This is a genomic window from Micromonospora sp. NPDC000668 (genome assembly GCF_042897975.1).
Taxonomy (GTDB): domain Bacteria; phylum Actinomycetota; class Actinomycetes; order Mycobacteriales; family Micromonosporaceae; genus Micromonospora.
In genome coordinates this window covers 1-57,671 of the sequence record NZ_JBIAYP010000006.1, presented here as the reverse complement: position 1 = coordinate 57,671, position 57,671 = coordinate 1, and the positions used below count along the sequence as shown (strand labels likewise).

At 72.1% G+C, this 57,671-nt stretch carries 45 protein-coding genes and 2 pseudogenes; 21 read left to right on the top strand and 26 right to left on the bottom strand.

Going from position 1 to position 57,671, the window contains the following annotated elements; translation table 11 throughout:
* Positions 1-138: 138 nt before the first annotated feature.
* Complete coding sequence (locus tag ACFY29_RS27670) at positions 139-837, top strand: SDR family oxidoreductase (RefSeq protein ID WP_386990920.1); 699 nt, start codon at positions 139-141, stop codon at positions 835-837.
* A gap of 72 nt (positions 838-909) precedes the next feature.
* Here the strand turns inward: ACFY29_RS27670 and ACFY29_RS27665 are convergent, their stop codons facing one another.
* Positions 910-2,667, bottom strand: coding sequence for a M28 family peptidase (locus ACFY29_RS27665; protein ID WP_386990919.1), 1,758 nt, complete (start codon positions 2,665-2,667; stop codon positions 910-912).
* A gap of 317 nt (positions 2,668-2,984) precedes the next feature.
* On the opposite strand from ACFY29_RS27665, the gene ACFY29_RS27660 reads away from it, so the two are divergent.
* Positions 2,985-5,876, top strand: coding sequence for an ATP-binding protein (locus ACFY29_RS27660; protein WP_386990917.1), 2,892 nt, complete (start codon positions 2,985-2,987; stop codon positions 5,874-5,876).
* 34 nt (positions 5,877-5,910) lie between these two features.
* Here the strand turns inward: ACFY29_RS27660 and ACFY29_RS27655 are convergent, their stop codons facing one another.
* A complete protein-coding gene (locus tag ACFY29_RS27655) occupies positions 5,911-6,660 on the bottom strand; it encodes a hypothetical protein (RefSeq protein ID WP_386990915.1) in 750 nt (249 codons plus the stop codon).
* Entirely contained in the window at positions 6,657-7,160 is a 504-nt protein-coding gene (locus ACFY29_RS27650) for a SigE family RNA polymerase sigma factor (protein ID WP_386990913.1), read from the bottom strand. The genes ACFY29_RS27655 and ACFY29_RS27650 overlap by 4 nt, the downstream gene beginning before the upstream one ends.
* Positions 7,161-7,298: 138 nt before the next feature.
* Between ACFY29_RS27650 and ACFY29_RS27645 the strand changes: the two genes are divergently transcribed.
* A complete protein-coding gene (locus tag ACFY29_RS27645; protein WP_386990911.1) occupies positions 7,299-8,141 on the top strand; it encodes a DUF3152 domain-containing protein in 843 nt (280 codons plus the stop codon).
* A gap of 13 nt (positions 8,142-8,154) precedes the next feature.
* Here ACFY29_RS27645 and ACFY29_RS27640 read toward each other — a convergent pair whose 3' ends face one another.
* The 4 genes and pseudogenes from ACFY29_RS27640 to ACFY29_RS27625 form a co-directional block, all read right to left on the bottom strand.
* Positions 8,155-8,796: a hypothetical protein gene (locus ACFY29_RS27640; protein ID WP_386990909.1), complete on the bottom strand. Its 642-nt coding sequence runs from the start codon at positions 8,794-8,796 to the stop codon at positions 8,155-8,157.
* Positions 8,797-8,921: 125 nt separating this feature from the next.
* Positions 8,922-9,611 (bottom strand): S1 family peptidase, encoded by a 690-nt coding sequence (locus ACFY29_RS27635; protein WP_386991544.1) that lies wholly within the window; start codon positions 9,609-9,611, stop codon positions 8,922-8,924.
* Positions 9,612-9,629: 18 nt separating this feature from the next.
* Positions 9,630-10,037, bottom strand: a pseudogene (locus ACFY29_RS27630) (snapalysin family zinc-dependent metalloprotease); the annotation flags it as partial.
* 239 nt (positions 10,038-10,276) lie between these two features.
* A complete protein-coding gene (locus ACFY29_RS27625) occupies positions 10,277-11,224 on the bottom strand; it encodes a DUF5937 family protein (protein ID WP_355613280.1) in 948 nt (315 codons plus the stop codon).
* 111 nt (positions 11,225-11,335) lie between these two features.
* On the opposite strand from ACFY29_RS27625, the gene ACFY29_RS27620 reads away from it, so the two are divergent.
* From ACFY29_RS27620 to ACFY29_RS27580, 9 genes are all read left to right on the top strand, one after another.
* Positions 11,336-12,598 (top strand): MFS transporter, encoded by a 1,263-nt coding sequence (locus ACFY29_RS27620; RefSeq protein ID WP_386990907.1) that lies wholly within the window; start codon positions 11,336-11,338, stop codon positions 12,596-12,598.
* A 153-nt stretch (positions 12,599-12,751) separates the two neighbouring features.
* Positions 12,752-13,330 (top strand): hypothetical protein, encoded by a 579-nt coding sequence (locus ACFY29_RS27615; RefSeq protein ID WP_328417340.1) that lies wholly within the window; start codon positions 12,752-12,754, stop codon positions 13,328-13,330.
* Between the two features lie 89 nt (positions 13,331-13,419).
* Entirely contained in the window at positions 13,420-14,100 is a 681-nt protein-coding gene (locus tag ACFY29_RS27610) for a response regulator transcription factor (RefSeq protein WP_328417342.1), read from the top strand.
* Positions 14,101-14,113: 13 nt separating this feature from the next.
* Positions 14,114-15,613, top strand: coding sequence for an ATP-binding protein (locus ACFY29_RS27605; RefSeq protein WP_386990905.1), 1,500 nt, complete (start codon positions 14,114-14,116; stop codon positions 15,611-15,613).
* Positions 15,610-16,521, top strand: a complete 912-nt coding sequence (locus tag ACFY29_RS27600; RefSeq protein WP_386990903.1) for a Gmad2 immunoglobulin-like domain-containing protein — start codon at positions 15,610-15,612, stop codon at positions 16,519-16,521. The genes ACFY29_RS27605 and ACFY29_RS27600 overlap by 4 nt, the downstream gene beginning before the upstream one ends.
* Positions 16,522-16,573: 52 nt before the next feature.
* A complete protein-coding gene (locus ACFY29_RS27595) occupies positions 16,574-17,518 on the top strand; it encodes an inositol-3-phosphate synthase (protein WP_386990901.1) in 945 nt (314 codons plus the stop codon).
* Positions 17,519-17,651: 133 nt separating this feature from the next.
* The gene (locus ACFY29_RS27590; protein WP_355613291.1) at positions 17,652-18,281 is read left to right on the top strand and encodes a TetR/AcrR family transcriptional regulator; all 630 of its coding nucleotides are present in this window, start codon (positions 17,652-17,654) and stop codon (positions 18,279-18,281) included.
* A gap of 35 nt (positions 18,282-18,316) precedes the next feature.
* Positions 18,317-19,810, top strand: a complete 1,494-nt coding sequence (locus tag ACFY29_RS27585) for an MFS transporter (protein WP_386990898.1) — start codon at positions 18,317-18,319, stop codon at positions 19,808-19,810.
* A gap of 105 nt (positions 19,811-19,915) precedes the next feature.
* A complete protein-coding gene (locus ACFY29_RS27580) occupies positions 19,916-20,707 on the top strand; it encodes a maleylpyruvate isomerase family mycothiol-dependent enzyme (RefSeq protein ID WP_328417354.1) in 792 nt (263 codons plus the stop codon).
* A 51-nt stretch (positions 20,708-20,758) separates the two neighbouring features.
* On the opposite strand, the gene ACFY29_RS27575 is transcribed toward ACFY29_RS27580, so the two are convergent.
* Together ACFY29_RS27575 and ACFY29_RS27570 are read right to left on the bottom strand one after the other, a co-directional pair.
* Positions 20,759-21,958 (bottom strand): RtcB family protein, encoded by a 1,200-nt coding sequence (locus tag ACFY29_RS27575; protein WP_386990896.1) that lies wholly within the window; start codon positions 21,956-21,958, stop codon positions 20,759-20,761.
* 381 nt (positions 21,959-22,339) lie between these two features.
* Positions 22,340-24,340: a GTP-binding protein gene (locus ACFY29_RS27570; RefSeq protein WP_386990894.1), complete on the bottom strand. Its 2,001-nt coding sequence runs from the start codon at positions 24,338-24,340 to the stop codon at positions 22,340-22,342.
* A 199-nt stretch (positions 24,341-24,539) separates the two neighbouring features.
* Between ACFY29_RS27570 and ACFY29_RS27565 the strand changes: the two genes are divergently transcribed.
* Positions 24,540-25,499, top strand: a complete 960-nt coding sequence (locus ACFY29_RS27565; protein WP_328417360.1) for a YafY family protein — start codon at positions 24,540-24,542, stop codon at positions 25,497-25,499.
* Here ACFY29_RS27565 and ACFY29_RS27560 read toward each other — a convergent pair.
* The 9 genes and pseudogenes from ACFY29_RS27560 to ACFY29_RS27520 form a co-directional block, all read right to left on the bottom strand.
* On the bottom strand, positions 25,487-25,948 hold the full coding sequence (locus tag ACFY29_RS27560; protein ID WP_386990891.1) for a hypothetical protein: 462 nt from the start codon (positions 25,946-25,948) through the stop codon (positions 25,487-25,489). The two genes, ACFY29_RS27565 and ACFY29_RS27560, sit on opposite strands and share 13 nt — an antisense overlap.
* Before the next feature lie 24 nt (positions 25,949-25,972).
* The gene (locus ACFY29_RS27555; protein ID WP_386990889.1) at positions 25,973-27,280 is read right to left on the bottom strand and encodes an RICIN domain-containing protein; all 1,308 of its coding nucleotides are present in this window, start codon (positions 27,278-27,280) and stop codon (positions 25,973-25,975) included.
* Between the two features lie 211 nt (positions 27,281-27,491).
* Entirely contained in the window at positions 27,492-27,998 is a 507-nt protein-coding gene (locus ACFY29_RS27550; RefSeq protein ID WP_386990887.1) for a DinB family protein, read from the bottom strand.
* A gap of 50 nt (positions 27,999-28,048) precedes the next feature.
* Positions 28,049-28,885, bottom strand: a complete 837-nt coding sequence (locus tag ACFY29_RS27545) for a M15 family metallopeptidase (protein ID WP_386990885.1) — start codon at positions 28,883-28,885, stop codon at positions 28,049-28,051.
* Positions 28,886-28,897: 12 nt separating this feature from the next.
* Positions 28,898-29,923, bottom strand: a pseudogene (locus ACFY29_RS27540) (acetylxylan esterase).
* Positions 29,924-29,930: 7 nt separating this feature from the next.
* The gene (locus tag ACFY29_RS27535) at positions 29,931-32,306 is read right to left on the bottom strand and encodes a glycoside hydrolase family 3 N-terminal domain-containing protein (protein WP_386990883.1); all 2,376 of its coding nucleotides are present in this window, start codon (positions 32,304-32,306) and stop codon (positions 29,931-29,933) included.
* Positions 32,307-32,403: 97 nt separating this feature from the next.
* On the bottom strand, positions 32,404-33,267 hold the full coding sequence (locus ACFY29_RS27530; protein ID WP_386990882.1) for a carbohydrate ABC transporter permease: 864 nt from the start codon (positions 33,265-33,267) through the stop codon (positions 32,404-32,406).
* Between the two features lie 2 nt (positions 33,268-33,269).
* Positions 33,270-34,268 carry a carbohydrate ABC transporter permease gene (locus tag ACFY29_RS27525; RefSeq protein ID WP_386990880.1) on the bottom strand — a complete coding sequence of 333 codons (999 nt, stop codon included), beginning with the start codon at positions 34,266-34,268 and terminating at the stop codon, positions 33,270-33,272.
* On the bottom strand, positions 34,265-35,572 hold the full coding sequence (locus ACFY29_RS27520; protein ID WP_386990878.1) for an ABC transporter substrate-binding protein: 1,308 nt from the start codon (positions 35,570-35,572) through the stop codon (positions 34,265-34,267). Before ACFY29_RS27520 ends, ACFY29_RS27525 begins: the two co-directional genes overlap by 4 nt.
* 137 nt (positions 35,573-35,709) lie before the next feature.
* Here ACFY29_RS27520 and ACFY29_RS27515 point away from each other — a divergent pair, with 137 nt between their 5' ends.
* On the top strand, positions 35,710-36,765 hold the full coding sequence (locus ACFY29_RS27515) for a LacI family DNA-binding transcriptional regulator (protein ID WP_328417376.1): 1,056 nt from the start codon (positions 35,710-35,712) through the stop codon (positions 36,763-36,765).
* A 222-nt stretch (positions 36,766-36,987) separates the two neighbouring features.
* Entirely contained in the window at positions 36,988-38,025 is a 1,038-nt protein-coding gene (locus ACFY29_RS27510; protein ID WP_386990876.1) for a LacI family DNA-binding transcriptional regulator, read from the top strand.
* A 301-nt stretch (positions 38,026-38,326) separates the two neighbouring features.
* On the opposite strand, the gene ACFY29_RS27505 is transcribed toward ACFY29_RS27510, so the two are convergent.
* The 4 genes from ACFY29_RS27505 to pgsB are packed head-to-tail and all read right to left on the bottom strand — an operon-like array spanning position 38,327 to position 42,378.
* On the bottom strand, positions 38,327-39,490 hold the full coding sequence (locus ACFY29_RS27505; RefSeq protein WP_386991542.1) for a CapA family protein: 1,164 nt from the start codon (positions 39,488-39,490) through the stop codon (positions 38,327-38,329).
* Positions 39,491-39,512: 22 nt separating this feature from the next.
* A complete protein-coding gene (locus ACFY29_RS27500; RefSeq protein ID WP_386990874.1) occupies positions 39,513-40,529 on the bottom strand; it encodes an NlpC/P60 family protein in 1,017 nt (338 codons plus the stop codon).
* A 35-nt stretch (positions 40,530-40,564) separates the two neighbouring features.
* Positions 40,565-41,029 (bottom strand): poly-gamma-glutamate biosynthesis protein PgsC/CapC, encoded by a 465-nt coding sequence (locus ACFY29_RS27495; RefSeq protein ID WP_386990872.1) that lies wholly within the window; start codon positions 41,027-41,029, stop codon positions 40,565-40,567.
* 20 nt (positions 41,030-41,049) lie between these two features.
* On the bottom strand, positions 41,050-42,378 hold the full coding sequence (gene pgsB, locus ACFY29_RS27490) for a poly-gamma-glutamate synthase PgsB (RefSeq protein WP_386990870.1): 1,329 nt from the start codon (positions 42,376-42,378) through the stop codon (positions 41,050-41,052).
* A gap of 695 nt (positions 42,379-43,073) precedes the next feature.
* Here pgsB and ACFY29_RS27485 point away from each other — a divergent pair.
* The 5 genes from ACFY29_RS27485 to ACFY29_RS27465 all read left to right on the top strand — a co-directional run bounded on the left by ACFY29_RS27485 (position 43,074) and on the right by ACFY29_RS27465 (position 50,883).
* The gene (locus ACFY29_RS27485; protein ID WP_386990868.1) at positions 43,074-47,000 is read left to right on the top strand and encodes a Pls/PosA family non-ribosomal peptide synthetase; all 3,927 of its coding nucleotides are present in this window, start codon (positions 43,074-43,076) and stop codon (positions 46,998-47,000) included.
* Between the two features lie 84 nt (positions 47,001-47,084).
* Positions 47,085-47,894, top strand: a complete 810-nt coding sequence (locus ACFY29_RS27480; protein ID WP_386990866.1) for a dimethylarginine dimethylaminohydrolase family protein — start codon at positions 47,085-47,087, stop codon at positions 47,892-47,894.
* On the top strand, positions 47,894-48,658 hold the full coding sequence (locus tag ACFY29_RS27475; protein WP_386990864.1) for a BPL-N domain-containing protein: 765 nt from the start codon (positions 47,894-47,896) through the stop codon (positions 48,656-48,658). Before ACFY29_RS27480 ends, ACFY29_RS27475 begins: the two co-directional genes overlap by 1 nt.
* Positions 48,655-50,049: a heparan-alpha-glucosaminide N-acetyltransferase domain-containing protein gene (locus ACFY29_RS27470; RefSeq protein ID WP_386990862.1), complete on the top strand. Its 1,395-nt coding sequence runs from the start codon at positions 48,655-48,657 to the stop codon at positions 50,047-50,049. The genes ACFY29_RS27475 and ACFY29_RS27470 overlap by 4 nt, the downstream gene beginning before the upstream one ends.
* 15 nt (positions 50,050-50,064) lie before the next feature.
* Positions 50,065-50,883, top strand: a complete 819-nt coding sequence (locus ACFY29_RS27465; RefSeq protein WP_386990860.1) for a BPL-N domain-containing protein — start codon at positions 50,065-50,067, stop codon at positions 50,881-50,883.
* A gap of 272 nt (positions 50,884-51,155) precedes the next feature.
* On the opposite strand, the gene ACFY29_RS27460 is transcribed toward ACFY29_RS27465, so the two are convergent.
* The 3 genes from ACFY29_RS27460 to ACFY29_RS27450 form a co-directional block, all read right to left on the bottom strand.
* Positions 51,156-51,965, bottom strand: coding sequence for a peptidylprolyl isomerase (locus ACFY29_RS27460; RefSeq protein WP_386990858.1), 810 nt, complete (start codon positions 51,963-51,965; stop codon positions 51,156-51,158).
* Positions 51,966-52,067: 102 nt separating this feature from the next.
* Entirely contained in the window at positions 52,068-53,372 is a 1,305-nt protein-coding gene (locus ACFY29_RS27455) for a D-alanyl-D-alanine carboxypeptidase family protein (protein ID WP_386990856.1), read from the bottom strand.
* A gap of 137 nt (positions 53,373-53,509) precedes the next feature.
* The gene (locus ACFY29_RS27450) at positions 53,510-54,238 is read right to left on the bottom strand and encodes a MerR family transcriptional regulator (RefSeq protein WP_386990855.1); all 729 of its coding nucleotides are present in this window, start codon (positions 54,236-54,238) and stop codon (positions 53,510-53,512) included.
* Between the two features lie 175 nt (positions 54,239-54,413).
* Here ACFY29_RS27450 and ACFY29_RS27445 point away from each other — a divergent pair, with 175 nt between their 5' ends.
* Positions 54,414-56,708, top strand: coding sequence for an ATP-binding cassette domain-containing protein (locus ACFY29_RS27445; protein ID WP_386990853.1), 2,295 nt, complete (start codon positions 54,414-54,416; stop codon positions 56,706-56,708).
* A gap of 91 nt (positions 56,709-56,799) precedes the next feature.
* Here ACFY29_RS27445 and ACFY29_RS27440 read toward each other — a convergent pair whose 3' ends face one another.
* Entirely contained in the window at positions 56,800-57,219 is a 420-nt protein-coding gene (locus ACFY29_RS27440; RefSeq protein ID WP_328417388.1) for a protein-tyrosine phosphatase family protein, read from the bottom strand.
* Positions 57,220-57,671: the final 452 nt, after the last annotated feature.

Sequence of the window (57,671 nt, the reverse complement as noted above, 5' to 3'; positions counted from 1 at the left end):
GGGCCGCGCCGGCCCGTGACATAGCTGACTTTGTCTAACCGAAGTCAGCTAGATACCGTCGGGTCGACCACAAGGCGGCCGAGCCTGACCACCCACCGTTCCGCCAGAACAGCGGTGCGCGACCCCTGGAGCAGTCCCATGAAGATCGCTGGAAGCACCGCCCTCGTCACCGGCGCCAACCGCGGCTTCGGCCGGCACCTGGCCGCCGAGCTCCTCTCCCGCGGCGCGACCGTCTACGCCGGCGCCCGCAACCCGGACAGCGTCGACCTGCCCGGCGTGACGCCGGTCCGGCTGGACATCACCGACCCCGCCTCGGTGGCCGCCGCCGCCGCGCTGGCCGGAGACGTGAACCTGCTGATCAACAACGCCGGCATCGAGACCGGAACCAACCTGCTGGAAGGCGACCTGGACCTCGTCCGGCTGGAGCTGGAGACCCACTACTTCGGCAACCTGTCGATGGTCCGGGCGTTCGCCCCGATCATCGCGGGCAACGGCGGCGGCACGATCCTCAACGTGCTCTCCGCACTGTCCTGGGTGAGCTTCCCGAGCGTCGGGGCGTACAGCGCCGCGAAGTCGGCCGAGTGGTCGATGACCAACGCGCTGCGCGTCCAGCTCGCCGAGCGGGGGGTTCGGGTCGCCGGCCTGCACGTCGGCTACATGGACACCGACATGGCCGCCGCGGTCACCGCCCCGAAGTCCGACCCGGCGCTGATCGCGCGGATCGGGGTGGACGGCATCGAGGCCGACGCGTACGAGATCGTGACCGACGAGACCAGCCGGCAGGTGCAGGCCGGGCTCGCCGGCGGGGTGGCCGCGCTCTACCCGCAGCTTCCCTGAGTACGACACCACGGCCGTGATCGGGCCGCCGCCGGCTTCCCGGCGGCGGCCCGTCTTCGGGTACGCGGAGCGTCAGCTCGCCTGCAACGTCACGTCGTCGATCACGAAGCTGGTCTGCAACGAGGAGTCCTCGGTGCCGGTGAACGTCAGCGTCACCGTCTGCCCGGCGTACGCGGCCACGTTGAACGTGCGCTGGACGTATCCGGTGGCGGCGTTGAGGTTCGAGTACGTCGCCAGCGTGGTCGAGCCCACCCGCACGGTGAGCCTGTCGTACGCCGTGGAGCCGGTGGTCTCGGCGGTGTCGATGTGCAGCCAGAACGACAGCGTGTAGCTGGCACAGCCGGCCGGGACGGTCACCGACTGGGACAGGGTTTCGGTACGGGTGCTGCCGTACCCGTTGAGCCACGCCTTGTACGACCCGGTCCGGGCCGGCTGGCTGCTGGAGTTGGTGATCACGCCGGAGGACGCGGTCCACGGCGTGGTGCCGCTCTCGAAGCCGCCGTTGCCGATCACCTGGCCGCCGGCGCAGCCACCGGTGCCGGTCACCGTCAGCGTGAGGCTGGCGCTGCGGGTGACCGAGCCGGTGCCGGTGACCGTGATGGTGAAGGTGCCGGTCGCCGCGCTGGCCGAGGCGGTCAGGGTCATCGTGGCCGAGGCGCCGGAGGTCACCGAGGACGGGCTGAAGGAGACGCTCACCCCGCTGGGCGCGCCGGAGGCCGAGAGGCTGACCGACTGTGCGGAGCCAGCGGTGGTGGCGGTGACCACCGTGGCGGTGGTGCTGGCGCCCCGGGCCACGGTGCGCGTGGTGGGGTTGACCGCGACGGAGAAGTCGTTGGTCGGGGTGCCCCCGCCCACGGCGAGCTGCCACAGCGCGTACGCGACGCCGTCCGCGGACCGGTTCAGCACGGTGGCGCTGACGTTGGCGGTGGTGTCGCAGGCCCGGTGGTAGCACGGGTCGTAGGCGGAGTTGGCGGTGCCGCCCCACTTGGCCGCCTGGGCGCTGGTCTTGCGGGCGCTGGCGCCCGCGGCGTAGCCCGAGGTGGGGATGCCGGCCTGCTGGAAGTAGTAGTCGTCGGAGCGGCCCTGACCCTCGACGTTCTCCTCCGGTTGCAGCCCCAGCGAGTCCCAGTACGCCTTCAGCGGCGCCGCCGTGGTGGAGGTGACCCGGTTGATGAAGTAGCCACCGTTGGTCGAGCCGACCATGTCGAAGTTGTAGTAGCCCTTGATGTAGCCCCGCTGGGTGGCGTTGAGCGAGTTGACGTAGAACCGGGAGCCGTTGAGCCCCTGCTCCTCGTCGGTCCACCAGGCGAACCGGACCTTCTTCGTCATGGTCGGGTTCTGCGCGGCCAGGACCAGCGCGTTCTCCAGCAGGCTGGCCGAGCCGGTGGCGTTGTCGTTGATGCCCGGGCCGGCCGAGACGCCGTCCAGGTGGGCGCCGAACATGACCACCTGGTCGGCCGGACCGCCGGGCCACTCCGCGATCAGGTTGTTCGAGGGGTACGTGCAGCTGGAGCAGTACTGCTCGCTGACGGTGTAGCCGGCTGCCTGGAGTTTGGTCTTCACGTAGGTGACCGAGGCGGTGTAGCCGGCCGAGCCGGCCCGCCGGTTGCCGCCGTTACTGCTGGCGATGGAGCCGAACTGGGTCAGGTGCGCCTGGACGTTGGTGATGGAGATGTCCGGCGCCGCCAGGACGGCGGTGGGCGCGGCGATCGGCCGGGCCGCTGCCGTACCGGCGATGGGTGACGCGGTCGCCGGCTGGGCGGCCAGCGTCACCGCCATCCCGGTGAACACGGCGAGCGCGATTCCCGCGCTCAGCGTTCTGCCTCTCATGGGGGCTCCTCGGGGGTTGGAGAGATAACGGAGACACTTACAGATATCAATGTCCTCGGCATCGGTCGTTCGTCCGGAACCCCCACCGGTTCGGCGGCATCCGCCGCACTGCCCAGCGGGCCGTCGGATGACACCGCGGGACCGGAACATCCCGTTTGACCGCCACCGCTCCGTACGCTGAGCGCACGCCGGCCCGGCGGCCGGTACGGCGGGGTGCCGGCGTCGGCACAGGTGAGGCGAGGTGCCAGGATGGGTGGATAACAGCAGCAGGGGTCGTCAGGCCCGGAACGGGGGCTGGCGATGGGACCTGGTCGAGCGTGACACGACCCACCACAGACCTGTTCGGCGGCGGCAGCGAAGCCGGCCGATTGATGGCGGAGCTGGACTGGTCCCGCACCCCACTCGGCCCGGTGACCGGCTGGCCGCAGAGCCTGCGGGCCGCGGTGCGGTTGGTGCTCTCCTCCCGCTACCCGATGCTGCTGCTCTGGGGTGACCGCTTCTCCCAGCTCTACAACGACGCGTACTCCGCGCTGATCGGCGACAAGCACCCGGCCGCCCTCGGCGACGACGTACGGGTGACCCTGGCCGAGGGCTGGGACGTGCTCGCTCCGCTGATCCAGCAGGCCATGGCGACCGGGGTGGCCAGCTGGGTCCCCGCCCTGCAGCTGCTGCTGGATCGCTCCGGCTACCGCGAGGAGGCGTACTTCAGCGTCTCGCACGCCCCGGCCCGCGACGACGAGGGCCGCACGGTCGGCGTGCTGACCGTCTGCAGCGAGGTCACCGAGCAGGTGGTCGGCGAACGGCGACTGCGACTGCTGCGCGACCTCTCCGTACGCGGCGACGGGCGCACCGTCGACGTGGACGCCACCTGCGCCCGGCTGATCGACGCGATCGACGGCCACCCGCTGGACGTGCCGTTCGCCGCGATCTACCTGCGCGACGGCGCGGTGCTGCGGCGGACCGCCTGCGCCGGCGGCGGCCCGGGCCACGCCGCCGTGGTAGGCGCCCTACCGGCCGCCGTCGAGCTGACCGACCCGGCCCCGACCACTCACGCCTGGGGGCTGCCGGCCGCCGCCGCGGGCCGCTCCACCGAGGTGACCGCCGTCGCCGACCGGCTGGCGCTGCCGGCCGGCCCGTGGGACGACCCGGTCCGCACCGCGCTGGCGCTCCCGCTGCCCTCGGCCGACGAGGCCCAGCCGCTCGGCGTCCTCCTGGTCGGCGTCAGCCCCAGCCGCCGGTTGGATGAGGCGTACCGCTCCTTCTACCAACTGCTGGCCCAGCAGGTCTCGGTGGCGCTGCGCAACGCGCGGGCGTACGAGGAGGAGCGGCGCCGCGCCGAGACGCTGGCCGAGCTGGACCGGGTGAAGACCGACTTCTTCACCAACGTCAGTCACGAGTTCCGGACCCCGCTGACCCTCATGCTCGGTCCGCTGGCCGACGCGCTCGCCGACGGCGCCGCGCCGCTGGCACCGGTGCAGCGGGAGCGGGTGGAGACCGCCTGGCGTAACGCCACCCGACTGTTGACCCTGGTCAACAGCCTGCTCACCTTCTCGGCCCTGGAGGCCGGGCGGGCCGGCAGCGACGCCCGGGTCATCGATCTCGCCGCCCTCACCGCCGAGCTGGCCGGCGTCTTCCGGGCCGCTGTCGAACGGGCCGGTCTGACCCTGGAGGTCGACTGCCCGCCGCTGCGCCAACCGGTCACGGTGGACCCGGTCAACTGGGAACGCATCGTCACCAACCTGATGTCCAACGCCCTGAAGTACACGTTCATCGGTCGCATCCGGGTGAGCCTGGAGGCCGACGACGAGGAGGTGCGGCTCAGCGTCACGGACACCGGCATCGGCATCGCCGAGCCGGAGCTGCCGAGGCTCTTCGAGCGCTTCCACCGGGTGCGGGGCACCCTCTCGCGCAGCCACGAGGGCACCGGCATCGGACTGGCCCTGGTGCACGAGCTGGCCCGACTGGAGGGTGGCGAGGTCCGGGTGACCAGCCGGGTGGGCTTCGGCAGCACCTTCACCGTTGCGCTGCCCTGGTCGGCGGCACGCCGCACGGCAGTTCCCGGACCAGCGCCCGACGGTCGGGGCGACGCGGCCCGAGCCGCCGTCCACGAGGCGATGACCTGGCTGGCCGACCCGGCGGGCAGCGATGCGGAGCCCGCTTTGGCGCCCGGGCCGGCCGGGGACGAGCTGACCGGTGCGCGGATCCTGGTCGCCGACGACAACAGCGACATGCGGGCGTACCTGAGCCGGCTGCTCACCGGCCAGGGCTGGCGGGTCCGGGCCGTCACCGACGGCCGGCAGGCCCTCGACGCGATCCACCGCGAGCCGCCGGACCTGGTCCTGACCGACGTGATGATGCCGGTACTGGACGGCTTCGACCTGGTCCGCCGGCTACGCGCGGACCCGGCGACCCAGGCGCTGCCGGTGCTGGTGCTCTCCGCGCGGGCCGGCGGGGAGGCCAGCGTGGCGGGCCTGAACCTGGGCGCCGACGACTACCTGGTGAAGCCCTTCGCCGCGGCCGAGCTGATCGCCCGGATCCGGGCCGCCATCCGCGGCGCCCGCGCTCGCACGGCAGCACCAACCGACGCGGGCCGGGCGGACGACGACGACACCCCGCCGGCAGTCGACACCACACCGACGCCGACGCGATCCACCGCCGTCGTGTCGGCTCCGGCGGCCGTCGGGCCGGCCGAACCCACGCCAACTCAGCTGGGCGTCGGGCTGGCGGGCGACCCGTCCGACACCCACGCCCGGAGCGCCGCCATGGAACCGCTCGGCGACGCCTCCCTGGGGATGGCTCCGGTCCACCGGGACGGGCCGGACGGCGATGCCGTGGACGTCAGATGGACGTACCCCTCCACGGCCACCTCGGCCGCGGCGATGCGCCGCGACGTCCGGCTGGCGCTGGCCGACCTGGACGTCGACCCGGACGTGCTGGAGGATCTGCTGGTCGCCGCCTCCGAGGCGGTGAACAACGCCGTCGAGCACGCGCAGCGGCCCAGTCGGCCGGAGGTGCGGGTCGGGGTCGAGGTGGGCGCCGGCCTGGTCCGGATCTCGGTGCGCGACTTCGGCACCTGGCGGGATCGCCGGCCGGCGATGGACCGGGGACGGGGCGCGCTGCTGATGAACGCCTACGGCGACGTGCGGCTGGTCTCCACCGGCGAGGGGACGACGGTCACCATCGAACGCAGGCTGAACGACCCGGCCTGAGCCGCCCGCCGCCCGCGCCCGCCGAGCAGCGGGGTCACAGCCGGCGGTTGTTGACGTCTCGGGCCGCGATGCCGTCCAGCCGCTCCCCGGGAGTCAGATCGGACGGGTCGAACCAGAAGATCACCACCTTCTGGTCTCTGCTCCATCTGGCCAGCCGGGCGGCGACCTGCCGGCCGTCCACGGTGCCGATGATCCGCTGGGCCGGGCCGACGAAGTAACCGAAGGTGGGCACCGGCTCGGTCGAGCCTCGCTCGCCGTAGCCGATCTGATGGAACCCGGGGCTGCGGTCGGCCCCCTCCACGTCGTTGACCAGCAGGTCCGTGGTCAGCCTGCCGTCCGGGGCACGGCGGCCGGCGGCCAGCCCAATGTCCACCCCGGGCTGGCCGGGCACCGACACCTGGACGACGTAGTACACCCGCTGGTCGGCGCCGTGCCGGATCCCGCTGTCAACGACCTGGCCGAGCGGCGACACCGCGCGGTCCGCCTCGGTCGGCGGCGTGGGCCAGGGCGGGGTCGGCGTCGGCGAGGAGCCGCGGGCCGACGGCGCGGGGACGGCGGCGACCGGCGGCGGACGCTCGACCGTCGGCGGATCGCCCGGTCGTTCGCCGACCACCAGCACGACGACGGCGGCCAACCCGACCGCCAGCGTCGCCGCCCCGGCCCCGGCGACCCGACGACGGATCCGCAACCGCCGCCCCTCGCGCATGACGGACGCCAGGTCGAGGGTCGCTCCGGGGCGCTCGGTCGCCCGCATGGCGTGACGGAGCCGCTCCAGCTCGCTCATCGGCACACCTCCTGACTGTCGGCCACCCGCGGCGCGGTGGCGCGCAGTTTCTCCAGCGCCCGCGAGCTGGTGCTCTTGACCGTGCCGACCGAGATGGCGAGTTCCCGGGCCACCTGCGCCTCGGGAAGGTCGAAGTAGTAGCGCAACACGACGATGGCCCGCTCACGAGGGCTGAGCGCGCCGAGGATGGCGGTCAACCAGCGCCGGGTGGCGACCTCGTCGGCCACGTCGTCCCGCCGCTGCTCCGGGATCTCCTCGGTCGGGTACTCCCGGATCGGGCGCCGCCACCCGTCCACCAGGTGGTTGACCAGGATGCGGCGGGCGTACCCGTAGGCGTCGTCGTCGCGGACCCGGGACCACGACGCGTAGGTGCGGACCAGGGCCGTCTGCGCGGCGTCCTCGGCCTGGTGGTGGTCGCCGGTCATCAGGAACGCGGCGTGCACCAGCCGCGCGGACGCCGCCCGCGCGAACTCGACGAACTCCGCGTCACCCCGCGCCACGCCGAACCCTCCCCCATGCCACACCGTTACGGACGGGCGAGGGCCACGAAAGGTTGAGTCTCCGAGAGATCAACTTTTCGGCCAGGTCACCCGTCTCCTCTCCCGCAGCGCCACAGACCGGCGCGCGAGGGGAGAGAAATGTCGACGAAGGCTACCCGCCGGAGGCACACGGCCTGCGCGGCGTCGCTGCTGGTGGCGCTGCTCACCGGCTGCGGCCTGCCGGCGTCCGGGCGGCCCGCGGTCGGCCCTGCCACGCCCGACCCGACCCACCGTGGGCAACCGCCCGCGGCGGGACCGGCCACGACCGGGCGACCGGCGGGAGCCGCCGGGAGCGCCGGTGTCGCGCCCGCGCCGGCCGACGCGATCAGTTATCCCGCTACCGGCGGCAACCGCTGGTCGGTGGCACCTGCGGAGACGACGCCGGGGGGCGGCGACAGCGGCCGGCTGTTGCGGTACCGGGTCGTCGTGGAGCGCGACATCCGTGGCCTACCGGTCACCGACGTCGCCGCGTCGGTCTCCGCGACGCTGAACGACCCACGCGGGTGGACTGCCGGCGGGGCCTGGCGCCTGCGCCGGGTGGGCGCCGGCGCCCCGGTCGACTTCACCATCTACCTGGCGACCCCCGGGACCCGCGACGCGTTGTGCCAGGACGTTCCGGACGGCTACACCTCCTGCCGCAACGGCGACCGGGTGGTGCTCAACGTGGCACGCTGGGTTAAGGCGGTGCCGGGTTACGGCGCCGGCCTGGCCAGCTACCGGCAGTACATGGTCAACCACGAGGTCGGGCACCGGCTCGGCCGGGGTCACGAGCGATGCCCCGAGCGGGGCCGACCGGCGCCGGTGATGCAGCAGCAGACGCTGGGGTTACACGGATGCGTGGCCAACGCCTGGCCGTACCCGCGCGGGGTTCACTACAGCGGGCCGATCGGGGCGTACCACGACGAGATCCCGCCGCGCGAGGGCGCCCGGCCGGCTCGCTGAGCCCTCACCACCCTCAGGGTCGGCGGCCGCGATCCTGATCGAGCCGCTCGTCCAGCCGGCCCAGTTCGTAGATGGCGTTGAGGTTGGTCGGCAGCCGGCTGATGTTGTCCGGCACCGGGCCGGGAGCCGGCGTGGGAGCCGGCGTCGGGGCCGGTGCCGAAGCGCCGGCGACGGCCGGGGTGCCAGCGGTGCGCCGGCGAAGCAGGAGCATCAACGCCAGCACCGCGAGGACACCCGCGACCAGGAAGTAGTACGCGGGCACCAGCGGCCAGCCGCCCCTGGTCGGGGAGGCGAGCGTCGGCGGGGCGGCGCCCTCACCGTTCGGCAGTGGCACCGCGGCCGCACGGTCGCCCCGACCGCCGGAGGTGCGGTCGGGCGCGGCGGACGCCCCGGGTGGCCGGGACCCGGCCGACGACCCGGTAGGCGTGGGGGCCGGGGCGGGCACCGCCGGGACCGACGGGTCGGCGGCCGGCGGCGGGCTCGGCGTGGGTCTGGGCGTCGGCGACGTACTCGGGGTGCTGCTGCCGCCGCCGAGCAGGTCGTCGACGATCTTCCCGACGCCACCGAGGAGTTCACTGACCGGGCCGGGGTTGGCCGAGGGCGACGGCGTGGGCGTCAGGGCGAGGGTCAGCATGAGCGCGACGACGGCAGGCATGGGTCCACCTCGGGATGGGTCGATGTGCCAGGCACGGTACCGCAGCGCGTGACGCGTGGGTGACCCGACGTCGCAGGGCGGAGGACGTGGTGTCGCGCGTCCTCCGCCCAAAGTGTCCGAACTGGTCAGACGAGCAGCCCCCCGACCTGAGTGTTGATCCAGGACCGGATGGACGGCAGGTCCACGTAGATGGACGGGCCGGTCGCGCAGGTGGAGTTGTTGTTGCCGGCGCGGCTGGTCGCGCCGATCAGATTCCACACCCCGTTGACCCGGCGCACCTGCGGACCACCGGAGTCGCCGTAACAGGCGCCGGAGGTGCCGTTGGTGTTGTTGGTGCAGATCTCGTACGGGCCGTTGATGCCGGAGCACCGACTGTCGGCCACGATGGACGTGTCCAGCTCGTTGGCCACCGCCGGGGCAGACCCACAGCCCGGGCGAGCGCAGGTCTGGCCCCAGCCGATGATCCGGGTGGCGGTGCCGACCGCGCCGGAGGTGGTGGGGATCGGAGCCGGCGCGTAGCTGACCGAGCTGGCCAGTTGCAGCAGCTTGACGTCGACGCTCGGGTGGTTGACCGCGCGGGTCACCCGGACCACGGTCCCGCCGCTGGTGCGGTTGACGCTGCCCACCCGGACCGAGGACGGCGTCGAGCAGTGCTTGGCGGTGACCGCCCAGTTGGCCTTGATCAGCGTTCCGGTGCAGCCGGAGACGTACACCATGAACGGGTAGTTCTCGGTGGCCGGCCGGCCGCCGACCACCGTCGGCCCGATGTCCGAGGCGCCACTCCAGGTGTACGTCGTGCTGGCCGGCGGGGCCAGGGTGCCGGCGAACAGCGAGTTCACCCGGGACGCCTCAGCCGCGCTGGGGTTCGCGTTGCGGCAGGAGACCGGGGCGCTGCTGCCGGACATCAGGTCGGAGCAGAGACCGGTGCGCCGGTCGGGCAGGCCCAGGATGTGGCCGAGCTCGTGGGCGGCGATCCGGTTGCGGTCGTAGCCCTGGTTGACGGCCGTGCGGCCCATCCAGATCCGTCCCGAGCCGAGGCCGGTCGGCTGCGCCCGGGGCCAGCCGTCGTCGACGTAGATGGTGATGCTGGCCGGGGTGCCGGGCTGGAGCCGGACGGTGCTGACCCGGCTGTTCCAGATCTGCGCCGCCTGGTCGAAGTTGGTGCGGAACTCGCCGGTCCGGCTCGCGTCGTAGTAGACCGTCCGTACGGCGGCAGCCGGTGCGCCGGTGGTGAGCTGCACCCCGGCTGCCGCCAGGGTCGCCACCAGCACGGCCAGCGCCGTACGCAGCAGTTGTCGTCGGAACATCACGCACTCCCCTGCGGTCGTCCGGCGACCACCGGCCGCCGGTCATCGATGCAGGTCGATGCTAAAGCGATGGCGGTCGATGTACGGCATAGCGGAACCGTCATACCGCTTCCGCGCGAGCGCCGTGACTGGGGCGGGCTGGTCGAGGAACACGACGGTCACGCCACTGCGGGTCAGGGGGCGTCCGCGCCGCTGGCGGCGATCAGCGTCTCGGCCGCGGTCGTACGGGCGTAGAGCACGAAGCGTCCCGCCCGGTGGGCACCCACCAGGCCGGCGTCGCGCAGCGCGCTGAGGTGCTGCGACACGGTGCCCTGCGTGAGCCCGCAGCGATCGGCCAGCTCCAGGGTCGAGGTCGGCACCGCCAACTCGTGCAGCAGCGTGGCGCGCGTTCGACCCAGCACCCGCGCCAGACCCCGCCCGCGCGGGACCGGATCCCGCTCCCAGAGGGTCGCCACCGCCCGAGCGGGATAGCGCAGCACCGGCTGCCCCGGCGAGCCGAAGTTGGACCAGACCCGGGGGCCGGTGAAGATCGACGGGACGAGCAGCAGGCCCCGCCCGTCGAGTCGCACCGAGCCGGCCAGGACGATGTGATCCACCCGCAGCGTGTCGGCCTCCAGTCGGACGTACGGGTCGAGGTGGTTGAGCAGGCCGTGCACCCCGTCGGTAGCCATTCGCTGCGCGCCGAGCAGTACCTCGCGTTCCAGCAGGGTGCGCATCCGGGGCCAGTAGGGCGCGATGGCCACGTCGGCGTACCTCCGGATCACCTCGGCCAGCCGGGTCAGCTCGACGACCGGATCGGTGTGGAGCGCGGCCAGCCGTGGCGAACGGGGGCCGGTCAGCGCGTCGAGACCTGCCCGCACCGCCTCGGGTGGGCTGGCGACGAGAGTGGCGAGTTCCACGTCGAGGGTGGGCTGCGAGGTGGTCGGGGGCGGGCAGACGAAGGGCGGAATGACCAGTGTCGGTATCTGCACCAGGTCGGCGAGGAGCCGCCAGTCCAGCCCGGCCAGGCGGGGTCGGACCCGCTCGGACCAGGGCAGGTGCTCCGGGAACAGGTGCGGCTGCTTGATGACCTGGACGCTGGCGATCACCTCCCACAGTGACGACACCGCGAACCGGGTCATCGCCAGATCCCGCGCTTCCAGCCCCACCAGCATCATTTGGTGCCCCCCCGACAGATTCGGCGAGGATCAAATCTATCGGTCCCGCTCGCTGCGGCCGGCACCGTGGGCGGCATGACCACCGCCCCGACCACAACCGCCCTCGACCACCGCGCCGACCCCTGGCCCCGCTCCTTCCGGCTGCTCTACGCCGCCGCCCTCGTCGACGGCATCGGCTTCCACGTCAGCCAGCTCGCCGTGCCGGTGCTCGCCGTGTCCCTGCTGGCGGCCACTCCCGGTCAGGTGGGGCTGCTCGGCGCGCTGAGCACGGCCGCCTTCCTGGTGATCGGCCTGCCGGCCGGGGTCTGGGTCGACCGGTTGCCCCACCGTGCGGTGCTGGTCACCGCGGACCTGACCCGGGCGGCGCTGGTCGCGTCCGTGCCCGTGGCGTGGTGGGCCGGTTGGCTGAGCATCACGCAGCTCTACCTGGTGGTGCTGCTGACCGGGGTCGGCACCGTCTTCGCCGACATCGCCGCGCAGAGCTACCTGCCGGAACTGGTCGGCCGGAGCCGCCTGGTGGCGGCGAACTCCCTGCTGATGAGCACCAACGCGACGATGCAGATCGCCGGGCGCGGCATCGGCGGGCTGGTCGTGCAGGCGCTCACGGCGCCAGTCGCGATCGTGCTGGACGCGGTGGCCTTCGCGGTCTCCGGGGCGATCCTCTCCCGGATCCGCACCGACGCACCCCGCCGGCTCCCGTCCCGGGCTGCGGGCGGCTTCGCCCGGCAGCTCAGCGTCGGGGTCCGGCACGTGGCCGGCAACCCGCTGCTCCGCCTGCTCGCCCTCTCGACCGCGAGCATCAACCTGACCATGCAGCTCACCACGATCATGCTGCCGGTGGTCTTCCTGCGCGAGCTGCGGCTGGGTGCCGCCGTCCTCGGCCTCTTCCTGGGCGCGGGTGGGGTCGGCGCCCTGCTCGGCGCGCTGAGCGCGCGCCCCCTCGCCGAGCGGATCGGTCACGGTCGCGCGCTCTGGCTGCCCGGTCTGCTGGTCGCCCCGCTCGGCGGGCTGGTCGCGCTGATCGACACCGGACCGATGCTCTGGCTGGCCGCGTTCGGCTGGCTGGCATTGGCCTGGCGGACCGGAGTCGGCAACGTCATCGGGGTGAGCCTGCGCCAGGGCAGCACTCCGGACGCGCTGCTCGGTCGGATGAACGCCACCTTCCGGTTCCTGCTCACCGGGGCGCTCACCGTCGGCGCGGTGGCCGCCGGCCTGCTCGGCCAGTACGTCGACGTCCGCACGGCACTGGTGGTCGGCGCGGTCGCCAACGGACTGACCTGGCTTCCGGTGTTCTGCTCGCCACTGCGCACCCTGCACCGACCGCCGGTGACCGACTGACCCGCACCGTCCACGGTGCCACCATCGACCGCTGTTACGTGGCTGTTACGCCGCAGCGAAGTGGCCGTGCCGGTACCGGAGCACGGTCGCATCGGAGGGTCACCGGCATCGCCGCCGCGACGTGGCCCCCGACCATCGGACGGAGGCACCACGATGAGGATCAGGAGCGCACTGACGGCGCTGGCGGTCGTGCTCGCCGGGCTGGTCGCCGGCGCGGGCAGCGGCGCCACGGCGAGCACCACCATGGCGGCGACCGGATCGCCGTACTGCGGGATCACCTGGGGCAGCGCGGACAAGACGGCCGGCGCGCTGAGCAGCTCCCCGCTGATCGAGGTACGGACCGGCCGGCACGACTGCTACGACCGGGTGGTGTTCGAGTTCGCCGGCCCGGTGAACGGCTACTCGGTCGGCTACGGCGAGACGTGGACCGAGGGCGAGGGGCTGGCACTGTCGCCGTACACGGCCGGAGGCGCCCTGCTGCGGGTCTCGCTGCGGGCACCGGCGTACGACGAGGCCCACCTGGGCACCGTGCCGTACCGGGTCGGTGAGCACGCCGCGAACCTGCTGCGTTACCCGACGCTGCGCGACGTCGTCTTCGGCGGCAGCTTCGAGGGCTACACCACCTTCGCCGTCGGCGTACGGGCCCGACTGCCGTTCCGCACGTTCGTGCTGGCCGGCCCCGGCGGGCACAGCCGGATCGTGCTCGACGTGGCGCACCAGTGGCAGGAGTGACCGGCACGGTGTCGGGGGTCCGGCCGGGCCCCCGACACCGACCGTTCCGCCAGGGCTGCGCACCGTCGCGGCGGGTCTACCCTCAGGTGGTGGAGGGCCGCGTGCTGGTGGTCGAGGACGATGCCTCCATCCGGGAGGTCACCGCCCTCGGTCTGCGCCGCGCCGGCTTCCGGGTCGACACCGCCGTCGACGGGCGGCAGGCCCTGGCGGCGTGGCGGGCCCACCCGGTCGACCTGATCGTCCTCGACGTCATGCTGCCCGGCCTGGACGGCCTGGAGGTCTGCCGGGAGATCCGGCGCACCAGCCAGGTGCCGATCCTGATGCTGACCGCACGCACCGACACGCTCGACGTGGTGGTCGGGTTGGAGTGCGGTGCGGACGACTACCTGCGCAAACCGTTCGACCTGCCCGAGCTGGTGGCCCGGGTCCGCTCGGTGCTGCGTCGGGCCAGCGCGCCGGTCGCCTCCAGCACCATCGAGGTCGGCAGCCTCCAGATCGACCCGGGCAGCTTCGTGGTGCGACGGGACGGCCGGGAGGTGACGCTGACCGCCACCGAGTTCCGCCTGTTGCTGGAGCTGGCCCGCCGGCCAGGCCAGGTCTTCACCCGGGAGCTGCTGCTGGACCTGGTCTGGAACCACAGCTTCCTGGGCGACTCGCGGCTGGTCGACGTGGCGGTGCAGCGGCTGCGCGCCAAGGTCGAGGACGATCCGGCGCACCCACGGCTGGTACGCACCGTGCGCGGTGCCGGCTACAAGCTGTCCACGGGCTGACGGGAGGTCGGCGATGTCCGGACGCGCGGTGCCCCCGGGCCGCCTGCGGCGCCGGCTGACGATCGCGTTCGTGCTGGTCGCCGGGGTTTCCGCCGGGCTGCTGGCCGGTGGGGCGGGTCTGCTGCTGCGGCAGTCCTGGTTGGACGCCTCGCTGCACCAGGCCGCCGCCGACGCCCGCTACCAACTCGTCCTCGCGGGGCAGTTCCTGCCGCTGACCGACCAGCGCAGCACCGAGCTGCTCACCAGCTTCGAAGGCAGCGGCCGGCATGTGGTGCTCGTCGACGGCCCGGCCCGACCCTCGCACTCGGCGTACGCCCCGACCCTGGGCACCCGGCTGCGAGCCACCGTCGCGGACGGACAGCTCGGCTACCAACGGTCCGCCCCGGCGGAGCGGCCCCGGCTGCTGGTGGTCGGGGGACGCATCCCCGGCTCGACCGCCGAGCTGTACGTGATCACGGTCGAGGACGACATCGCCGCCGACCTGGGTCAGCTGCGCAACGCGTTGCTGGCCGGCTGGGTGCTCGTGGTGCTGCTTGCCGCCGGGGTGGGGCACGCCCTGGCCCGTCGAACGCTGGAGCCGGTGAGCCGGGCCAGTCGGGCAGCCCGTGCACTCACCGAGGGTCTGCTCGCCACCCGCCTGCCGGTGCGCGGGCGGGACGAGTTCAGCGACTGGGCGGCGTCGTTCAACGAGATGGCCGAGGCACTGGAGTCGAAGATCGCCGCGCTGTCGGCGGCGCAGGCCCGGGAGCTGCGGTTCACCGCCGACGTCGCGCACGAGCTGCGTACCCCGGTGACCGCACTGGTGGCCGCGGCCTCGCTGCTGCGGGAGCACCTCGACCAACTGCCGGACGACGCCCGGCCGGCCGCGCGGCTGTTGGTCGGCGACGTGGTCCGGCTGCGCCGGCTGGTCGAGGACCTGATGGAGATCTCCCGGCTGGACGCCGGGCGGGAGCGGCCAAGCGTCGAGCCGGTCGACGCGCCGGCGCTGCTGCGCGCGATCATCGGGGCGCGCGGCTGGTCGGAGCGGGTGGTGGTCACGGCCGACCCGGTCGCGCTACACACCGACCCGCGCCGGCTGGAGCGGGTGCTGGCCAACCTGGTCGCCAACGCGGTCGAGCACGGCGACGGCGAGATCCGGGCCACCGTGGCCGGGGCGGGCCCACTGGTCATCTTCGAGGTCACCGACCAGGGGCCGGGCATCCCGGCCGAGCACCTGCCACGCCTGTTCGACCGGTTCCACAAGGTCGACCCGTCCCGCTCGGCTCCGGGCAGTGGGCTGGGGCTGGCCATCGCCCGGGAACACGCGGCCCTGCTCGACGGGGTGCTGAGTGTGCGCAGCGAACCGGGCGCCGGCACCCGGTTCCGGCTGGAGCTGCCGGCCCGCGGGCCCCACCTCGGCGACGCCGGGAGGCGGCCCGCCGTCGCGCAGGCCGACGAGCGGTCCAGAGGCCACGCCGACGAGCACGCCGAGGGCGGGCGCAGGGCGGGCACGGCTGCGGGCGGTGCGGGATGAGCCGGCGCCGTGCGGCCGCGGTGACCGCACCGGTGCTCATCGCCGCGCTGCTCCTCGGCGGGTGCGGCACCCCCCGCTCCGGTGATCTCGGCCCGGCGCCCACTGCGGCACCGTCGAGTGCGGCACCCACCGGGCCCCCGGGAGACCCGACGCCCACCTCGCCGGCGGAACCGCCACCGTCACCCACCAGCGGTCCATCCCGCCCGCCGCCACCGGCCAGCACGGGCACGCGCCAGCCGGCCACGGTGACCATCGAGCTGTGGTACGTCCGGTCCGGGCAGCTCGTCCCGACCCGGCGGACCCGACCGGCCACCGTCGCGACGTCCCGACTGGCGCTGACCGAGCTGGCCGCCGGGCCCACGCCGGCGGAGGCCGCCACCGGGCTGACCACCCTGCTCCCGGCCGGCGTCGAGGTCACCCGGATCACCGACGGCGTGGCGACGCTGCGGCCCGTCCCGTCCGCCGACGACCCGGCGGGGCGCCGGCGGCTGCGCGAGGCGCAGGTGGTGTGGACGCTCACTCAGTTCCCCACCGTGCGGCAGGTCCGCTTCGGCGACGGGCCCCAGGTGGACCGTTCCGACTACTCGGGCCTGCTGCCGCCGATCGTGGTCACCGGACCGAGCGTCGGCGAACGGGTCGGCGCCCCACTCACCATCACCGGCACCGCCGACGTGTTCGAGGCCACGGTCAGCGTCCGGGTCCTGGACGCCGCCGGCCGGGAGGTTGCCGCCGGCTTCGGCACTGCCAGCTGCGGCAGCGGCTGCCGGGGCGCGTACCGCGTGGTGGTCGGCTGGCGCACGGCCCGGGAGCAGCGCGGCACCATCGAGGTGTACGAGGTGTCCGCGCGCGACGGCTCACGGATCAACACGGTGGCCGTGCCGGTGGTCCTCGCGCCCGCCGGGACCTGAGCCCGCACCGCCGCGACCCTCGCCCACGAACCGGTGAAGTACCGTCGCGTTCATGATCGAACGGGTGAGGGTCGCGGTGGCGGGTGTTGGTAACAACACGTCAGCGTTGGTGCAGGGGATTTCCTTCTATCGACAGACCGGCAGTCTGGTTGGTATCCGCCGGCCGGTCATCGATGGCCTCGGCGTGGACGACATCGACTTCGTCGCCGCTTTCGCCATGTCCGAGGGCAAGGTTGGCAAAGATCTGACCGAGGCGATCTTCCTGCCACCGAACAACTTTCCCCGTCTCGCGGCCGACCTGCCGCCGTCGGGTGTCCCGGTGACCAGGGGCCTGGTCGACGCCAGCGAGGTCGATCGTGTGGCGGCGGCGTTGACCGGCGCTGAGGTGCTGCTGTACTCGGCACCCAGCGGCCGCCCGGATACGGCCAGGGCCTACGCCGAGGCCGCCTGCCGGGCAGGCGTCGCCTTCATCAACACCACATCTGACGCGATCGGCCGCGATCCACTCTGGATCGATCGTTTCGAGGCGGCGGGTCTGCCGTTGCTCGGTGACGATCTGGCCAGCCAGTTCGGCACGTCGGTGGTGCACAACGCGCTGCTGCGGTTGCTGGAGGAGCGGGGTCTCACCCTGGCCAGTTCCTATCAGGTCAACCTGGGCGGTACCGAGGACTTCCGCAACCTGGCCGAGAACTCCAACACCAAGAAGCAGTCCAAGCTCAACGCCCTGTCGGCGGCGAACAAGGTGGAGATGGCCCCATTCGGGTATCTTTCGCAGCTGAAGTCGGAGAAGGTGGCACACCTCAGCATTGAGGCGCAGGGGTGGGGTGAGACTGCGGTGAGCCTTGACGTGAAGCTGAAGGTGCACGACCCGAGTGGCGCTGCCGGCGTCAACATCGATCTGATTCGCATCGCGGCGAGCGCACTCCGCGATGGGCGTGGTGGTTATGCCGCCGAGGCGTCGCCTCTGCTCAAGTCCCCGCCGGGCACGGCGATCTGACCGGGACACCTGCCGGACACCGGGCGGAAACGTAATCGTTTCGTCAGCCCGGTGCGACGCAGCTCATAAAACGCTGCACGATCACCCAACCGCGAACTAGGGTCAGTACGACATCGTTTCGCGGGGGGTCGGAATGCTTGGCGGTCAGCAGGTGGGCGCGGGCGCCGGGGTGCCGGCTGCCCGGGGCGCCCGATGCTCCGACAGCGACCTGTTCGCCGTGGTCATCGAGGTGCTGCGCCAGGTCGGCTTCGACCGGTTGACCATCGACGCCGTCGCCGCCCGCGCCCACGTCAGCAAGGCCACCATCTACCGGCGCTGGGACGGCAAGACCGAACTGGTCGTCGCCGCCCTGCGCCACCGGCAGGTGGGCGTACACAACCCGCCCGACACCGGCTCACTGCGCGGCGACCTGATCGAGTTGCTGCGCGCCACGGCCGCTGTCTGCGCGGCCGACTGCGACCTGATGCAGGCGTTGGCCTTCGCCATGCGGACCAATCCCGAGCTGGAACGCCTGGTGCGCCACCAGGTGCTGCCGGCCGGGCGGGTGGCCAGCACGGCCATCCTGGTCCGTGCCGCCGCCCGGGGCGAAATCCCGCCCGAGGCCGGTGAACGGGAGCTGTTCCACGAGCTGGCGCCCGCGCTCTCCATGTCCCGCATCGTCGCGTCCGGCCTACCCGCCGATGACGCGTTCCTCACCCAGGTCGTCGACCAGGTGCTGATTCCGGTGCTCCGCTACCAGCCCGACCGCCCGTCTCAGGCCTGATCCACACCAGCAACACGCACACGGAAGGCTTCACCATGCCCGGAACTACCTCGACCGCCCCCGGTGCGCCCGGCACCGGGACGTCGACAGGCGCGCCGCACCCGAAGCGCTGGATCGCGCTGGCGGTCATCGCGATCTCGCAGCTGATGGTGGTCCTGGACGCCACCATCGTGAACATCGCGCTCCCGCAGGCCCAGGCCGACCTCGGCATCAGCGACGCGAACCGGCAGTGGGTGGTCACGGCCTACACGCTGGCGTTCGGCGGCCTGCTGCTGCTCGGCGGCCGGATCGCCGACTACTGGGGCCGCAAGCGGACCTTCCTGGTCGGCATGACCGGCTTCGCGCTGGCCTCCGCGCTGGGCGGTCTGGCCACCACCGGCGGGATGCTCTTCGCCGCCCGTGCGTTGCAGGGCGCCTTCGGCGCGCTGCTCGCCCCGGCCGCGCTGGCTCTGCTCACCGTCCTGTTCACCGAGGCCACGGAGCGCGCCAAGGCGTTCGCGGTGTACGGCGCGATCGCCGGCGGTGGGTCCGCGGTCGGCCTGCTGCTCGGCGGGGTGCTCACCGAGTACGCCGACTGGCGCTGGTGCCTGCTGGTCAACATCCCGGTCGCCGCGGTCGCCATCGCCTTCGCCCTCCCTCTGGTGCCGGAGAGCCGGGCGCACGGCAACACCCGCTACGACGTGCCCGGCGCGGTCGTCGTCACCGCCGGCCTGGTCTCCCTGGTGTACGGCTTCACCAAGGCCGCCGAGGACGGCTGGGACGCCGCCGCGACGCTCGGTTTCATCGCGGCCGGTGTGGCGCTGCTCGCCGCCTTCGTGGTGATCGAACTGCGCTCCAACCACCCGCTGCTGCCGATGCGGATCATCCTGGACCGCAACCGGGGCGGTGCGTACCTCGCCTCGACGCTGATCGGTGCCGGCCTGTTCGGCGCGTTCCTCTTCCTGACCTTCTACTTCCAGGTGGTGCTCCAGTACAAGCCGCTGGAGGCGGGGCTCGCCTCGCTGCCGGTCACCGCCGGCGTGCTGATCGCGGCGGGTGGGGCCAGCCAGTTGATGCCACGGGTGGGTGCCAAGCCGCTGATGGTCGGCGGTGCCGTGCTCGCCGCCGCGGCCATGCTGCTGCTGACCCAGATCGACGTGGACACCTCGTTCCTCACCCACCTGCTGCCCGCCCAGGTCATCCTCGGCATGGGCCTCGGGTTCACGTTCGTGCCGCTGTCCAGCCTCGCCCTGGTCGGGGTGCCGGAGCACGACGCCGGCGCGGCCAGCGCGACGCTCAACGCCACCCAGCAGATCGGCGGCTCGCTGGGCACCGCGCTGCTGAACACCATGTACACCAGCGCGGTCGCCGCGTACCTGGTCGGCCGGGCACCGAACCCGGTCAACCAGATCGAGGCGCTGGTACACGGCTACAGCGTGGCGTTCGCCTGGGGCGCGGCGCTGATCGTGCTCGCCGGACTGGCCACCCTGATCCTGGTCAAGGTGCGCAAGGAGGACGTCCCGACCGGTACCACCGTGCACATGGGCTGAGCCGACCGCCGCCGCCGGCCGGCCCGCTCCGACCCGGAGTGGGACCGGCCGGCGGCGGCGTCCGGTAGCGTCCCGACCATCACCGAAAATCCGTTGAGGAGACAAATGTCCACGGCTGCCGACCAGATCATCAACGCTCTGCGCGCGGGCCACGAGGAGCTCGCCACGCTCGTCCGGGACCTCAAGGAAGACGACCTGCTGCTGCCGTCGGGAGCCAGCGAGTGGCAGGTGTCCCAGGTGCTCAGCCACCTGGGCAGCGGCGCGGAGATCAACCTCGCGACGCTGACCGCGGCTCGCACCGGCGCACCCGGCCCGGACGGCGACTTCAACCGCGGCGTCTGGCAGCGCTGGGACGCGATGGCCCCGGCCGAACACGCCGCCGGGTTCCTCGCCGCCAACGAACGCCTCGTCGGGGCGTACGAGGCGCTGGACGCCGAGAGCCGTGCCTCGCTGCGGATCGACCTCGGCTTCCTGCCGGACCCGGTCGACGTCGCCACCGCGGGCCGGTTCCGGCTCAGCGAGTTCGCCCTGCACCAGTGGGACGTCGAGGTGGCGTTCAACCCGTTCGCGGCGGTGACGCCGGAGGCGGTGCCGCTGCTGCTCGACCAGGTCGGCGGCATGCTGGCGTGGACCAGCCGGCCACAGGAGCTGGCCGGCCGGGAGGCCACGCTGCTGGTACGACTGCAGGAGCCCGAGCAGACGTACGGGCTGCGGCTGGGCGAGCGGATCGAGCTGACCGACGCGCCGCGGCAGCCGGACGGCGAGCTGACCGCCCCGGCCGAGGCGTGGCTGCGGTTGGCCACCGGGCGGCTGGGTTCCCAGCACACCCCGGACGGGGTGCGGGTGGCCGGCCCGGTGAGCCTGGACGACCTGCGCCGGGTCTTCGCCGGCTTCTGAGGAGTTGCCGCGCGGGCCGGTCATCCCGGCCCGCGCGGCCCGTCGGCACGGTCAGCCCTTCACGCAGACCACCTGCTTGAGGTGCGCCACCACCTGCACCAGGTCCTCCTGCTGGGCCATCACCTCGGTGATGTCCTTGTACGCGCCGGGGATCTCGTCGACCACCCCGGCGTCCTTCCGGCACTCCACGCCAGCGGTCTGCGCGGCCAGATCCGTGGTGCTGAAGGTGCGCTTGGCCTGCGCCCGTGACATCCGCCGCCCGGCCCCGTGCGAGGCCGAGCAGTACGCGTCCGGGTTCCCCCGACCCCGCACGATGTACGACCCGGTGCCCATCGACCCGGGGATGATGCCCAGGTCGCCCCGGCCGGCCCGGATCGCGCCCTTGCGGGTGACCAGCACGTCCACGCCGTCGTAGCTCTCCTCCGAGACGTAGTTGTGGTGACATGAGATGGGCTCGTCGTAACCGACCTGCGGGAAGTGCTCGCGCACCACGCCGCAGAGCAGGGCCAGCATGACCGCCCGGTTACGCCGCGCGTACTCCTGCGCCCACCACAGGTCGCGCCGGTAGGCGTCCATCTCCGGCGTACCGGTGAGGAACACCGCAAGGTCCCGGTCGGGCAGGTCGACGTTGTGCGGCAGCCGTCGCGCCACCCCGATGTGCCGCTCGGCCAGCTCCTTGCCGATGTTGCGCGATCCGGAGTGCAGCATCAGCCACACCCGTCCCTCGTCGGCACCACCCTGCTCCAGGCAGACCTCGATGAAGTGGTTACCCCCGCCGAGGGTGCCGAGCTGCCGCTGGGCCCGGGTCTCAAGCTGCGCCACCCGCCGGTCCAGCCCGGCGAACCGGCCCCAGAAGTCGTCCCAGCCGGCCTGCTCCAGACCACGCACCCGGCGCGGGTCGACCGCCTTGTCCCGCTGGGCGAAGCCGACCGGGATGGTGGCCTCGATCGCGGAGCGCAGCCCGGCCAGGTCGTCCGGCAGGTCGGCGGCGGTCAGCGAGGTGCGGACCGCCGACATGCCGCAGCCGATGTCCACGCCGACGGCGGCCGGCGAGACGGCCTGCCGCATGGCGATGACCGAGCCGACCGTCGCGCCCTTGCCGAAGTGCACGTCCGGCATCACCGCGACGCCCTGCACCCAGGGCAGCGCGCCGATGTTGCGCAGCTGCCGGGCGGCCTGCGGCTCGATGGCGTACGGGTCGGTCCAGACCCGGACCGGTGCCCGGGTGCCGGCGAGGGGGGTGAATCCCATGGCGGTCTCCTTGTGTCGTGCCGGCACCAGCATCGCGCGGGGTGACCGGAAATGATTGCGCGCCAGACGGCCGGGCGCGGAAGCTCGTCGGATATGAAAAGGCCGCCCGACCCTCAGTGGGTGGGCGGCGGCGTCTGACGCGCTGGCGTCAGGGGTGACGCCGCCCCAACTGCCGGCCCTGACCGGGCTGGCCGAGACACCGGTACCGCACGCCCGAGGGCAACCCGGCACCGGCACCTGGCGTGCGCCAGGTGGCTTTGGTGCGGTTGCGCTGCGACACGGCGTACTCCCCGGGTTCTGATCGGTTGACCTTGCGCCGATGACGCTAGGCGGGCCGGGACCGGTCCGCAATGGATATTGCGGCAGGCCCGGCCGCGCCCGCTACCGGCCGCCGACGACCCGGCGGGCGACCGCCAGCAGGTACTCCTTGCGGTCCAGCGGGTTGTGATCCCAGCGGGGCCGGGTGGGAGCCGGGCCGCGCACCGGCCGGTACCGGTCGAACGCGGTCTCCAACACGCCCTCGCCCCGGGTCAGCGCCGGAAGCCGGCGCTCCAGCGCGTGTACCCGGCCCGCCGGGATCTCCCCCTCCACCAGGTACGACGTGCCCTGGCCGGTGGTGTTGGTCGGCACCGCGTCCAGCCGGGCCAGCGCGGGAAGCAGGGTGCCGAGGATGTCGCCCGGCGCCTCCAGCCGGAATCGGTGCACCGGCTCGTGGACCCGGGTGCCGGCCCGGGTGAGCGCGGCCATCAACACCAGCGGGGTGAGGTTGCGGAAGTCCCCCGCCGTGCTGGACATGCTCTTGTCGAAGGTGCCGTGGGAGTGGCTCTGCCGGGCCCAGTAGCCGGCGTGGGTCATCGTCACCTCGCAGTCGGGGACCTGCCAGCCGTGCGGCCCCTGACGCAGCGTCCGGTGCACGGTCTCCTCGACGGCGGCGAAGAAGGCCGGCGGCATCGATCCCAGCTCGACGCCGAGCCGGAAGCTCACCCCGGCCCCGGCCGGTGCGGGGGCCACCCGCAACCCGACGGTGGCCAGGAACGGGTTGGGCGCCACAGCGATCACCTCGACCGCCGCGCCGACGCCGCACACCCGCTCCACGTGCACCGTGCTGCTCTCCCGGAAGGTCACCGCCACTCCGAAGTCGTCGGCCAGGGTGGCCTGGATGACCTCCTTCTGCACCTCGCCGTAGAGCGAGAGGGTCATCTCGTGCTGCCGGTCGTCCTGCCGCAGGTTGATCAGTGGATCCTGCTCGGCGAGCTGGCTCAGCGCGGCGTGCGCCGCGACCCGGTCGGCGGGCCGGGCCGGGACCACGACGGTCTCCAGAGTCGGCGGCGCGAAGTGCCGGTCCCCGTCGGCGCGCTCGTGGGGTGCGCCGACCGGGTCGCCGATCCGCGCTTCGGTCAGGCCCCACAGCCGGGCGATGTGGCCCGCGCCGACCGACGCCGCCGCGACGTCGGCGCCGTCGGCGACGACGCGTACGGCGGTGACCAAGGCCGCACCGGCCGCACCGACGCGGATCCGATCACGCACCCGGATCGTGCCGGCGAAGAGCCGGACCAGGGCGATCTTCTCCCCCGCCGGGCCGCGCTCGATGGCGAAGACGGTGCCGGAGACCGGGGCGTCGGCGTCGCCCCGAACCGTGGGCAACAGCTCGGTGATGCCGGCGATCAGCGCATCCACCCCGGCGCCGGTGATCGCCGAGCCGGCAAACACCGGATGGACCAGCGCCCGGCCGGTCCAGACCGCCAGCGCCCGGCCCAGCCGGGGGTACGGCAGTGCCGAGGTGTCCGCCACCCAGTCGGCGAGCAGCGCGTCGTCCTGCCCGGCGAGCAGGTCGAGCAGCCGGTCGGTGAACCTGTCGTCGGCCGGGCCGTACGGCGTGCAGTGGGCGTCCCGGGTGCCGGGCGCCGCCACCGAAGCCATCGCCACCACGGACGGGGTCAGCCTCTCCGCGACGGCCCGCAGCACCCGATCGGGGTCGGCCCCGGCCCGGTCGACCTTGTTCACGAAGATCAGCGTCGGGATGCGCAGCCGGCGCAGGGTGCGCATCAGCACACGGGTCTGCGGCTGGACCCCCTCCACCGCGGAGATCACCAGTACCGCGCCGTCGAGCACGCCGAGCACCCGTTCGACCTCGGCGATGAAGTCCGGGTGCCCGGGAGTGTCGATCAGGTTGACGGTCACGTCGTCCACCACGAAGGAGACGACGGCGGAGCGGATGGTGATGCCGCGTTGTCGTTCCAACGCCAGGGAGTCGGTGCGGGTGCTGCCCGCGTCGACGCTGCCGATCTCGTCGAGCACACCGACGTCGTGCAGCAGTCGCTCGGTCAGGCTGGTCTTACCGGCATCGACGTGCGCCAGGATGCCGAGGTTGAGGGTTTTCACGCAGCGTCATGTCCTTCGGGTCGGTGACAGGTCCCTTCTGGTCGGACATCGACGCAGCGCGCATTACTACTCCCTGAAGGTTGGTGGCGGTTTCGGGTAGTTCAGCAGGCGGTCGCGGCGCCCGGCAACCGATTAACCGCGCTCCTGCGCGCGACATTGCGGAACATGGGCTTCCGCAATAACTGGCAGACTCGCGGACATGGTGGAGACCTCCGTGCGGCTGCTGCGCCTGCTCGCCCTGTTGCAGGGCCACCGCGACTGGTCGGGCACGGAGTTGGCCGACCGGCTGGCGGTCAGCACCCGCACCGTACGCACCGACGTCGAACGACTGCGGGTGCTCGGCTACCGGATCGAGTCACGCCCCGGGGTCGCTGGCGGCTACCGCCTCGGCGCCGGGTCCGCCCTGCCGCCGCTGCTGCTCGACGACGACGAGGCGGTGGCGGTGGCCGTCGGCCTGCGGGCGGCCGCGTCCGGCTCGGTGCGCGGTATCGAGGAGACCTCGCTGCGCGCGCTGGCCAAGCTGGAGCAGGCGCTGCCGTCGCGGTTGCGGCACCGGGTGGACGCCCTGCGCGCGGCGACGGTCTCCGCCGCCGCCGGCGGCCCGACCGTGGACGCCGAGACGCTCACCGCCGTCTCCACGGCCGTGCACCGCCAGGAGCGGCTGCGCTTCGACTACGCCGGGCACGACGGCACGGCCACCGTCCGGGACGTCGAGCCGTACCGGCTGGTCTACACCGGGCGACGCTGGTACCTGCTGGGCTGGGACACCGACCGGGCCGACTGGCGGACCTTCCGCGCCGACCGGATCCAGCCCCGGGTGCCGGGCGGTCCGCGCTTCACGCCCCGGGAGCCGCCGGGTGGCGACGCGGTCGCGCACGTGCTGCGCGGCGTCGGTTCCACGGCGTGGCCGCACCCGGCGCGGGTACGCCTGCACGCGCCGGCCGATCGGATGGCGCAGCGGATCCCCAGCACGGCGGGCCTGCTGGAGGCGATCGACGAGCACAGTTGCCTGCTGCACACCGGCGGGGAGTCGTTGAGCAACCTGGCCGCCTTCCTCGGCACCCTTGAGGTGGACCTCGACGTGCTCGACCCACCGGAGCTGCGCGACGTGCTGCGCGGCGTGGCCGCCCGGCTCGGCCGCGCCGCTCAGGTGTCGTAGCAGCCGTCCCAGGGCGGGTCGAAACCGAGGTCGTCGGGGACGAACTCGGCGTGGTCCTCGCCGTCGTAGTCCGCGGTTCCGTCGACCAGCCCGAAGACGTGCCCGTCGACCTCGACCTGGAAGAGCTTGATGGCGATGTCGTCGAAGACCCGGCCGGGCAGCGCGTCGAGCCACTCGACGAGCCGGGCCTCGGCCCGGTCGACGGAGGCCTGCTCGTCCTCGCTGGTGCCGGCGAACCAGATGTCCGAGTCGGTGTGCGCGCCGTCAGGGTCGAACCGGTGCAGCACGGCGTACCACCGCTTGTGGCGGAACCAGTCGTCCTCGGCGCCGCTGCCGTCCTCCAGGGTGGCCGTGACGGAGCCGAAGAACTGACCCTTGTCGTACCGACCGATGAAGCGGGTGCGGTAGTCGGGCTCGTACGCGATCGGTACGCGGTCGGGAATCGCCATGGCGGGCACGTTACTGCGCCGGGTCTATGGCTGCGGCACCAGCCGGAAGGACTGCGCGGCGGTGCCGTTGCAGGCGTACTGGATGAGCTGGACACTGTCCGCGGTGGACGCGCCCGGCACGTCGAGGCACTTGCCGCTGTTGCGGTTGACCAGGCGGTAGTAGCCGCCACCCTCCGACTCCGCCCGCCACTGCTGGTTGTTGCCACCGCTGTAGGACCAGAGCTGGATGGGTGCCGAGTCGGCGGTCGACACGTTGGTCACGTCGAGCACCTGAGCGCTGTTGTTGCGGTTGTTGACCCGCAGGTAACCGCCGCTGGTCGGCGCGAACTGGTACTGCTGGGCGGTGCTGTTGTTGCAGGCGTACTGCTGGATGGCGGTGCCGTTGGTGCTGGCGGCGGCCCGCGCGTCCACGCACTTGCCGCTGGCCCGGTTGACCACGGTGTGCCAGGCCGTCGGCGAGATGGGGCCGGTCGGCGTGGGCGTCGGGGTGGGCCCGGTGCCGGCACCGGCGAGCCAGTGCAGACCGTCGATCAGCAGCCGGTTCTGTGGCTCACTGTCGAAGGTGGACGACAGCCCGGTGTTGGTGTTGTAGTCCATGGCGTTGTGGCCGAAGTTGGCGTAGAGCATCTTGTACCGCTTGTTGCTCCACACCAGCGGGTAGTAGCCGCTGTACCAGGACTGGTTGGGGTCGGTGCCGACCGGAAAGCTGGACGGGTCGATCGAGGCGAGGATGTCGATGTCCGGGTTCTGCCGCAGGTCGTTGCTCCAGGAGTACCACTCGCTGATCGACGACGGGAAGGTCGCGGGGAGCTGCCGGGTGGCCGGGTGGGTGCGGTTGTCGGCGCGCAGGGTGACCCGGGTGGGTCCCCACGTGTTCGACTGGAACGCGCCGGTGCCGAGGAAGGTGTTGTAGTACCAGCTCCAGCTCGACGGGTTGGTGTTGAACGCGGTGACGTGGAAGCCCAGCCACGCGCCGCCGTTCTGCATGTACTGCTGGAACGCGGCACGTTGCGCGGTGGGTGGCGCGTCGTCCAGGAACATGATGACCTTGTACTGCGCCAGGTTGGCGGTGTTCAGCAGGCCCCAGTTGGTGGTCGCCTCCCAGGAGAAGCCGTACTGGGCGGAAGCCTGCGGGAACCAGGCCCGGGCATCCCGGACGAAGTCGATGTGCGCGGCGTCCCAGGTGCCGTTGTAGAAGGCCAGGACCTTGAACGTCGGAGCGGCCTGCGCGGTACGCGAGGCGTTGACGGCGAGGCCGACGCTGAGCGCGACGACGAAGGCGACCAGCAGCGAGATGATCCGCCTGGTACGGGAGGAGAGTTCTGCGATCACCTGATCGTCCCTTCGGTGGTGGCCTGGGGACGCGCGCCGACGCGTCGACGTGAACCATCTGTATACAAGGTTTACAGATCGATGAAAGGTTATGCGTTCCGCTGCTCGACGTCAAACACCCCTGCGACTGTTGGTAGGCGTCGTTGGCCTGGTGTTGTTGCCATTCGCGGTGAATGCCGCGAATGACAGCCCGCGCGCCGTGGACGGGGAGTCAGACGCCGACGGTGCCGTCGATGCCCTCGCGCAGGAAGTCGGCGTGCCCGTTGTGCCGGGCGTACTCGTGGATCAGGTGCAGTATCACCAGCCGCAGCGACACGTCCTCGCCGGAGCGGGCGTTGTGGCCGGTCACGTCGAGCGACGGCGCGGCCCGCTCGATGCGGCGGGCGTGCTCGACCTCGCGCTGCCAGGCGTCGAACGCCTCGGCGCGGGTGGCGGAGCTGGCGTCGTACGCCTGCTGGTAGTCGCCGGTCGCCGACCAGACCAGCCCGACGTCCTCGCCGTCGATCACCCGCCGGAACCAGGCGCGTTCCACCTCGGCCAGGTGCCGGACCAGGCCGAGCAGGGACAGCGAGGAGGGCGGCATCGACTGCCGGCGCAGTTCCTCGTCGGAGAGGCCGTCGCACTTCAGGGCCAGCGTCGCGCGGTGGAAGTCGAGGAAGGCGCGCAGCGTCTCCCGCTCCCCACCGGTCACCGGGGGGCCGATCCGTTCGGTGGTCACGGCGTCGATCATGCCGGACGGCGTCGGCGGCGTCGGTGCCGGCCGGGTTGTCAGCCGACCGAGGAGCGGGCCACCGGCGCGGCGAAGTAGGTGTCCGGGTACGGCTCGTCGCGGAAGCTGTAGTGCCACCACTCGCGGTCGTAGTTCACGAACCCGCCGTCGGTCATCAACCGCTGCAACAGCCGCCGGTTGTCCCGGGCCGTGCCGGTGATCCCGGGGTCGGCCGTGTGCGCCCGGGTGTCGAAGCAGTCGAAGCCGGTGCCCATGTCGATGCTGTTGTCGGCGAAGCGCTGCCCGCGCGGCGCGGTACAGGCCACCAGCGGCTGACCCGACGCGTACGGGGGCTGGCTGGCGGCCGGCTCGTCGACCAGGGTCAGGTCAAGGGTGCTGCCCCTGCTGTGCGCCGTGGGCGCCCCGATGTAACCGTCGGCGAAGAGTCGGCTCTTCGCCACGTCCGGATAGAACTCGGCTTTCGTCTGTTGCTCGCCGGGGCGCTTCGCCCAGGCGACGAAGTCGTCCACCGCCGGCTGCGGGCGGTAGCAGTCGTACACCTTGAGGCTGTGCCCGCCGGCCAGCGCGGCATCCTGCACCCGGCGCAGCGCCTCGGCCGCCTGCCGGGTGAGCAGACACAGCGGCTCATGGTAGGCGGTGATCGGCCGGCCGACGAAGTTGTGCGCGGTGGCGTACCGGATGTCGGCGTGGATGCGCGGGTCGAGGTCGGTCAGCACCACGAACCCCGGCAGGCGGGCCGTGGCGGACGGGCCAGGGCTCACCGACGTCGACCCCGCACCCGTCGGCGCCGGGCGGGGCTCCGGCCGCGAGCAGCCGCCGAGCAGCACGACCAGCGCGAGCACGGCGCCGCCGCCCACTCGCCCTGACCTGCGCACCCGTCCTGTCTATCAGCCCGACCGGAGCTCCGCGCCGGATCGACGTCCGACCGCCGGCCGAATCGGCTCGGCGCCCTCGGCCAGGTGCTCGCCGAGGAAGCGCAGCGCCGCCTCGTCGTCGTCGATCCCGCCGGCCTCGTGGCCGTTGTACCGCCACACCGACAGCTCGGTCGGCCCGGCGTGGGCGTTGACGGCCGCGTAGACCGTCGACGGGGGCACGATGTCGTCCATCAACGCCACCGAGTACCGCGTCGGGCGGCGGCAGCGCCGGGCGAAGTTCACCCCGTCGACGTACGCCAGGGTGGCCAGCACCCGCTCCTCGGCGTCCCGGTGGATCGCCAGGTAGTCCCGGATCTCCCGGTACGGGCGGGCGTCGGTGGCGACGATCGCGCGCGGGATGTCGCAGAGGAACGGCACGAGGGCGACCACCGCCCGTACGCCGGGTGCCAGTGCGCCGGCCGCGAGCGCCAGCCCGCCGCCCTGGCTGTGACCGAGCACCGCCACCCGGGTCGGATCGACCACCGGCAGGGTCCGGACGGCGTCCACCGCCCGGACCGCATCGGTGATCAGTCGGCGGTAGTACTAGGTGCGCGGGTCGGCGATACCCCGGGTGGTCACCCCGGGCGCCTCCGGGCCGGCGGCACCGGGATCCGGGGTGGCTCCCCGGCTCCAGCCCGAACCCTGCCCCCGGGTGTCCATCTGCAGGTGCACGAACCCGGCCGCCGCCCAGAGCAGGTTCTCCAGCGGGTGCCCATGACCGCCGCCGTAGCCGGCGTACTGGACCACGGTCGGCAGCGCCATGCCGGCTCCGTGGGGCACCCGCAGCCAGCCCCGCACGGGTTGGCCGGCGAAGCCCGGGAACGTCACGTCGAACACGTCGATGCTGACCAGCCCGGTCGTCACCGGCTCGACCCGGACCGGCCAGCGGGCGTCCCGGGCCTCCGCCAGGGTGCCGGCCCAGAACTGGTCGAAGTCCGCCGGTTCCCGGACCGCGCTGCGGTAGCCGTGCAGCTGCTCCTCGGGCAGGTCGGTGTACACGTCGCGCTCAGTCGGTCGGGTGGGCCGTGAACACGGGGTGCATCCGCCGGGTGTGGTCCACCTGCCGTACCGGCCCGGTCAGCTCGACGGTCGCCACCAGCCGCGGTTGCGTGCTGGACGAGGCGAGCCGCAACTCCAGCTCCCCCGGCTCGACCACCCGCCGCCCGTCCCGCCCGGTGAACGAGAGCAGGTCGGCCGGCACGGTCACCTCGATCCGGCGACTGGCGCCGGCCTCCAGCGGCACCCGTAGGTAGCCGATCAACCGCTGCACCGGCTGCACCACCGAGGCCACCGGATCGTGCGCGTAGAGCTGCACCACCTCACTGCCCCACCGGGTGCCGCTGTTACGCAGCGTGAAGGCCAGCAGCAGCTCCCCGTCGGTCTCCGCCGTCGCCTGTTCGACCGTCAGCTCCGACCAGTCGAATCGGGTGTAGCTGAGCCCGTGCCCGAAGCCGTACGCGGGCGTGGGGTCGATGTTGGAGACGTCGCTGGCCTGGCCCAGCCGGGCGGCGAGGTAGGTGGTCGGCTGGCCACCCGGGCTGCGCGGCACACTGACCGGCAGCCGACCCTGCGGCTCGACCCGCCCGCTGAGCAGACCGGCGATCACCGACGGCCCCTCCTCGCCCGGGAAGAACGACTGCACGATGGCCGCCGCCTCGTCGACCGCCCGGCCCAGCGCGTACGGCCGGCCGGCGATCAGCGTGACCACCACCGGGACGCCGACCTCCAGCAGCGCGTCCAGCAGCTGCTGCTGCACCCCGGGCAGGGCCAGCGACTCCGCGTCGCAGCCCTCACCGCTGGTGCCCCGGCCGAACAACCCGGCCCGGTCACCCAGGGCCGCGATGACGACGTCCGCGCCCCGGGCCGCCTCGACCGCCGGGGCGAACCCACCGGTCTCCGGGCCGTCGACGCTCGCGCCGGGCACGACCACGACCTCGCTTCCTGGAAACTCGGCGCGCAGCGCCTGCACGAGGGTGGGCAGCTCGATCCCGAGCGGCAGCTCCGGGTGGTGGGATCCGACGTGGACCGGGAACGAGTAGCAGCCCAGCACCGCCGTCGGGTTCTCGGCCTGCGGGCCGACCACCGCGATCCGCGCCGGCCTGGCCAGCGGCAGGACGCCGTCGTTGCGCAGCAGGACGACGGCCTGTTCGGCCACCTCGCGGGCGAGTTCCCGGTTGGCGGGTGGGTCCAGGTCGATGGTGCCCCGCACCGCCTCCGGGTCGGTGAGGTCGACGCCGGCGAGCGCCACCGGCACCGGGTCCCACCCGTCGTCGAGGAGCCCGAGCTGGGCCTTCTGCAGCAGCACCCGCCGCACCGCCCGGTCGATCAGCGCCTCGGCCACCTGCCCGGCGGCGAGGGCCTCATGCAGCGGCTCACCGAAGGTCTTCACGGTGGGCAACTCCACGTCCACCCCGGCGGCGAGTGCCACCCCGGCCGCCTCGCCCCAGCTTCCGGCGACCCCGTGCAAGGTGCGCAGGAAGGCGATGCCGAAGTAGTCGGCCACCACCGTGCCGGTGAACCCCCAGGTCTCCCGGAGCAGGCCCGTGAGCAGTTCCTCGTCGGCCGCCGACGGCATCCCGTCGGTGTCGGTGTAGGCGTGCATCACCGACCGCGCGCCGCTCTCCCGCACCGCCATCTCGAACGGCGGCAGCATCACGTCCGCCCGCTCCCGCGGGCCCATGCCGACCGGTGCCAGGTTGCGCCCGGCGCGAGAGGCGGAGTAACCGACGAAGTGCTTGAGCGTGGCCACCACACCCGTCGACTCCAACCCCTGGATGTACGCGGTGGCGAGCGTCCCCACCAGGTACGGGTCCTCGCCCATGGTCTCCTCGACCCGTCCCCAACGGGCGTCGCGGACCACGTCGAGCACCGGTGCCAGTCCCTGGTGCACGCCGAGGCGGCGCAGGTCCGCGCCGATCAGGCCGGCCATCCGCCGGATCAGTGCCGGGTCGAAGGTGGCGCCCCAGGACAACGGCACCGGGTACGCGGTCGCGCCCCAGGTGGCGAAGCCGGCCAGGCACTCCTCGTGGGCGAGGGCCGGGATGCCGAAACGGTTCGCGGCGGTGATCCGCTGCTGGGTCCGCAGCAGGGAGAGCGCGCCGAGCGCCGGGTCGACCGGAGCGGTGCCGAACGGCCGGGTCAGCTGCCCGAGCCCGGTGTGCAGCAGCTCGTCGAGGTCGACCGGCTCCTCCATTTCGTGCTGGTGGGGCGCGACCTCACCGCCGTCGGCGGAGGCGCCCACCCAGACGCCGTACAGCTGGGCGATCTTCTCCGGCAGGGTCATCGCGGCGACGAGGGCGTCGACGCGGGTGGGCGGGTCGTAGGAGGGATCGTTCCAGATGGTGGTGCTCGGTTCGGTGTCCACGGTCACGTTGTCGGTCACTTTCCTCCGACGCCCATCGGCCCCCGTAGGAGGGACCGCTGGGCGAACAGGTAGACGGTTTTGCGGTGTTTCGCGTCTCTGCGCGTACCGGTGCTGCTCAGCCCTTCACCGCACCCTGCAGGCCACCGACGATCTGCTTCTCGGCGAAGGTGAAGAAGAGAAGTGCCGGCAGCATCGCCAGCGAGGTGAACGCGAGGATTCCCGCGGTGTCGGAGGTGTACTGGCTGGAGAAGTTCTGCACGCCCAGCGGCAGGGTGTGCAGATCGGCGTCGCCGAGCACGAGCAGCGGCAGGAGGAAGGCGTTCCAGCTCGCCACGAACGCGAGGACCCCGACGGTGACCAGCGCGGGCCGGGACAGCGGCAGCATGACCCGCCAGAGGAAACCGAGCCGGCCGGCGCCGTCGATCGCCGCGGCGTCCTCCAACTCGCGGGGTACGGCGGCCAGGAACGGACGCAGGATCACGATCGTGAGCGGCAGCGAGAAGGCGACCTGCGGGAGGATCACCGCATAGTAGGAGTTGATCAGGTTGAGGTCACGCAGCATCAGGTAGAGCGGCAGGATCGCCGCCCCGGCCGGGAAGAGCAGACCGAGGGTGAAGAAGGTGTAGAGCGTCTCCCGACCGCGGAAGCTGTAGCGGGCGAGCACGAACGCGGCGCAGACGCCGAGCAGCACGACGGCGAGCGTCGTGCCCAGGGCGATCACCGCGCTGTTGAGCGCCTGCTGCCAGAAGTCGACCCGCGTCAAGACCCTGGCGTAGTTGTCCCACACCCACGGGTCGGGCAGCCCGGCCGGGTCCGCGATGATCTGCGGGGTGGTTCGGAAGCCGCCGACGATCACGTAGACCACCGGGGCGATGGAGACGGCGGCGATCGCGAGGGCCAGCCCGTAGGTCAGCGGACTGCCCCACGAGAACGGACGGCGGTGCGGCGACGAGGGGGACGTCAGCGCGTTCTCGACCACGGTCAGTTCCTCCTTCCGGTGACGGCGCCCGCGATGTCGCGACGGAGGAGAAAGCGCTGGAACAGCAGCGCCGCGATGAAGGAGATGACGAACAGGATCACGGCCACCGCGTTGCCGTAGCCCCAGAGCCGGGCGAAGAAGCCGTTGTCCACCATGTACGTCGCCATGGTGGCCGAGGCGCCGAGCGACCGGACCGCGGGCACCGAGGTCACCCAGATCACGTCGAAGACCTGCAACGAGCCGATCATCGACAGGAACATCCAGATCCGGATCGTCGGGCCCAGCAGCGGGAGCGTGACGTGGCGCTGGGTCTGCCACCAGCTCGCGCCGTCGATCGCGGCGGCCTCGGTCAGCTCGGGCGGTACGTTCGACAGTCCGGCGAGCAGGAGAATGATCGCGAAGCCGACGTACTTCCAGGTGAGGACAATCAGCAGCGTCCAGATGACGATGTCGAGGTCGGCGAGCCACGCCTGCACCAGGCTGCCCAGGCCGATCTGCCGCAGCAGCACGTCGATGGTCCCGCCGCCGGTGAGGATCAACTTCCACATGATGCCGACGGTGACTTCGGCGAGGACGTACGGCACGAACACCAGGAGCCGGAACACGGTGCGGCCGCGGAAGCGACGGTTGAGCAGCAGGGCCACGGCCAGGGCGATGGGGCCCTGGAGCAGCAGCGACCCGAACACGATGATGGCGTTGTTGCGAAGAGCGTCGAGGAAGATCGGGTCCTGGAAGGCGAGGATGTAGTTGTTGAATCCGACGAACTCGGTGGGCGGCCCGACTCCGCGCCAGCGGAAGAGGCTGTAGTAGACCGCGAAGCCCATCGGCACCAGCACGAACATCACGTAGACGGCGACCGCCGGCGTGGTGAGCCCGATGATCTCGTACCACTTGCGTCTGGTCTCGGCAGCGCGGGACGACGGGCGTCGGGCGGCCGGGGGGCCCGCCGGCGGCACGGACGCGCCGCCGGCGGGGCTCAGGGTCGGGTTGGTGGAGGTCACTTCTTCGCGGCCGCCTTCATCGCCTCGACGACCTTCTCCGGGGTGCCGTTGCCCGCGAAAATGGCGATGACCGCGTCGTTCATCGCGTTGCCGACGGTGCTGCCGAAGGCCGTGTCCAGCCAGAGCTGCACATACGTCGCACCCGACGTGGCCTCCAGGATGGACTTCAGGGCGGGGTCGGCCACGCCGGCCTCCGCACCCTTGGCTACGGGCAGGCCGGTGCCGGTCCCGGCGAAGCCCTTCTGCACCTCGGGGCTCACGATGTACTTGAGGAACTCGACGCACTCGGCCGGGGCGTTCTTGGCGCAGGCGAACCCGTCGCCGCCGCCGAGGGCCGCCTTCGGGTCACCGGCGGAGCCGGCGATCGCCGGCACGGGGAACCAGCCGAGGAACTTCGTGAGCGCTTCGGGATCCTCGGCGACGGTCTCCAGGGTGCCCCTGTTCCAGTCGCCCATCAGCTCCATCGCGGCCTTGCCGTTGGCGACCAGCCCGTTGGCGCTGGTCGGGTCGTTCTGGCCCGGCGTCGCAATGAAGTTCGGCTGGAACGGGTTGGTGCCGATGAAGGTCTTCAGGTCCTGGCCCGCCTTGACGAAGCACGGGTCGTCGAAGACCAGGTCGACGGACGCCTTCTTGAGCGTGTCGACCGAGCAGGCACGCAGCGCGAAGTTGTACCACCAGTGCGCGGCGGGCCACTTGTCACCGGCCCCCAGCGCGATCGGGATGACGTTGATGGCCTTGAGCTTCGTGACCGCCTGGTTGAGCTCCTCGAAAGTGGTCGGAGGAGCGGTGATGCCCGCTTTCGCGAACATGTCCTTGTTGTACCAGATGCCCTCAATCCCCATCCGGTACGGCAGGCCGTACTGCTTGCCGTTCACCTGCCAGATCTCGGTCGCGCTGCCTATGTTGGCGACCTCGTCCTTGACCTGATCGGTGAGGTCCTTGAGGTAGTCGGCCTCCACCTGCTCACGCATCTCGCCGCCGCCCCACGCCTGGAAGATGTCCGGCGGGTCGCTGGACAGCAGCGCGGCGGGGAGCCGGGTGCGCTGGAGTTGGTTGGTCTCGATCGCCTCGATCTGGACCGTGACGGTCGGGTGCAGTGCGGAGAAGTCCTTCGCGACCTTCTCCCAGTAGGTCTTGCCAGGCCCGTCCTGGGAGGCGTTGTGCCACCAGGTCAGGGTCACCGGGTTCTTGTAGAGCTCGTTCTCGGCGGGTGCCTCGCTGTCGCTGCCGTTACACCCGGCGACGAGCAGTGCGGTCGTCATCAACAGCGCCAGGGTGGCGCCCGCGCGGTGCTTCATCGCCATCGACACGTCTCCTCGACTAGCAGTGGCGGTACTTAGGTGCGGCGAGTTTTACAGTCACGTAACGGGGTGTCAACCGTTGTCGATAACGTTTTCTACCCCTCGCGACGAGTCCCAGGTGGCCCACTATCATCGTCGGCGTGACCTTCCCTGAGCGTGTCAAGATGTCGGACGTGGCCCGTACGGCCGGCGTCTCGGTGGCGACCGTGTCGAAGGTCGTCAACGGTCGCTACGGCGTGGCGCAGGCGACCGTGGAGCGCGTCCGGGAGGTCATCCACCAGCTCGGTTACGAGGCCAGCCTGGGAGCGCAGAGCCTGCGCAGCCACCGGACGAACGTCCTGGGCATCCTGGTCGCCGAGTTCGAGCCGTTCTCGACCGAGCTGCTCAAGGGCGCGTCGAAGGAGGTCGCCGGCACCGGCTACCAACTGCTGGCCTACTCCGGCGGCGACGGCGACGGCACGGCCGTCGGCTGGGAGCGGCGCTCGCTGGCCCGCCTGTCCGGGACGCTCATCGACGGGGCGGTGATCGTCACGCCGACGGTGGTCGAGACCAAACAGGGCTTCCATGTCGTGGCCGTCGACCCCCACACCGGCCCGTCGGGGCTGCCCACCGTCGACTCGGACAACTTCGCCGGCGCGGTGCTCGCGACCAACTACCTGCTGTCGCTCGGCCACCGCCGCATCGGCCACATCAGCGGTCGCCCCGACCTCGAGTCGGCGCGCCTTCGCGAGGCCGGCTTCCGCCGAGCCATGGCCGACGCGGGCGTCGCGGTCGACGAACGACTCGTCCGCGTCGGCGGTTTCCGGGTCGAGAGCGCCGCCGCCACGGCCGCGGAACTGCTGGCACTGCCCGACCGGCCGACCGCCGTCTTCGCCAGCAACGACCTCTCCGCGATCTCCACGATGGACGTCGCCCGGACCATGGGCCTCACGGTGCCCGACGACCTGTCCGTGATCGGCTTCGACAACATCCCTGAGTCGGCGCTGGTCACCCCGCAGCTCACCACGATCTCGCAACCCCTGCAGCGCATGGGCGCCGTGGCGATGCGGCTGCTCATCGACCTCGTCGGCGGCGTCGAACGCGACCCGCACGTCCGGCTGCCGACCGAACTCGTCGTCCGGTCTTCCTGCGGCCCGTACACGCCCTCCCCCGGGCCCGATCGGCCGCCGTCGGCAGCCGGTGCGGCGAGCGACTGAGCGGCGAGGTCACGGGTGCTAGGCCGGGCCCGGCGACGCGCCGGCCCGTGCCGATCAGCCGGACTTCCGGGAATTCTCCGCAACTTCCCGAACACCGGCGGCGATGCGCCCTGTCGCCAGCCCTCGGTCCGTGCGGCAAGATGACCGATGGGACGGACACGCTGCTCCGGGGCATCCCGGTGCCGGCGTCCGGCCCGCCCCCGAAAGATCAAAGGAGACGCGGTGGACGCGGACGACGGACGCAGGGTGACCATCACCGCGATCGCACGGGAGGCCGGAGTGTCGGTGCCGACCGTGTCCCGGGTGCTCAACGGTCGGTCCGATGTGGCACCCGACACCCGGGAACGGGTCGAGGAGCTGCTGCGCCACCACGGCTACCGGCGCCGCAACAGCCGCAGCGTCCGCCGCGCCGGTCTCGTCGACCTGGTCTTCAACGACCTGGACAGCCCCTGGGCCGTGGAGATCATTCGCGGAGTGGAGGACGTCGGGCACGGCGCCGGCGTCGGCACCGTGGTCTCCGCGATCCACCGGCAGCCCACCGCGGCCCGGCAGTGGTTGCAGAATCTGCGTACCCGGGCCACCGACGGCGTCATCTTCGTGACCTCGCACCTGAGCCCGCCGCTGCACGCGCAGCTGCGCCGCCTCAACGTGCCGGTGGTGGTCGTCGACCCGGCCGGCGTGCCGGCCATGGACGTGCCGACGATCGGTGCCACCAACTGGTCCGGCGGACTCGCCGCGACCGAGCACCTGCTCTCGATCGGGCACCGGCGGATCGGGTTCGTCGCCGGGCCCACGCACCTGTTGTGCAGCCGGGCTCGGCTCGACGGTTACCGGGCCGGCTTGGAGGCGGCCGGGGTGCCGGTCGACGACGCCCTGGTCTGCCCGGGCGACTTTTACCACGCCTCCGGGTTCGCCGCCGGCACGGCGCTGCTCGACCTCGCCGATCCGCCGACGGCCATCTTCGCGGCCAGCGACCAGATGGCCTTCGGCGTCTACGAGGCCATCCGGCAACGGGGCCTGCTGGTTCCGGGCGACGTCAGCGTGGTCGGCTTCGACGACCTGCCCGAGGCGCGGTGGGCCTCACCGCCACTGACCACTGTGCGGCAACCGCTGGTCGAGATGGGTCGGCTGGCCGCGCGGACCGTCCTGCGGCTCGCCCAGGGCGAGGCCATCGATTCACCCCGTGTGGAACTCGCCACCGAACTGGTGGTCCGCGACAGCACGGCCGCGCCGCCGACCGGGTCGTCGCGGGCGTCGTGACGGCCCGAACCGTATCCGACGGGCGGCCCAGCCGCTTCCGGTCCAGGCCCGAGAATTCCGGAAATCCGGCCTTAACCCATCTACGGTCACGGCCGGAAACGCTCCCACGGGACGAACGGGTGTCCGGCGACCGGCATCCGTCGGCGGCCGGGGAGGTGGGTGCGGGCCGACCCAGCCGCGCGGACAGCTCGCCCAGCGCGGCTGGGCCCGTCCGGCGCTCAGCTCACGGTGAGCAGCAGAGGCCCGGGCGGCGACGGACGCCTCCGGCAGGGTGTACCGCCAACGTCCTCGAGGTACCCGGTCAACGCGTCACCTGGAGCCCGGCGTCGATCGCGCCGCGGCCGTTGAGGTAACCCGTGATCCGATCCTGGGCCGCGGTGTAGATGGCCCGACGGCGGTCGACGGCGGGCATCCGCTCAAGAGCGCGGGCGAGGTCGAGGACGCGAATGGTCGGCCGGAGAGAGAGCCAGATGGGGATGGCCTCGGCGCGGGTGACGACCCACCGCCGGTTGGGCTGCTCGGTGAAGGTGAACTTGGCGAGGACTCCCTCGCGGTTCGCGTCGTTGGGAAAGTCGTGGCGAGCGAGGGTGTTGCCGACGCCGTAGGCGATCCACTTGTCGCCGACCCGCTCGAAGGGCTGTACGACGTGGCTGTGGTGGCCGATGATCAGGTCGATGTTCGGGTCGGCGATGAGTTGTCTGGCCCAGAACAGCTGTTCGCCGTCGGGCGTGTGAACCTTCTCGGTGCCCCAGTGCGCGGAGAGCACGATGATCTGGGCGCCGGCCTTGCGGGTGGTGGCGGCGGCGGCGCGGATCGCGGCAACGTCGATCCGGTTGGCCAGCCACGCCTTGCCGGCTGGCGGTTTCAGGCCGTTGAAGTGCATGGCCCAGGACAGGTGGCCGATCTTGACGCCATTGACGTGGTAGATCGTCGGGGTGCTGGCCTCGGCCGCGCTGCGGAACGTGCCGGTGTGGCGCAGACCGGCCGCGTCGAGCGCGTCGAGGTTGTCGTACACGCCCTGCTCTCCTTGATCGAGAGCGTGGTTGCTGGCGGTCGAGCAGGTGTCGTAACCGGCGATCCTGACCGAGGCGGCGAGGTCGGTCGGCGCGTTGAAGCGCGGAAAGTCCTCGGGTGCGCCAGGCCCCATCGGCGCCTCCAGGTGGCAGATGGACAGGTCCGCCGACTCGACCGCTGGACGGATCGAGGCGAACATCGGATCGAAGTCGTAGCCGGCGCGGCCGGCCGCCTCGGCGTTCGCCCGAGCCTGCTGCCAGGTGGGTGGATGCACCAGGATGTCCCCGGACCCGAGGATGCTGACGTGGCGTGGTCCGTCCACTGCCGGTCGTGCGGTAGCCGCCGCGGGCCGCGGCGACAGGCGCTCGCGAATGACGTCACCACGCAGTGCCCACACGCCGGCCGGGGCGACGACCAGCGCGATGGCGAGCACCGCGCGGATGGGGGACATGCGCACAGTTGGGGCTCCCTTCCTACAGGCGGATGACGCGGCGCAGCCGATCACCGAAGTAGCCGGAGTCGATGACGCCGGCGCCGCGCACGTCCCCGAAGGTGGGCCCGTCGGCGGTGCCGCGAGACGATACGAACCGCATACCTCCGTCCGCGTCGTCCCCGATGTAGATCCCAGAGTGTGTGACCAGTGCCGGATCGTCGTGCAGGGCGAAGAAGACGAGGTCACCGGGTTGCGCGGCGGACAGGTCGGCCGGTGGGCGGCTGGGGTTGCGGCCGGCAGCGATCACCACCGAGCGAGCGTGTGCCGCCATGCTCGCCGCGGTCCGTGGCAGGCCGTCGACGGTTGTGCTGGCGGTCTGGTTGAGCAGCGGGATTCCGAACCGGTAGCCGTAGACCAGCCTGATGTAGCCGGAGCAGTCCAGGTCGCGGTCCCACCGGGCCGACGGTCTGACCGTGCCGGTGTCCGGAAAGGTCCAGGGGATCTCCAGGTAGTCGTAGAAGTCCGCTCCGTCGCGTTCGTCGCGGCTGTGTACGTACCCGAAGTCGGCGTCGCCGGCGTACCGCACCCCTTGCTCGTCGCGGAGGTCGGGCGCGCCGGGCAGGTACTGCATCGCTGCGGCGAGCACGTCCGTGGGGTCGCCGCGATCAAGCTCGGTGATCAGCCAGCGGGCCAGGGCCTCCGGGATCTGCGGACCGGGCTGCCACGCCCGCGGGGCGATTCGCACGTACGCCGTCGATTCGACCACCGCGGTGGTGGTCGACGGCTCGTCGAACCGGCGGGGTGCGCCAGCGAACACGGTCGTTCGCGCGCCGACGGTCAGGGTCGCCACGACGGCCTGATCGGCCCTCCGGCGGACCTGGGTGCGGGCCGGGTCGGCGAGATCGACCAGCTCGTACTCCTGAGCCAGGCGCTCCGCCGCAGGGTTGCCGACCGGACGGGCGCCTGGCCTGGTGGCGTGCGGCGACGGGCCCGGGCCGTCCGGGGTGGACCCGGCAGAGTCGACGGCCGCACAGGCCACGACGACGACGGCCGCCACGCAAGCCGTGGATGCCAACCCGCGACGGACCAGCTTCACAGAGAGATCACCGCAAGGGCCACCGCGCCGGTGCCGCAGGTGACGACGGCGGTGGCGGCGAGGGTCTGCAGGGCACGTGGCCGTACGAGCTGGAAGCTCATCAGCCCGGGCACCAGGAAGGACAGCGTGTCGCCGCCGAACAGGAACGGGTAGCGCACGTGCAGTGCCAGGAACGCGCCGAGCGACAGGCAGGACGAGACGAGGACCGTCACCGCGAAGAGCCGCTTGCCGTACAGGATCGTGATGCGCTGCAGGACCTTCATCAGCCCAACGGTCACGATCGTGACGCTGGCGATGGGGATGAGGCTGCCGAGGTCTTCGAGGGCGGCCAACGCGATGCAACCGGGCACCATCAGGCCGGCCGGCGCCACATTGGTGATCAGGTAGCCGACAAGTCCGAACAGCAGTCCGGCGGCGACGATGACGGCGCTGAGCTCGGACGACAGGTCGAATGGTGCCATGAGTGACGACTCCTGTTCGGTCAACGGAGGGCGGGACCCCGGCCGGCGGCGGGCACGACCGCGCGGTGCGCTACCGGCAGGGCCGCGGTGTCGGCCCGGTAGAGAGCCTCGAGCGTGGCGGTCAGCCCGTCGCGCGGGGATGCCGCGGTTGCGGCCACGGTGACCTGGCGCAGGGCCGCGAGCAGTTCCTCGCCGCGGCCATGAATGTTGCCGATCATGAGTAGCGAGGTTCCGATGCCGTCGGGAGAGATCGTGTCGACGATCGCGTCGCGTAGTTGCGGGCCGGTGCGGTGCTCCCCGCCGAGATCGACGACCCGGGCGCGCCACGCGTGGGGCACCTGGTGCAGAGCGCTGCGAGTCGGCGAGCCGATCAGGAATATCCGGTGCGGGTTGAGCCGCGGGATGATGGTGCCCATCTGGCCGTTGCGTTCGAGTCGGTCCGGACGGCAATTGATCACCGCAGCGACGCGGTCTCCGATCAGCCATCGCTGGCGCAGCAGGTTGACATTCATCAGCGTCGACGCGGGATCGTTGGCGGCGAACAGGTTGACCGCGGTGAACCGCCGTCCACGATGCGCACACGAGTCGACGCGTAGGGCGCCGGGGTCGGGGCGCGCGCGGTACATGCCAGCCAGGGCGGTCGCCCGATCGACTCCGCACAGCCGCGCGACCGCCAGAGCGACCGCGACGTTCTCCTTGAACGTGATCCATGGGAACGGGGCCATGTCCGCGTCGCTGACGGTGTCCGGGTCGACCGCGATCAGCCTGCACCCCCGACGGACGGCCTCCTTCCGCAGGATGTGCAGCCGGTCCCGTTCGGCGGTGATCACTACGCCGCGACGCGGCATCGACCGGCTCAGCGACCGCGCGACGTCGTCGAGGGTCGGGCCCATCTCGTCGAGGTGGTCCTCCCGCACGTTGGTGATCACCACGATGCCGGCCTCGATCAGCTGCTCCTGGTTGACCTGCTGCAGTTCCGGCTGAACCGCCATGCACTCGGCGACGAGGCTGTCGGCGCCGGCGTGTACCGCCCGCCGCACCACGTCCACCTGCTCGATCACGTTGACCGCACCACGGCGACGGATCTGTACCTCCCGCCCGCTGGGGTAGATGAACCTCGCCGCCGTGCCGGTCGTCTTGGCCACCACGATGCGTCGAGGGTCCCCGCGCAGCGCGCCAGCGGTCAGCCGGGTCACTGACGACTTGCCCCGAATGCCGTTCACCACGATCCGGGTCGGTATCCGCGCCAACTGCCGCCGGTGCCGGGCCTGCTCCACCACCAGGTGGGCCAGCAGGACGAGCAGCGCGAGCCCGAGCCCGCCCAGCGAGACGGCGAGCTGAGTCCTCACCGCGATCGACGCCAGCGACCATCGGCCACCCGGCCTTCCGCAGGTGACGCGAACAGCAAGCCCCCCAGAGCGGTCACGTACCGTCCGGTCCGCACCGTGACCGCGCCGCGTTCCATCCGAGCTGCCTCCTCCGGGGTCGACCACGACCGTCAAGATCTGCATTCGGCAGGATCCGATGCAGCGGCAGGTCCTGTGCCCGGATCTGCCCTTTCAGGCAACGACGGCGCGGCGCGCAGGTTGCTGTCTGACCGCTCCGTCAGTCAAATGACTGTCCCGTCAGTCACCTGACTGCGACGCCAATCAGCAGATTTGGGCGGATCTCGGCGGTTCGGGCAATGTCGGCCAGGGACCTTTGCTAGCTTCGTGAAGCCTTGTCGGGGTTACGGCACTTGCGGGTATTTGTTCGCATTTGCCGTGCTCATCGCTCCGCCGGATCTGTCGGTGCCGTCTTCTGGCAAATCGACCTGGAGTCCGCACGGTGTCGCCGCATGGCCCAGGTGGTTCGAGCGTGGTCAGCGCAGGAGGTTTCCGTTTCCGTGGAGCAGGTCGGGTACATCGGTGCGTCCACATCGCCCCTGCGACCAAAGCGACGTCCGGATGCGGAGGCGCGCGTCATCATCGGCTCGCCGATCGTCGATCCGGTGGGCGGGCCGCAGCAGGAGGGCAGCGTCACGGGGCCGCGACGCCTGCATCACGTGTTCGAATCCGCCTGTGACCGCGACCCGTCGGCCATCGCGCTCGAGTGCGGCAACGAGCGGCTGACCTACCGAGAGCTGGACGAACGCGCGAACCAGCTGGCCCACCACCTGCATGCCCTCGGCGTCGCGGGCGGCGCCCGGGTGGCCATCCTGCTCCAGCGTTCGGTCGACACGTACGTGGCGTTGCTGGGCGTGGGAAAGGCCGGCGCGGCTTTCGTGCCCATCGACCCCGAGTCCCCGGCCGACCGGGTCGCCTACATCGCCGAGGATTCGGACGTCGACGTGGTGTTGACCTCCTCGGCACTCGCCGACCGGGTGGGCGACCAGCGCGCCCTCGTCATCGATGAGAGCGCCGCCGAACTCGCCGCGGCACCGGCCGACCGGCCGGAGCTCTGCTGCGACGACACCGATGACCCCAGCGCCTACGTGATCTACACCTCCGGTTCCAGTGGTCGGCCCAAGGGCGTCGAGGTCGCGCAGTCGAGCATCTGCAACTTCCTGGACGTGGTGCCCGGCGTGTACGACGTGCGCCCGAGCGACCGGGTCTACCAGGGCATGACGATCGCGTTCGACTTCGCGATCGAAGAGATCTGGCCGACCTGGTCGGTCGGCGCGACGCTGGTGGCCGGTCCGACCGACTCCCGCCGCCTCGGCGCGGAACTGGCGGACTTCCTGGACGAGGCTGGCATCACCGTCTTCTACTGCGTCCCCACCCTGCTTGCCACGATTCCCCGCGATCTGCCGCGGATCCGAAACCTGCTCGTCGGTGGTGAGGCGTGCCCGGGACAACTCGTCGAACGGTGGAGCCGGCCCGGCCGGCGGATTCTCAACACCTACGGGCCGACCGAGGCCACGGTCACGGCGACCTGGGGCGAACTGCTCCCCGGGCGGATCGTCACCATCGGACGACCCCTGCCGACCTACTCGGTGGTGCTGCTGGACGAGCAGCGGCAGCCGGTCGCCGACGGCGAGGTCGGCGAGATCTGCATCGGCGGTCCAGGGGTGGCGCGCGGGTACGTCGGACGCCCTGAACTGACCGCCGACCGGTTCATCGAGCACTCGTTGGCGCCGCCCGGCAGCCGGCTCTACCGAACCGGTGACCTGGGCCGGCTCACCGACGACGGCGAGATCGAGTATCTCGGCCGGGCGGACTCCGAGGTCAAGATCCGTGGGCACCGAGTGGACCTCGGCGAGATCGAGAGCGTGCTGCTGGAGGACGAGGGTGTGGCCGAGGCCGTGGCGGCGCTCGTCCCCGTCGCCGACGGCCCCGACGCCCCACGTGAGCTGGCCGCCTACCTCGTTCCCCACGACGGCGCGGAGGGCGGATGGGAGGAGCTGAGCGGCCGGCTCTGCCAGACCCTGCAGACTCGGCTGCCCGCCTACATGGTGCCCTCCTTCCTGGACGTCGTCGCCGACCTGCCGACCATGCCCAGCGGGAAGGTCGACCGGAAACGGCTGCCCGCGCCGGTCCGCCGGCTCACCCGCGTCACAGGCCCGCTCGTGGCCGCCGTGAGCGAGCTGGAGCAGCGGGTACGCGCGGCGTGGGCGGAGGCGTTCGGCCTCGAACCCGAAGCGCTCTCGGTCGAGGCGGACTTCTTCACCGACCTCGGGGGACACTCGCTGCTCGCGGCGCGGGTGGTGTCGCTGCTGCGCGCGCGGGAGGTCGGCGTGAACCCCGCGGTCCGGGACCTGTACGCCCACCCGACCGTACGCGGCATGGCCGCTCACCTTGGTGGCGCCGAGCGGGTCGGAGGGCCGACCGCGCCGCCGCGGCCCGACCCGCTGCGGCACAGCAGCCGCCGGATCGCGCTGGCCGGGTTCGGCCAGGGCGCGGTGACCTACCTGCTGTTGCTGGCCGTCACCATCCCCGTCTCCTACGTCTACACCCGAAACGACGGTTTGGTATCCGTTCGGGTCCTCGTGGAACTGATGGTCGCGATCCTGCTCAGCTACCTCGGTGTGCGGTGGGTGTTGCCAGTGCTGCTGGCCCGGCCGTTGGCCGCAGGTATCCGGCCCGGCCGATATCGTCTGTGGGGACTCACCTACGTCCGGCTCTGGGCATTGAACACGCTGATGGCGATCGGCCCGCTGCCCGTGCTCAGCGGCTCTCCGCTGATGGCGACCTACCTGCGACTGCTCGGCGCCCGGATCGGCCGCCGCACCACGATCGCGACCAGCGCGATCAGCCTCCCGACACTGATCTCCATCGGGCGGGACACCTCTGTCGGGTACGGCGTCTCGCTGCGCGCGTGGCGGGCGGAGGACGGCTGGGTCGTCGTCGGACCGATCACCATCGGCCGGGGTGCCTTCGTCGGCGCGAACGCGGTTCTCGAGCCGGGCGCCTCCGTCGGGGCGTATTCCGCCGTTGGCGAGCAGTCCGTCCTGGTGCACGGCGAGGCGGTACCAGCCGGAGCGCGCTGGGCCGGCTCACCACCGGCTCCGACCAGCCGGCTCACCTCCACCGTCGAATCCCTGCTCTCCTCCCGCCCGCTGCGTCAGGGCTGGCGTCTGCACCACGTCGCCGCCGCCCTGGTCGGCCTGCTCGGCCTGGAACTGGGGGCGATCGCGATGGTCCTGCCCAGCGTGGCGCTGGTCTGGTGGGTGCTGCTGACCCAAGGTCTGCTGGCGGGGCTCGTCGCGACCATCCCCGCCGGGATCGTCTACGTGCTCACCGTCTGCGCGGTGGTCGCCATCGGCAAGCGTCTCGTTCTGCCGCGGGCACCCGTCGGCTTCCACCACCGGGTGCACTCGATGCTCGGCGTGCGCAAGTGGATCGTCGACAAGCTGCTCGAGTTCAGCCTCACCTTCACTAACTCGCTCTACGCGACGCTCTACACCGGTCCCTGGCTGCGCGTGCTCGGCGCCCGCGTGGGTCCCGGCGCTGAGGTCTCCACCGCCGCGCACCTGGACCCCGACCTGCTCACCCTGGGACCGGGGAGCTTCGTTGCCGACATGGCCAGCCTCGGCGCCGCGACGTTCGCCAACGGACGCGTGGCGTTCCTGCCCACCACGGTCGGCAGTCGGGCGTTCGTCGGCAACGCCGCGTTCGTACCGGCCGGCACGGTGCTGGGCGACGGTTGCCTGCTCGGCGTTGGCACGCTACCGCCCGGCAAGCAGGTCCCGGAGGGCACCTCCTGGTTGGGCTCACCGGCGATACACCTGCCAGTGCGCCAGAGCAGCGGATCCTTCTCCGAGGAGCAGACCTTCCGCCCGCCGCGCAGGGTGGTGGCCCATCGGCTGTTCGTCGAATTCTTCCGTGCCACGCTGCCCGCATCGGTGCTCGGCGTCAGCTTCTACCTCTACCTCCTGGCGCTCTCCTGGCTCGCCAACGGCCGAGGCCTGCTCGTGCCGGCGCTGGTGTCGCCCTTCGTCGCGATCGCGTCGAGCGTCGGAGTGATCCTGTTCTGCGCGGCGACCAAGCGCAACATCGTCGGCACCTACCGACCCCGGGTGGAACCGCTGTGGAGCGCCTTCGTCCGGCGCACCGAGTTCGTCACCGGGCTCTTCGAGGCCGCAGCGATCCCCGTCGGCGTCGGGCTGCTCGTCGGCACGCCGTTCCTGCCGCCGGTACTGCGCTGGTTCGGGGTCCGCGTCGGCAGACGCACCTGGATCGGGACCACCTACCTCACCGAGTTCGACCTGGTCGAGATCGGCGACGACGCGACTGTCGGCGCCGAGGTGTCGTTGCAGACCCACCTGTTCGAGGACCGGGTAATGAAGATGTCCGTCGTCACCGTCGGCGCCGGCGCCACCATCGGAACCCGCGCGATCGTGCTCTACGACGCCGTTGTCGGCCACGACGTCTTCCTGGGGTCGCTGTCGCTGCTAATGAAGGGCGAACACCTCACTCCCGGGACCCGATGGCGCGGCATCCCCGCCCAAGGGGTGCTCACCCGCGACCCCGTCGACCAACGGGCGGCCTGACGCCGCGCCTTACGGCTGCGGCCGCCACCACGTGTCCGCAACCGATTCCGTCCATTCTCCATCCACGAGAGGAAGAACCGCTCAATGAACAAGGCACTTCTGGTTTCCGACGCCGCTCACTTCCGGGTCGACTACGAAATCAACCCGTACATGCACGCCGAGGTGCAGCCGAACCAAGCGGCGGCGGTCGTCGAGCACCTCAACATCGTCGTCGCGCACCGGGCGGCGGGCCGCCGCATCGAGTACGTGCCGTCGGCGCCGGAGTGCCCGGACATGGTGTTCACCGCGAACACCGCGCTGGTGCGCGGTGACCGGGCGGTTCTGGGCGCACCGCCACCGGAGCGCAAGGCCGAGATGCCGTACTTCCAGGAGTGGCTGATCAACCACGACTTCGACGTCGTGGAGGCGCCGTACCCGTTCAGCGGTCAGGGCGACGCCCTGGCCTGCGGCGACCTGCTGCTCGCCGGCCACGGCCAGCGGACCGATCGGAGGATGCACGCCGTTCTCGCGCGAGCGCTGGACTACGAGGTGGTGCCGCTGCAGACGGTGAGCCCCCGGTGGTACGACCTCGACCTGGCGGTCGCGGTCGTCGAGCCCGGGCGGGCACTCGCCTACTGCCCGGAGGCCCTCGATCAGCCGAGTCGCCGCCGGCTGCGCGGACTCGGCATGGACCTGATCGAGGTCTGCGTCGAGGAGGCGTCCCGCTTCGCGCTCAACCTGATCAGCGACGGCACCACCGTGACCATGACCAAGGGAGCGCCGCGGCTGGCCGCCACTCTGCGCGCCCGCGGCCTGCATGTCGTCGAACTCGACACGACCGAGCTCGCCAAGGGTGGAGGAGGGGTGCGCTGCACCGCGCTGACCCTCGACAACCCACTCCCGGCGAGATCGTGATGGCGTCGGGACCCTTCGGTCGCCTCCTGGGCGCTGGCGGAAGGGCACTCACCGGCCAGGGCCTGACGGTCCGTTCGCCGCTGCCCGAGCCAACGGAATCACCGCTGGCGCTGGTCTATCGGGGACCGGCGACGCTACCCGGCTGCCCGGAGGCGGTCGCGGCGCTCCTCAAGTCCAGCCGGTGGGGCTTCGACGTGCGGTACGTCGGGCCGGACGAGGATCTGCCGCTGAGCCGTCGGGTGCTCGCCGGGGCCGCGCTCTACGCCCAGCCCGGTGGCGGCAGCCTCAAGCGCGGCTACCGGCACCTGAAGGGCCATCGCGACGAGATCCGGCAGTTCGTCCACTCCGGCGGGCGGTACCTGGGGTTCTGCCTGGGTGGCTACCTCGCTGGGGCCACGCCCGGCTTCGCCCTCCTGCCTGGGGACACCGACCAGTACATCGCCTCGTTCGCCGCCAGCGTCGATTCGGAGAAAAACACCGTCGTCCAGCTCTCCTGGCGGGGCCGGCGGCGGACGCTCTTCTTCCAGGACGGCCCGTACTTCTGGCTGCGGGCGGGCGCCGACGCCGACGCCGACATCCTCGCGACCTACCCGAACGGGACGATCGCCGCGATGGTCACCCGCCTCGGTGCGGGCCGGGTTGGCGTCGTCGGCCCCCACCCCGAAGCCACCGACGACTGGTTCATCGACGCCGGGATGCGCGCCGCCGACCGGCTCGGCGCGGATCTCGGCCACGATCTGATCGAAACAGTGATGAGGCCATGACCCAGACCGCGAACCTCAGGTGGCAGGATCTCGACCGAGCGGCCGAGGCGAACAGACGCGCCACCGTCGCCCGGAGCACCGACAGCCCGCCCCCGGCGCCCGCGCCGGAGCCGCCGGTCGGGCGACTCCGGCTGCTCGGCGTGGACGCCGCCCGCGGTGCCGCGCTGTTCGCCATGATCGCCGTGCAGTCGTTGCCCGAATCTGACGCCGCGGGGCGACCCACCTGGTGGTTCACGGCCTTCGCGGGGCGGGCGGCTGCCCTGTTCGCGGTGCTGGCCGGGGTCGGCATCGCGTTCCTGACCGATCGACAGCGGGTCCGACTGACCGGCGGCTCGGGTCTGGTGGCGGCGCTGATCGTCCGGGCTCTGGCCATCGGCGCGATCGGGTTGGCGCTGGGCTACGCCGACGCCTCCCTGGTATCGGTGATCCTGCCCTACTACGCGGTGATGTTCCTGTTGGCGATCCCGTTGGTGTTCCTGCCGACCTGGTTGGTGGCGATCACCGGCGTGGTCGTGGCCGCCGGCGCTCCCGCCCTCCGTCACCTCCTGCCGCAGCTGCCGGAACCGACCTACGACAACGCGGGATTCGCGCAGCTCGTCGACAACCCGGTCGCGCTGCTCACCGAGCTGTCGCTCACCGGGGCGTTTCCGGCCGTGACGTGGCTGGCGTACCTGTGCGCCGGCCTGGTCGTCGGACGACTGACCCTGACCAGGATGAGAGTCATCGTCGGGCTGCTCGTCGCCGGAGTCGTGCTCGCCGCCGCGGCGCCGATGGCGTCGTCGGTTCTGCTCAACCGGTACGGGGGCGCGCAGCAGATCACGCTCACCCAGCCGAAGAGCGGACTGGACGCGACGGAGACAGCCCAGCTCCTCACCATCGGCGGGGACGGCACCGCGCCCACCTCGACCTGGTGGTGGCTCGCGGTCGACGCGCCGCACACCGGCACGCCGCTCGCCCTACTCGGCACGATCGGGAGCGCGATCGCCCTGCTCGCCGTCATGCTGCTCGCCAGCCGCGTGGTACGGAAACTCCCGCGGCGGGTGATCTCCGTGCTGCTGGTGCCCCTGGCCGCGGCCGGCGGCATGGCCCTGACGCTATACACCGCGCACATCATGTTCATCAACTCGGACCTCGACTCCTCCGCGCCGGTGACCGGATTCGTCGTGCAGGTCGTGGCCATAGTGCTGGTCGCGGCCGCGTGGTGGGCCACCGCGGGCCGGGGCCCGCTGGAAGGGCTCGTGACGGCGCTGTCCCGCGGCGCTCGTCGGCTGGCCACCTGGAACGGCCGACGCAGGCACGGCCGCATGGGCATGTCGATGTATGCACCAGAGGCATCCCGTGCGGGTGAACACCCGGTCGAGCCGGCAGCAACGGGATCGGGCCGCGGCTGAGCGGGAGGGAGCGACATGAGGCAAAACAGGTGGGGCCCGCTGATCGGCGACACGCGGAGACTCAGTCGGCGGCGTCTCCTCGTGGGCGTCGGCGCCGTCAGCACTCTGACAGCGCTCGGGTGGGTCGGGGTGTCGGCGATCTCCGGGGACGGGCCGCTGGCGCTGGTCTACCGGGGGCCGGCCGCCAGCCCCGGCTGCGCCGAGGCGGTGGCCGCGCTCCTGCGCGGCGCACCGGCCGGTTACCGGACCGAGTACTGCGGCCCGGACGAGGAGCGGCAGATATCGCGGAGCACGCTGGCCGAGGCGGTGGTCTACGCCCAGCCCGGAGGCGACGACGTCAACCGGGCCTGGCGGAGGATGCGTGACCACGCCCAGGACATCCGCGACTTCGTCAACGGCGGCGGGCACTACCTCGGGTTCTGCCTGGGGGCGTACCTCGCCTCCGCCGACCCCGGCTTCGGGCTGATCAACGGAAGGGTGAACCAGTACATCAGCACCGATGGGGCGAGCGTCGACAGCACCGACGACACGGTGATCGAGGTTCGGTGGCGTGGTCGCGCCCGGCACATGTACTTCCAGGACGGGCCGACGTTCGAGCTGCGGCCCGGGGCGCCGGGCGACGTGCTCGCCACCTACGACAACGGTGCGGCCGCCGCCGTCGTCACCACCTTCGGCGCCGGGCGGGTCGGCCTCGTCGGGCCACACCCCGAAGCCGACCGCTCATGGTACGCCGACGAGGGGCTGACCAACCCGGACGGCATCCGGTTCGATCTGGGTTACGACCTGGTGCAGAGCACGTTGGACCGGCAGGGGGCGGCGCAGACCGAGACCTGACGCGCTGCCCCCGGGTCCCGGCCGGCAGGCAGGCAGGCACGAGTCGATTCGCCGGCGGCGCCACGTCTACTTGAGCGGCGATGGTGATCGTGGCCAGAGAAGGCCCTGATCACCTGGGGTGGTGCCGGAGGCCGGTGCTGATGGCGGCGCCGCAGACGCCCGTTCGCGGCCAACTCGCCGAAACATGTGGATCCACTCGGGGCGGCCCCGCGCGGGACGGCGCCGCGCCAGGTCGGATCGGCTCCGATCGGCGCGACGCCGGACGCCCGCCGTCAGCGGTGGTGGTGCCGCAGGGCCTTGCGGATGTCGACCGGTAGCGCGGGCGCGCCGTCGACGGGTGCCGGGTCCTCCTCGGTCGGGGCCACTCCCCCGGCCGCGATCCGGTCGAGCGTGGCCAGCCCGGCCCGATCCACGGAGCCGAAGACGGTGTAGTTCGGCCGCAGCGCCGAGTCGGCGTAGACCAGGAAGAACTGGCTGCCGTTGGTGTCCGGGCCGGCGTTGGCCATGGCGAGCGTGCCCCGGGCGTAGAGCCGACGCTCGCCCGTCGGGTCGGTGGGCGCCGGGGGCAGGTTGGTCGGCAGTTCGTCGGCGTAGCGGTAGCCCGGCCCGCCCGAACCGGTTCCGGATGGATCCCCGCACTGCAGCACGCTGAGCGTGGGGTACGCGGTGAGCCGGTGGCAGGAGGTCCGGTCGTAGAAGCGGTGGCGGGTCAGGTGCAGGAAGCTCTGCACCGTGCACGGCGCCGCCGCCCGGTCCAGGAGCAGCCCGATCGGGCCGTGGTTGGTCCACAACGTCACCCGGACGGTTCCCCGGTCCGGCGTACGGCGGGGGTCGGGCGGCAGCGGGACCGGCCGGGCTGCCGGCTCCTCCGGTGTGGCGAGGTAGCCGCACGGGCCGTGGGTGCCACCCGAGCCGGCCGGGGCGACCGCCGGGGCGGCGGAACCGACGGGGGCGGCCACCGCGGCGGCGCCGGTGGCGGCGACCAGCGCGCCGGCGAGCAGCGCGGCGCTGGCGAGGCGGGTCAGCGTACGGGACGGGCGGCGCGGGACGGGAACGGACTGTGGTCGAGGTTCACGCGACACTGGGGATCCTCCTGGACTCGTGGTACCGGAGCGACCGGAGTCTATGGATCCCGTCGGCGCTTGTCGATCCGTGGCCGGACGCCCGCGGCTGGTCGGCCCGGGTCAGGGCGCCTGCCGGCGGGCCGCCCGACGGCGCCAGACCAGCCCGGCGAGCAGCAGGACGACCGTCGCGCCGGCCAGCCCGGCCACCGCCCAGAAGCCCGACGTCCCGCCGCCGACCGGACCGCTCGCGGCGGCCGGTCGCGCCTCCCCGGGCGCCGCGAGCGAGGACGGGGTGGCCGTCGGCGTCGCGGACAGCTCCCCGGGCTCGACCAGCCGACCGACCGAGGCCGACCGGGGCAGCGCGAAGCCCCAGTCGAGCAGAGCCGCGCCCTGCTCCCAGCCACGCCTCGGCTGCGGCTCGCCGCCCAGCAGCGTGACCACCAGCCGGCGGCCGTCGCGCTCGGCCGCGCCGACGTAGGTGTGCCGGGCCAGGTCGGTGAAGCCGGTCTTGCCGCCCAGCGCCCCCGGGTAGCGGTAGATCAACTGGTTCTCGTTCTGGATCTGGAAACCCTTGGTCCGCTTCGCCGGCTGGGCCGGGACCTGGGCCCGCTCGGTCAGCGCGTACCGGCGGAAGGTGGGGTCGGCGAAGCAGACGCGGGCGATCAAGGCCAGGTCGTACGCGCTGGTGAACTGCCCACGCCCGTCGAGCCCGGAGGGGGTGACCGCGTGCGTCTGGAGCGCGCCGAGCTGGCGGGCGTACTCGTTCATCGCCCGCACCCCGCCGGCCGCGCCGTCGGCGCCCCCGCCCAGTCGGGCCAGCACGTTCGCCGCCTCGTTGCCCGAGTTGAGCAGCAGCCCCAACCAGACCGTCTCGACGCTGTACCGACCCCCTTCGACCAGGCCGACCGCCGACGATCCGGGCTCGATCTCCATGTCCCTCGCGGTGACCGTGACGACCTGCTTCGGATCCAGCTGCGGCAGCATGGTCGCGGCCAGCAGCAGTTTCTGCACGCTGGCCGGGGTCGCGTACTCGTGCGGGCCGCAGCCGCCGAGCACCTTCCCGGTGTCCAGGTCGGCGACGAGCCAGGAGGTGGCGGTGATCTTCGGCGGCGCGGCCACCCCGGCCGGCACGGCCAGCCCGGCGGTGGCCAGCTCCGGCCCGCCCAAGACCCGGTCCTCGGGCACCACCGGCGGCGGGGACGGGCGCGGGGGCCGGGAGACCGCCGGCGCCGCCGCGCGGGGGCAGGGCACGCTCTGCGCCGCACCGGCCCGGTGCACCACCGAGCCGGCACCAGGCGTCCCGCCCGCCGCCCCGGCGGGACCGGCCCGCTCCGGGACGACACCGCCGACGGCCGAGGCCGGGAGGGCCAAGCCGGTGCCGAGCAGGACGGCGGTCGCCGTGGTCGCCAGCAGCCGAACTCTCATGCCAGCACCCTAATCCGGGCCGGAGCCGGGCCGTCGCGGGACCGCGGGGCAAGCCGCCGGCCACCCACGAGCCATTCGAACCGCACCGGGGTGTACTGGCGAGAGGCCCTCGGCGCCGTCGTTCAACCCGCACCGGGTCAGGCCGGGCCGAGGGATTCCCGTTGGCGCAGGTAGTCGTGCAACGCAGCGGAGGCGCGCAGCCGGCGCAGGCTGCGCCGGTGCAGCTCCTGCTCCCGCCGGCCCAGCGAGTTGCGAACCCGTTGCGCGCTGCCGGTGGTGCGCAGCTCGGCCAGCACGGCCGCGATGATGTCGAACGGATAGGCCCCCCGGCGCAGCAGCGCGACCACCTGCACGGCGCGCAGCTCGGCCTCGTCGTACACCCGGTAGCCGGTGCCCCGGGCGCGGGCCGGGCGCAGCAGGCCGCGCTCCTCCCAGAGCCGAAGCTGCGAGGTGCGGACGCCGACCAACTCGGCGACCTCGCCGATCCGGACCGCACGACGTGGCGCCGGCGCGACGGCAGGAGGGTTGGTCACCACCGTCTCGAACGCGCCCAGCACCCGACGGATCTCGGCCCGCTCGCGATCCAGCTCGGCGTGGCCGCCGTCGAGCGCCGCCAGCGCGGCCGGCAGGTCGTCCCGGTGCACCGCGGCCATGATCTCCCGGGTACGCGCCCAGCCGTGCCCCTCAGCCATCCGGCGAGCCACCGCCAACGCGCGGGCGTGCTCGGCGGTGAAGATCCGGTAGCCGCTCTCGGTGCGTCGCACCGCAGGGAGCACCCCGAGGTCCACATAGTTGCGGACCTGCTGCACCGAGATCCCCACGGTCGCCGCCAGGTCGACCGCCCGCAGCCGCTCACCGGTATGCACGTCGACCACCGTACCGGTTGTGACGTTGTTTGAGACTTTCGCGCCCATCCCGCCACCTGACATGCGCGCCATTCGCGAAACCCTCTAACAGTACTTGAATGAGAGAATTGAAGAGGTCAGACCCCGAAGCCAGGGCGGGCGTCCGCCTGCCCCACCGATCTCGTGAAGGGTTCGCATGCCGCAGCCAGCACGGTCCGTCGCCGACAGCCACGACATGATCGAGGTACGCGGAGCGCGGGAGAACAACCTCGCCAGCGTTTCGGTCGACATCCCCAAGCGCCGGTTGACCGTCTTCACCGGCGTCTCCGAATCGGGCAAGTCGTCGCTCGTCTTCGGCACCATCGCCGCCGAGTCCCAGCGCCTGATCAACGAGACCTACAGCGCGTTCCTCCAGTCGTTCATGCCGAACCTCAACCGGCCGGACGTCGACTCGCTGCGCAACCTCGGTGCGGCCATCGTGGTCGACCAGGAGCGGATGGGGGTCAACTCGCGCTCCACCGTGGGCACCGCCACCGACGCGTACGCCATGCTCCGGATCGTTTTCAGCCGGCTCGGCCAGCCGTCGGTGGGCGGTGCCGGGGCGTTCAGCTTCAACCTGGCCGAGGGGATGTGCCCGACCTGCGAGGGGCTGGGCCGGGTCTCCGACCTCGACGTGAGCGAGTTGGTGGACGTCGAGCGCTCGCTCAACGACGGCGCGATCACTGTGCCCAACTTCGCGGTCGACTCCTGGTACTGGCAGACGATCGTCGGGTCCGGTCTGTTCGACCCGGACACCAAACTGCAGGACTACACCGAACAGCAGTGGCAGGACCTGCTGTACAAGCCGTCCACGAAGATCAAAATGGGCAGCAACAACTGGACGTACGAGGGTCTGGCGGTCAAGGTCAAGCGGCTCTACCTGGCCAAGGACCGCGACTCGATGCAGGGGCACATCCGCGCCTTCGTCGACCGGGCGGTCACCTTCACCACCTGCGCGGACTGCGGCGGCACCCGACTCAACGCGGCGGCCCTGTCGTCGCGGATCGCCGGGCGCAACATCGCCGAGTGCTCGGCCATGCAGATCAGCGACTTGGCCGCGTTCGTACGGGGCGTCGACGACCCGGCGGTGGCGCCGCTGATCGCCAACCTGCGCGATCTGCTGGACTCACTGGTCGAGATCGGGTTGGGCTACCTCAGCCTGGACCGCGAGTCGGCGACCCTCTCTGGCGGTGAGGCGCAGCGGGTGAAAATGGTCCGGCACCTCGGCTCCAGCCTCTCCGACGTCACGTACGTCTTCGACGAACCGACCGTCGGGCTGCACCCGCACGACATCGCCCGGATGAACGACCTGCTGCTGCGGCTGCGCGACAAGGGCAACACCGTGCTGGTGGTGGAACACAAGCCGGAGACCATCGCGATCGCCGACCACGTGGTCGACCTCGGGCCGGGCGCCGGCACCGACGGCGGCCGGATCTGCTTCACCGGGGACGTCCCCAGCCTGCGCCGCTCCGACACACTCCCCGGACGGCACCTGGACCACCGGGTGACCCTGCGCGACGAGGTACGCCAACCGAGCGGGCAGCTCGCCATCCGCAACGCCGACCTGCACAACCTGCGGGACGTGGACGTCGACATCCCGCTCGGGGTGCTCACCGTGGTCACTGGAGTCGCCGGCTCCGGCAAGAGCTCGCTGATCCACGGGTCGCTGCGCGGCCGGGCCGGGGTGGTGATCGTGGACCAGTCCCCGATCCGCGGGTCACGACGCAGCAACCCGGCCACCTACAGCGGGCTGCTCGACCCGATCCGCGCCGCCTTCGCCAAGGCCAACGGGGTCAAGGCGGCGCTGTTCAGCGCCAACTCCGAGGGTGCCTGCCCGGCCTGCAAGGGGATCGGGCTGATCTACACGGACCTGGCCATGATGGCCGGCGTGGCGAGCGTCTGCGAGCGGTGCGAGGGACGGCGATTCACCGACGAGGTGCTCACGTACACGCTGCGGGGCAAGAACATCAGCGAGGTGCTGGCCATGCCGGTCACCGAGGCACACGCGTTCTTCCCCAGCGGGCCGGCGCACCTCATCCTCGGTCGGCTGGTCGACGTCGGGCTGGGCTACCTCAAGCTCGGCCAGCCGCTGACCACCCTCTCCGGCGGGGAGCGGCAACGGCTCAAGCTCGCCATCCACCTGGCGGAGAAGACCAGCACGTACGTGCTGGACGAGCCGACCACCGGCCTGCACCTGGCCGACGTGGACCAACTGCTGGCCCTGCTGGACCGGATGGTCGACGCCGGCAACACCGTGATCGTCATCGAGCATCACCAGGCGGTCATGGCCCACGCGGACTGGCTCATCGACCTGGGCCCGGGCGCCGGGCACGACGGCGGGCGAATCGTCTTCACCGGTACGCCGGCCGAACTGGTCACCCGGGGTGACACGCTCACCGCCGACCACCTACGCGAGTACGTCAAGGAGCCGACGGCGATCACCAAGGGGTAGGGGGCGAGCCGCACCCGGCGGGCGAGCCGTACCCGGCGGCCGAGCCGCACCCGACGGCCGAGCCGCACCTCGCGGGCGGTGGTGGTGGTGGTCAGGCGACGCGGCGCAGCCAACGCCGCTGCCAGGGCGTCTCCACCGCTTTCGGGTGGTAGCCCGCCCGGACCCACGGCACCGCCCGCTCGGCCGGCAGGCCGTCGAGGATCGCCAACGCGGCCAACGCCGTACCGGTGCGCCCCACCCCACCACGGCAGGCCACCTCGACACGCTCACCGTCATGTGCCCGCCGCAGCGCCGCCCGCAGGGCGTCGAGGGCGTCCGCCCGATCGAGCGGTAGCCAGAAGTCGGGCCACCGGATCCGCCGGTACGGCCAGTCCGGCGCCGGACCGGGCGCCAACAGCAGGGCGAAGTCGGCGGGCGAGGCGACCGCACCGATACGGCGCCCGCGCACCGTCGCCCCGCTGGGCAGTACGAGCACACCCGACTGCTCGGACCAGATTTGCGCGACAGTCACCCCAGCATTGTGCCGGCACGGCCACCGAGCATGTTGCCGGCACGGCCACCGAGCATGGGCCCGGCACGCGCACCGATCTTGGTACCGCCGACGCATCGAGCATGGGCTGCCGGGCTTACCGCGCATGGGCTCGGCACGCGCACCCCGCATGGGCTCGGCACGCGCACCCCGCATGGGCTCGGCACGCACACCCCGCATGGGCTCGGCGCGCACACCCCGCATGGGCTCGGCACGCACACCCCGCATGGGCTCGGCACGCGCACCCGCATGGGCTCGGCGCACACCGCGCGTGGTGCCGCCGGACGCGCTGAGCGTGGGGCCAGCACGCGCACCGACGTGCCGCCACTGCGGGTGGGTACAGACAGCGCCGCCCCCGGCTGGTGGGCCGGGGGCGGCGCTGGTGTCGGTGTGCAGGTCGCCTCTCGGCGAGTGGCACGACGCGGCTCCAGCCG

Bases quoted from the DNA above. Each gene is read 5' to 3' on its own strand.
- ACFY29_RS27670 (WP_386990920.1), top strand. From the start codon at position 139: ATGAAGATCGCTGGAAGCACCGCCCTCGTCACCGGCGCCAACCGCGGC.
- ACFY29_RS27665 (WP_386990919.1), bottom strand. From the start codon at position 2,667: ATGAGAGGCAGAACGCTGAGCGCGGGAATCGCGCTCGCCGTGTTCACC.
- ACFY29_RS27655 (WP_386990915.1), bottom strand. From the start codon at position 6,660: ATGAGCGAGCTGGAGCGGCTCCGTCACGCCATGCGGGCGACCGAGCGC.
- ACFY29_RS27645 (WP_386990911.1), top strand. From the start codon at position 7,299: ATGTCGACGAAGGCTACCCGCCGGAGGCACACGGCCTGCGCGGCGTCG.
- ACFY29_RS27640 (WP_386990909.1), bottom strand. From the start codon at position 8,796: ATGCCTGCCGTCGTCGCGCTCATGCTGACCCTCGCCCTGACGCCCACG.
- ACFY29_RS27625 (WP_355613280.1), bottom strand. From the start codon at position 11,224: ATGACCCGGTTCGCGGTGTCGTCACTGTGGGAGGTGATCGCCAGCGTC.
- ACFY29_RS27620 (WP_386990907.1), top strand. From the start codon at position 11,336: ATGACCACCGCCCCGACCACAACCGCCCTCGACCACCGCGCCGACCCC.
- ACFY29_RS27615 (WP_328417340.1), top strand. From the start codon at position 12,752: ATGAGGATCAGGAGCGCACTGACGGCGCTGGCGGTCGTGCTCGCCGGG.
- ACFY29_RS27605 (WP_386990905.1), top strand. From the start codon at position 14,114: ATGTCCGGACGCGCGGTGCCCCCGGGCCGCCTGCGGCGCCGGCTGACG.
- ACFY29_RS27600 (WP_386990903.1), top strand. From the start codon at position 15,610: ATGAGCCGGCGCCGTGCGGCCGCGGTGACCGCACCGGTGCTCATCGCC.
- ACFY29_RS27595 (WP_386990901.1), top strand. From the start codon at position 16,574: ATGATCGAACGGGTGAGGGTCGCGGTGGCGGGTGTTGGTAACAACACG.
- ACFY29_RS27590 (WP_355613291.1), top strand. From the start codon at position 17,652: ATGCTTGGCGGTCAGCAGGTGGGCGCGGGCGCCGGGGTGCCGGCTGCC.
- ACFY29_RS27585 (WP_386990898.1), top strand. From the start codon at position 18,317: ATGCCCGGAACTACCTCGACCGCCCCCGGTGCGCCCGGCACCGGGACG.
- ACFY29_RS27580 (WP_328417354.1), top strand. From the start codon at position 19,916: ATGTCCACGGCTGCCGACCAGATCATCAACGCTCTGCGCGCGGGCCAC.
- ACFY29_RS27575 (WP_386990896.1), bottom strand. From the start codon at position 21,958: ATGGGATTCACCCCCCTCGCCGGCACCCGGGCACCGGTCCGGGTCTGG.
- ACFY29_RS27565 (WP_328417360.1), top strand. From the start codon at position 24,540: ATGGTGGAGACCTCCGTGCGGCTGCTGCGCCTGCTCGCCCTGTTGCAG.
- ACFY29_RS27560 (WP_386990891.1), bottom strand. From the start codon at position 25,948: ATGGCGATTCCCGACCGCGTACCGATCGCGTACGAGCCCGACTACCGC.
- ACFY29_RS27520 (WP_386990878.1), bottom strand. From the start codon at position 35,572: ATGGCGATGAAGCACCGCGCGGGCGCCACCCTGGCGCTGTTGATGACG.
- ACFY29_RS27505 (WP_386991542.1), bottom strand. From the start codon at position 39,490: ATGTCCCCCATCCGCGCGGTGCTCGCCATCGCGCTGGTCGTCGCCCCG.
- ACFY29_RS27495 (WP_386990872.1), bottom strand. From the start codon at position 41,029: ATGGCACCATTCGACCTGTCGTCCGAGCTCAGCGCCGTCATCGTCGCC.
- ACFY29_RS27480 (WP_386990866.1), top strand. From the start codon at position 47,085: ATGAACAAGGCACTTCTGGTTTCCGACGCCGCTCACTTCCGGGTCGAC.
- ACFY29_RS27475 (WP_386990864.1), top strand. From the start codon at position 47,894: ATGGCGTCGGGACCCTTCGGTCGCCTCCTGGGCGCTGGCGGAAGGGCA.
- ACFY29_RS27470 (WP_386990862.1), top strand. From the start codon at position 48,655: ATGACCCAGACCGCGAACCTCAGGTGGCAGGATCTCGACCGAGCGGCC.
- ACFY29_RS27465 (WP_386990860.1), top strand. From the start codon at position 50,065: ATGAGGCAAAACAGGTGGGGCCCGCTGATCGGCGACACGCGGAGACTC.
- ACFY29_RS27455 (WP_386990856.1), bottom strand. From the start codon at position 53,372: ATGAGAGTTCGGCTGCTGGCGACCACGGCGACCGCCGTCCTGCTCGGC.
- ACFY29_RS27445 (WP_386990853.1), top strand. From the start codon at position 54,414: ATGCCGCAGCCAGCACGGTCCGTCGCCGACAGCCACGACATGATCGAG.